At 45.7% G+C, this 57,671-nt stretch carries 38 protein-coding genes (2 of these 38 cut by a window edge); 3 read left to right on the top strand and 35 right to left on the bottom strand.

Going from position 1 to position 57,671, the window contains the following annotated elements:
* From ACE04G_RS14940 to ACE04G_RS14885, 12 genes are all read right to left on the bottom strand, one after another.
* A protein-coding gene (locus ACE04G_RS14940; protein WP_221819581.1) for an AI-2E family transporter crosses the window boundary here: on the bottom strand, positions 1–953 show its 5' portion. The gene continues 127 nt to the left of window position 1, outside the view; the window shows 953 of its 1,080 coding nt (coding positions 1–953); its start codon is at positions 951–953; its stop codon lies beyond the left edge, outside the window.
* Between the two features lie 35 nt (positions 954–988).
* Complete coding sequence (locus tag ACE04G_RS14935) at positions 989–2,446, bottom strand: sensor histidine kinase (protein WP_221819582.1); 1,458 nt, start codon at positions 2,444–2,446, stop codon at positions 989–991.
* A complete protein-coding gene (locus tag ACE04G_RS14930; RefSeq protein WP_221819583.1) occupies positions 2,424–3,131 on the bottom strand; it encodes a response regulator transcription factor in 708 nt (235 codons plus the stop codon). Before ACE04G_RS14930 ends, ACE04G_RS14935 begins: the two co-directional genes overlap by 23 nt.
* Positions 3,132–3,365: 234 nt before the next feature.
* Complete coding sequence (locus ACE04G_RS14925) at positions 3,366–4,811, bottom strand: 4-hydroxyphenylacetate 3-hydroxylase family protein (RefSeq protein WP_221819584.1); 1,446 nt, start codon at positions 4,809–4,811, stop codon at positions 3,366–3,368.
* Between the two features lie 173 nt (positions 4,812–4,984).
* On the bottom strand, positions 4,985–6,943 hold the full coding sequence (locus tag ACE04G_RS14920) for an ABC transporter permease (RefSeq protein ID WP_221819585.1): 1,959 nt from the start codon (positions 6,941–6,943) through the stop codon (positions 4,985–4,987).
* Positions 6,918–7,688 carry an ABC transporter ATP-binding protein gene (locus ACE04G_RS14915; protein ID WP_221819586.1) on the bottom strand — a complete coding sequence of 257 codons (771 nt, stop codon included), beginning with the start codon at positions 7,686–7,688 and terminating at the stop codon, positions 6,918–6,920. The genes ACE04G_RS14920 and ACE04G_RS14915 overlap by 26 nt, the downstream gene beginning before the upstream one ends.
* Before the next feature lie 318 nt (positions 7,689–8,006).
* Complete coding sequence (locus tag ACE04G_RS14910; RefSeq protein ID WP_221819587.1) at positions 8,007–8,990, bottom strand: sensor histidine kinase; 984 nt, start codon at positions 8,988–8,990, stop codon at positions 8,007–8,009.
* The gene (locus ACE04G_RS14905; protein WP_221819588.1) at positions 8,987–9,691 is read right to left on the bottom strand and encodes a response regulator transcription factor; all 705 of its coding nucleotides are present in this window, start codon (positions 9,689–9,691) and stop codon (positions 8,987–8,989) included. Before ACE04G_RS14905 ends, ACE04G_RS14910 begins: the two co-directional genes overlap by 4 nt.
* A gap of 41 nt (positions 9,692–9,732) precedes the next feature.
* A complete protein-coding gene (nagZ, locus tag ACE04G_RS14900; protein ID WP_260632641.1) occupies positions 9,733–11,073 on the bottom strand; it encodes a beta-N-acetylhexosaminidase in 1,341 nt (446 codons plus the stop codon).
* A 397-nt stretch (positions 11,074–11,470) separates the two neighbouring features.
* Positions 11,471–12,574, bottom strand: coding sequence for an NADH:flavin oxidoreductase (locus ACE04G_RS14895; protein ID WP_221819589.1), 1,104 nt, complete (start codon positions 12,572–12,574; stop codon positions 11,471–11,473).
* A 331-nt stretch (positions 12,575–12,905) separates the two neighbouring features.
* On the bottom strand, positions 12,906–14,219 hold the full coding sequence (locus ACE04G_RS14890) for a hypothetical protein (RefSeq protein WP_221819590.1): 1,314 nt from the start codon (positions 14,217–14,219) through the stop codon (positions 12,906–12,908).
* A 181-nt stretch (positions 14,220–14,400) separates the two neighbouring features.
* A complete protein-coding gene (locus ACE04G_RS14885; RefSeq protein ID WP_221819591.1) occupies positions 14,401–15,450 on the bottom strand; it encodes a 2,3-butanediol dehydrogenase in 1,050 nt (349 codons plus the stop codon).
* 387 nt (positions 15,451–15,837) lie between these two features.
* Here ACE04G_RS14885 and ACE04G_RS14880 point away from each other — a divergent pair, with 387 nt between their 5' ends.
* A complete protein-coding gene (locus ACE04G_RS14880; protein WP_017688801.1) occupies positions 15,838–16,875 on the top strand; it encodes a LacI family DNA-binding transcriptional regulator in 1,038 nt (345 codons plus the stop codon).
* Between the two features lie 180 nt (positions 16,876–17,055).
* On the opposite strand, the gene ACE04G_RS14875 is transcribed toward ACE04G_RS14880, so the two are convergent.
* Both ACE04G_RS14875 and ACE04G_RS14870 read right to left on the bottom strand, forming a co-directional pair.
* Entirely contained in the window at positions 17,056–18,024 is a 969-nt protein-coding gene (locus tag ACE04G_RS14875; protein ID WP_221819592.1) for a D-2-hydroxyacid dehydrogenase family protein, read from the bottom strand.
* A gap of 80 nt (positions 18,025–18,104) precedes the next feature.
* Positions 18,105–18,686 carry a TetR/AcrR family transcriptional regulator gene (locus ACE04G_RS14870; RefSeq protein ID WP_017688803.1) on the bottom strand — a complete coding sequence of 194 codons (582 nt, stop codon included), beginning with the start codon at positions 18,684–18,686 and terminating at the stop codon, positions 18,105–18,107.
* Between the two features lie 286 nt (positions 18,687–18,972).
* Here ACE04G_RS14870 and ACE04G_RS14865 point away from each other — a divergent pair, with 286 nt between their 5' ends.
* Positions 18,973–20,193: an MFS transporter gene (locus ACE04G_RS14865; protein ID WP_449004466.1), complete on the top strand. Its 1,221-nt coding sequence runs from the start codon at positions 18,973–18,975 to the stop codon at positions 20,191–20,193.
* Position 20,194: 1 nt separating this feature from the next.
* Here ACE04G_RS14865 and ACE04G_RS14860 read toward each other — a convergent pair whose 3' ends face one another.
* The 13 genes from ACE04G_RS14860 to ACE04G_RS14800 all read right to left on the bottom strand — a co-directional run bounded on the left by ACE04G_RS14860 (position 20,195) and on the right by ACE04G_RS14800 (position 35,433).
* On the bottom strand, positions 20,195–20,356 hold the full coding sequence (locus ACE04G_RS14860) for a hypothetical protein (RefSeq protein ID WP_155985038.1): 162 nt from the start codon (positions 20,354–20,356) through the stop codon (positions 20,195–20,197).
* Between the two features lie 32 nt (positions 20,357–20,388).
* Positions 20,389–20,844, bottom strand: a complete 456-nt coding sequence (locus tag ACE04G_RS14855; RefSeq protein WP_449004465.1) for an SRPBCC family protein — start codon at positions 20,842–20,844, stop codon at positions 20,389–20,391.
* Positions 20,845–21,005: 161 nt separating this feature from the next.
* Entirely contained in the window at positions 21,006–22,091 is a 1,086-nt protein-coding gene (locus ACE04G_RS14850; RefSeq protein ID WP_076214705.1) for an HD-GYP domain-containing protein, read from the bottom strand.
* Between the two features lie 283 nt (positions 22,092–22,374).
* Positions 22,375–24,210 (bottom strand): UbiD family decarboxylase, encoded by a 1,836-nt coding sequence (locus tag ACE04G_RS14845; RefSeq protein WP_221819596.1) that lies wholly within the window; start codon positions 24,208–24,210, stop codon positions 22,375–22,377.
* 214 nt (positions 24,211–24,424) lie between these two features.
* On the bottom strand, positions 24,425–25,774 hold the full coding sequence (locus ACE04G_RS14840) for a HAMP domain-containing sensor histidine kinase (RefSeq protein WP_449004464.1): 1,350 nt from the start codon (positions 25,772–25,774) through the stop codon (positions 24,425–24,427).
* A complete protein-coding gene (locus ACE04G_RS14835; RefSeq protein WP_449004463.1) occupies positions 25,771–26,439 on the bottom strand; it encodes a response regulator transcription factor in 669 nt (222 codons plus the stop codon). Before ACE04G_RS14835 ends, ACE04G_RS14840 begins: the two co-directional genes overlap by 4 nt.
* 28 nt (positions 26,440–26,467) lie before the next feature.
* A complete protein-coding gene (locus tag ACE04G_RS14830; RefSeq protein WP_449004462.1) occupies positions 26,468–28,432 on the bottom strand; it encodes an ABC transporter ATP-binding protein/permease in 1,965 nt (654 codons plus the stop codon).
* 196 nt (positions 28,433–28,628) lie between these two features.
* Complete coding sequence (locus ACE04G_RS14825; RefSeq protein WP_449004461.1) at positions 28,629–30,578, bottom strand: S-layer homology domain-containing protein; 1,950 nt, start codon at positions 30,576–30,578, stop codon at positions 28,629–28,631.
* A gap of 91 nt (positions 30,579–30,669) precedes the next feature.
* Complete coding sequence (locus ACE04G_RS14820) at positions 30,670–31,707, bottom strand: dockerin type I domain-containing protein (protein WP_221819601.1); 1,038 nt, start codon at positions 31,705–31,707, stop codon at positions 30,670–30,672.
* Between the two features lie 192 nt (positions 31,708–31,899).
* Positions 31,900–33,192 carry an amidohydrolase gene (locus tag ACE04G_RS14815; protein ID WP_221819602.1) on the bottom strand — a complete coding sequence of 431 codons (1,293 nt, stop codon included), beginning with the start codon at positions 33,190–33,192 and terminating at the stop codon, positions 31,900–31,902.
* 78 nt (positions 33,193–33,270) lie between these two features.
* Positions 33,271–33,564, bottom strand: coding sequence for a hypothetical protein (locus ACE04G_RS14810; protein WP_221819603.1), 294 nt, complete (start codon positions 33,562–33,564; stop codon positions 33,271–33,273).
* Between the two features lie 74 nt (positions 33,565–33,638).
* Complete coding sequence (locus ACE04G_RS14805) at positions 33,639–34,742, bottom strand: saccharopine dehydrogenase family protein (RefSeq protein ID WP_339184566.1); 1,104 nt, start codon at positions 34,740–34,742, stop codon at positions 33,639–33,641.
* Positions 34,726–35,433, bottom strand: coding sequence for a class I SAM-dependent methyltransferase (locus ACE04G_RS14800; RefSeq protein WP_339184563.1), 708 nt, complete (start codon positions 35,431–35,433; stop codon positions 34,726–34,728). Before ACE04G_RS14800 ends, ACE04G_RS14805 begins: the two co-directional genes overlap by 17 nt.
* Before the next feature lie 129 nt (positions 35,434–35,562).
* Here ACE04G_RS14800 and ACE04G_RS14795 point away from each other — a divergent pair, with 129 nt between their 5' ends.
* Positions 35,563–36,672 (top strand): helix-turn-helix transcriptional regulator, encoded by a 1,110-nt coding sequence (locus tag ACE04G_RS14795; RefSeq protein ID WP_449004460.1) that lies wholly within the window; start codon positions 35,563–35,565, stop codon positions 36,670–36,672.
* A 236-nt stretch (positions 36,673–36,908) separates the two neighbouring features.
* Here ACE04G_RS14795 and ACE04G_RS14790 read toward each other — a convergent pair whose 3' ends face one another.
* The 8 genes from ACE04G_RS14790 to ACE04G_RS14755 form a co-directional block, all read right to left on the bottom strand.
* Positions 36,909–37,922 carry a FecCD family ABC transporter permease gene (locus ACE04G_RS14790; RefSeq protein WP_449004459.1) on the bottom strand — a complete coding sequence of 338 codons (1,014 nt, stop codon included), beginning with the start codon at positions 37,920–37,922 and terminating at the stop codon, positions 36,909–36,911.
* A complete protein-coding gene (locus ACE04G_RS14785; protein WP_449004458.1) occupies positions 37,919–38,944 on the bottom strand; it encodes a FecCD family ABC transporter permease in 1,026 nt (341 codons plus the stop codon). Before ACE04G_RS14785 ends, ACE04G_RS14790 begins: the two co-directional genes overlap by 4 nt.
* Before the next feature lie 117 nt (positions 38,945–39,061).
* Positions 39,062–41,017, bottom strand: a complete 1,956-nt coding sequence (locus ACE04G_RS14780; RefSeq protein WP_449004457.1) for an AraC family transcriptional regulator — start codon at positions 41,015–41,017, stop codon at positions 39,062–39,064.
* 345 nt (positions 41,018–41,362) lie between these two features.
* Entirely contained in the window at positions 41,363–42,100 is a 738-nt protein-coding gene (locus ACE04G_RS14775) for an ABC transporter permease (protein ID WP_076214667.1), read from the bottom strand.
* Positions 42,093–43,010, bottom strand: a complete 918-nt coding sequence (locus tag ACE04G_RS14770; protein ID WP_076214666.1) for an ABC transporter ATP-binding protein — start codon at positions 43,008–43,010, stop codon at positions 42,093–42,095. Before ACE04G_RS14770 ends, ACE04G_RS14775 begins: the two co-directional genes overlap by 8 nt.
* An 86-nt stretch (positions 43,011–43,096) precedes the next feature.
* A complete protein-coding gene (locus tag ACE04G_RS14765; protein ID WP_260632643.1) occupies positions 43,097–44,137 on the bottom strand; it encodes a sensor histidine kinase in 1,041 nt (346 codons plus the stop codon).
* Positions 44,130–44,837, bottom strand: a complete 708-nt coding sequence (locus ACE04G_RS14760) for a response regulator transcription factor (RefSeq protein WP_221819610.1) — start codon at positions 44,835–44,837, stop codon at positions 44,130–44,132. The genes ACE04G_RS14765 and ACE04G_RS14760 overlap by 8 nt, the downstream gene beginning before the upstream one ends.
* 66 nt (positions 44,838–44,903) lie before the next feature.
* Positions 44,904–57,671, bottom strand: partial view of a non-ribosomal peptide synthetase gene (locus ACE04G_RS14755; RefSeq protein ID WP_449004456.1) — the 3' portion only. 6,465 nt of this gene lie beyond the right edge of the window; only the last 12,768 of its 19,233 coding nucleotides appear in the window; its start codon lies beyond the right edge, outside the window — the gene reads right to left on this strand; its stop codon occupies positions 44,904–44,906.

Genomic DNA, 57,671 nt, shown 5'->3' with positions numbered 1-57,671 from the left:
ACCAAAATGATGGTCGTGAGCGGGTGAATATCGAGCTTTTTGCCGAATACGTACGGTGCAACCAGGTTGTCCTGAATCTGCTGAGCGACAAGAATAATAATCAGGGACCAGATGGCAACCGATGGTGAGACCACTAGACCCATGATCACAATAGGCACGGACGACACAATCGCTCCGATAAACGGAACAAAGTTCATAATAACCGCGATCACCGTGAGCAGTAATGCGTACGGCAGTCCAATGATGAGGAAACCGATATACATCAGTACACCCAGTGCCAGATTGACCAAAACTCTTCCCACAATAAAACCACTCAGCGCCTGATCAATCTCAATTACGACTTCACGGCTGTCATTTTGGAAACGTTTTGGAGCGATATGTGCCAATTTACGTCCAAATTTCTCGCCTTGTAACAGCATATAGAACAAAAGGATTGGTAGTGTAAACAAGATGATCGCAAAACTGGAAACAAGTGAGAAAAATCCACTTACATAGTTAGTTACAAAGTTAAATCCTTTGTTGATATACTCCGTGATCTGGGAGAAAGGTGTCGAGCCCTCAGGGAACAAGGCCTGAATGGCACCATTCTGCTCCAGCTCTCTCAGCTGTTCACTTAATGAATTGATCAGATTCGGCGCGTTATCAACCAGATTGATCAGTTGCTCACGTAACGATGGCCATAACCCAATGATGAAGAACACTCCCAGAATAGCAATAACCAGATAGATTAGCAAAATACTTAGCGTGCGATTTATTTTCTTTTTCTCCATATAATTCACAAGCGGTCGAAGCAGATAATAAAAGAACACCGACAACATCATCGGCACGGTAATGACCGTGATCATGGTGACGAGCGGCTGAAAGATGAAGCTCACACGTGATAATAAATAGATATTAACCAATATCAGCGCCAGTGCAATACTGAACCGGACAAACGTATTTACTTTGAACAAAATATTTCCCTCCACATGGACATTTCTTCTCTTGTTTAATTTGGAATCTCAATGGTAAACACGGTGGTCTCTCGCCCACGCCGGGAAAGGATCAGCCGTCCGCCCATTTTCTCCGTATTACGTCGTGCGATGGACAAACCAAGTCCGGTGCCTCCGGTCGCTGTCCGCGCCTCATCCCCTCGTACAAACGGGTCAAAGATCGTTGACCATAGTTCTTGAGGTATGCCGACTCCGTTATCTGCCACCTCTATCACCACATGGGTATGAAGCGGAATGAGTTCGACGCGCAGTTCGGTCCCGATTGGATTATAAGACAGAGCATTGGTAATCAGATTCTGGATGACTCTGGATAACAGCTCCGGATCGTACCTCGCGTAGATCACCTCATCAGGAACAAGGACATGAAGGACAAACTGTTTCTGTTCAATCTCCCCATAGGTATCTGCCATAATCTCGCGCAGGAATTCTCCAATCTCTCTTCTCTGAATATGCATGCGAAAATCGGGCGAATCCACCTTAAGCAACTCCAGCATATTCTGTATCATGCGTGCAACTTGAACAGATTTGTTATAGATGTATCCCAGATATCTTTGCTGCCTGTCCTTGTCCTCTCCACGTCCTTCCACCAGAGCCTGAGCGTACCCCTGTATGGATGTTATCGGTGTCTTCAGATCATGTGATAAATCTACAATCAGTCGCTGCTTGCTCTCTTCGGCGTAACGCTTCTCCGCAGAGGTGTTCTCAATGACATCCGCCATGTAGTTGAAGGTCTCACCTATCTGAACAAATTCCCTCTCGGCTGAGATCGACATCCGCGTACTATAATTCCCCTGTATCATCTGCGTAAGACCCGAGGAGAGGATGCTGAGTGGTTTTTTGATTCTCCGTGCGACCCAGTAGCTGTAGACAAAGATCAACAATAAAACCAAACCGATGCCAATCATAATGTAAAAGGATAATGGATGTTTCAGATTGGTAATCAACTGATTATCATTTATTCGCACGCTGACCAGATCACGCGGGATTTTGAGCAGTACATACGCTGCCGCTCCTTCTGTCGAGAGAGGAGTGATCGAATAATAGTATTCCTGGTCACTCCGATTTTCCAGTCCATCATACAGATCGGCTTCACTGTATTGGGTGAACGCATCTTGCTTGTCTCCCACATGACGAATGACATTGCGATTCGCATCCAGAATCTCAATCCAGCCACCGCTGTCCTTGAGACGTTGAATCTCTGTGTCTTTGCCTTTCGACACCGAACCTCCACCGGAGTAAAATTCGTTCTCCAGCTCTTCCACATACACGTGGGCTTCAACATTCAGATCGGGATCAACTACCTGATCCGAAATGCGAAAATCCACGACATCCAGTGAAACCATAAGGTACACAATCAATACCAGTAACAGCAAAAAGAAGTTGAACAGCAAGAAATCCAGTGTCAGGGATGTCTGCAGCAGTCGCTTTTCTCTAGCTTTCCATGGGCGCTTCAATTTTGTATCCCAGTCCCCTTATCGTTTTGAGATATTCCGGTTGTCTGGAGTCACGCTCGATCTTCTCCCGAATGTTGCTGATATGTACCATAATCGTGCTGTCCTCGTGCGCATAATAATCGCCCCAGACCGCTTCGTATATTTTTTTACGGGTGAACACTCGGCCAGGTTGATCAAGCAACAATTCCATAATTTTATACTCTGTAGAGGTTAATGTTACAGGACTTCCTGAACGAAAAAGGATACATTGGGATCGATCCAGCATCAGATCACCTAAAACCAGATTCTGTTCTTTCGCTGCGGGGATCTCCGTTGCATCAAAATGATTGACTCTTCTGAGCAACGCCTCTACTCTGGCGACAATCTCAAGCGGGTTGAATGGCTTCGCGATATAATCATCTGCCCCAAGTCCCAATCCAAGGATTTTATCGTGATCCTGACTTTTAGCAGATAGGAACAGTACAGGCATGTGATATGTGGCTCTGATCTGTTTGATCAACTGCAATCCATCCATTACAGGCATCATGATGTCCAGTATGACCAGATCGATCTGTGTTGAACGTATGCATTGTAATGCCTCGGCTCCATTCACCGCAGTCTTAATGGTATAGTCCTTCTCCAGATATAGTTGAAGCAGTTCAACAATCTCTGGTTCGTCATCTGCAATCAATACGGTGTATCTCATGTTATTCCTCTCATTTCCTATACTCTATGCCTATCTCTACATTATTACTATATACTACGTCTCTTAATTCAACCTAAATCATTTCTAAAGATAATCTAAATAAATAGAAATAGAGCCCTGGCTCAGGCCAAGGCATTAACTAAAATAGGGCTGTTTTCAGCCTACATTCAAGCTTTTCGTTCTTCATTCAGGCTTTTCAATCTTCATTCGGAGCATTTGTATTAGATCATCAGATCAGTCCTTAAGCGAACGTAGCCACGGCTCCACTTTTCCGAATAAACGTTCCTTGTCATACTGCACATATTGGTTCGCCCGATTGCGCACAGGATCACCCGCGTAGAAACGTTCATACAGATCATGCCTTGCTCCGAGTGGACTTCCGGTCAGCTCCCATGCGAGTTGAAAGAGTCGAATCTTCTCCGGGGCTTGCATCGTTACTCCACCAAGATATTTGCCAATCATGGAACCCATCATTTCATTCATTTCAAACGTACCCGAAGGAATCTGAATCAGACCACCCGCAGCAATGGTCTTCAAAATCTCCACCGCGCGGGGATAATAGCGATTGCCCAGATTACGTGCGGTTTCAATATATTTGAATTCCGGCAGCCAGTTGCCCAATGCGTCCGGCTTGGACTGTGCTTCAGCAGCAATAATCAGTCCCTCGATGGTTTGCATCTGACTGATCAGCTCTCCAAGTTGTTCCTGCACATTCAGGAAAGAGTCCACCCCGATCTCCTTGGCAATGGATGAGGTCACGGCTGTAATGAACTCCAGTTTCGAGTGTAATCGAATGACACTCTGATGATAGGCCAGACTGGCAGAAGCTGTATTGCAGCGAATCTGCCATACGGCTTCTGGGTTATTGTGCAGTAATACACGTTCCCAGGGCACAAATACATCGTCAAAAAATAATACAGCATCCATCTCATCATACTGCGCACTGAGTGGATGTGATTTATCTGTATCTTTTGTGGCAAAAGATTCACGACACATCATGTGCAAGCCCGGACTGTCCGCGGCTACGATTACCATATGGGCCAGCTCTGGCAGGTGGCCTGGAATTCGTTGAACGGGATAAGCAATGATATCATCCGTATAAGGCGCTGCTGTTGCCACCATTTTGGCCCCGCGTATCACAACGCCCTCCGTATTCCTTTTGACAATTCGCAGCATGGCATCCTCATCTTCTCCAACAGGCAAGGAACGATTAATCTGTGGGTCCCGCTGGACAATTGTCAGGAATGCATCGTTTCGTTTGGCTTGGGCAAAATAATCCGATATTTTGTCTGCAAATGCCGGGTCATGCGCTGTCATCTCATGTCGTGTTGCATACCAACCCGTCAGCCTGGATCGGGCATAATCAGACAATCGGCTCATCACCCCATACGTCCGATCGGCCCACAGCCGAAAAGCATCCGCCCTGCTCTTCACGTCAGGAACTGAACGAGGCACAAGAAAAGAGCGATGCACGTAACTTCCCGTCTGTTCGTCCCAATAGGCCACGGTTTCCCTTGTCTCCGGGTCATCCACCAGATTGAACAAACCTTCTATGGTTTGAAGTGTTCCCTGAAAGGCCTGATGCCCAGTTACCTGGATACGCTCTCCGTCCAGCCATACATTCCGCTCATCATTCAAACGTTGAATGTAAGCTTGTCCACGAGACATCGTGATACTCATGATATGTCCTCCCTCTCAGGCACCGGCCTGACATTTCTGTAACTCCATCCTTCTAACTGCTTGAGAAACTATGTAATGATACATTCTGTATCTAATGAAATAGTACTGTGCCTTAGCTAGAAAAGTCAACAGACACCGAGCGATGAGTCCGGTGTCTGTTGGGCCATGCTATTTTAGACTAATTTGGAATACATGTGACGCAGATACCGCCAGCGCACGAGTGCAAAATACAAAATCTGCATGGAAGCAAACACCAAGAAGATGCGCAGGCTGTATCCAAAGACCGAGAAATCAACTAGTTGCTGCAACGCCACAAAAGCAACCGAACTGTGGATGACCGCCACCAGAATCGGCAGGAAGAACATAAGCAATAGCTGCCTTGTTACGATCTTACGGAGTTCGGGACGACTCAGTCCCATTTTGCCAATCATGCGATACTGCGCTTCATCCCGTTCTAGATCTGCGTAAAGTCTGAAATACGTGAAACTTGCTGCAAAGGTGAAGAAAACAATGCCGATCAGACCGCTCAAAATTAGAATGATGCCATTGGTCTGCTTGGAATTAAGCCAATCCACCACAAGCGCGCTGACCTCGTAATAACCTTTTTCGGAATGATCATCTTGAATGGATTTGATCAATTCAGGAGCAAAGCTGCGTGTACCCATCCAATCTTTCACGATAAATTGTATCGTTCGCATCGAATAGAACCCTTCAGGCATGCCAACTTCTTCGTTGTACGCAGGTCTCATCTTATTAAACAGTTCGTCGGTTACGACGTAAAGATAAATTTCATATTGAAAAGGAATCACAATCTCGGTACCAGGTGTCGATAGCTGGACAGGCACGCGCTGATTATCAACCTCCAGATTGACCTTTCCTCCCGAGACTCCTTGTTCAACCTGTTCACGGTACTCCTTGCGCATCGCCAAATTACTTGGTGTCATAAATGACTCATCGATCTGTTTCAACGTACGTTCTTCATACCCGAGTGCCTTCGCAAGACGGTTATAATCACTCAGTTTGATAATCTTCCCATTATTATTTTCACCTATAGGAGCATAACTGCCCTTCACGTAGGGAACTTGATGATCAATCAACGTTTCTTCAATCTGCCGAATATGTCGCTCGGAGTTGGGAGTATCCCAGTTATTCATATAACTGAATGCGTATGGATTCGACATGGACGACAACCCCGGGTCAGCAATAGCAAGCATGGTGCCAATTCCCGTAAATGAAGAAGCTGAAATGATACTTACCATGAAAAACATGATGGCGTTATCTTTCATTCGATAGGTAAGTTCAGATAGGAAGAGCAGATTGGTTTTACGGAAAAACAACCTTGGATTTCTTTTCAGTGCCCGAATGATGTATACACTGAGCTGTGTGAACAGAAAGTACGTACCTGCAATAACAACCACGACACTTGCAAGTAATAACGGAAAGGAGAAGCTTATCCATACAAAAGTGAATACTCCTGCATAACCCCCGCCAATTAACAATACCGATAACAAGGCGAGCAGACGTGATGCTTTGGGTTCCGGTTTCGGTTTTTCCTCTGATTTCACAAGGTCAATGAGAGTTCCTTTGCGGATGAGCAAGGATGATGACATCGCGATTACAACAAACAGCAGCAGAAATGCACCTGCCGTCAGGGCAATGCTTTTTAGCGGGAAATAGAATCGAAGGCTGTTCTCAACAGCCAGCATGGAGCCACAGATCAGCAGAATCAATTTGCCGAAAATAATTCCGAGTCCGATCCCGGTAATGATGGAAGCTAATCCGATACACATGTTCTCCATAAACAGAAGCCGGTTCATCTGTTTACGTGTCATGCCAATGATCAGGAAAATACCAAATTCCTTCTTGCGTGTCTTCAGGAATGAACCAACGGAATAGAGCAGGAACAGGAATGAAAAGATGAATATAATGATCTCTGCAATCATAAACCCCTGATTCGCAAGCAACGTAACCGTCCCACTTGATCCCTTTAACCCTGCTTTCAAATCAGGATGGAACAGGAGCAATGCGTAAGTAAAAAAGATCATAACAGAAAATGTACTGCTCAGAAAATGAGCCAGATAAATTCGTTTGTTGCGAACAACGTTATTAATGGCGAACTGGCGAAAATTCATGTCCTGAACCTCCCATTAGGGATAATACATTAATAATCTTCTGGTAAAAGGCTGCGCGATTATCGCCGTAGTGAATTTCATTATACAGTTTGCCATCCTTGATAAAGACAACCCGACTGCAATAACTTGCTGCTACAGCATCATGAGTGACCAGCAGCATCGTAGCCTGATCCTCCTGATTGCGAGTTTCGAGAATCTCCATGACATCTCTTGCCGCCTTCGAATCCAGGTTGCCTGTTGGCTCATCGGCCAGAATCAGCTTCGGGGAATGGATAAGCGCTCTGGCAACGGCCGTACGTTGTGCCTGTCCTCCTGATATCTCATATGTCCGTTTGTTCAGAATACCCTCGATCCCCAGCTTGCTTGCCAGCTGTTCAACACGAGTGTTCATCTCTGCTAGCGAAACACCGTCAAGAGTCAGTGGCAGCACAATGTTTTCCTTGACTGTCAGTGTATTTAACAGATTGAATGATTGAAAAACAAATCCAAGTTCTTTGCGCCGGAACAGCGCGAGTTCGTCCTGATCCAATTCAAACGGATTCTTCCCTGCAATCCGCAGTTCGCCTGATGTTGGGTGATCAATGGTTGAGATCATGTTCAGCAGTGTTGTTTTGCCACTACCCGATGGTCCCATGATGCCAACAAACTCACCTTCCTGAATACTGAGGTCAATACCTGATAACGCTTCATAAGATACGATGCCTTTGTAGATTTTACTGATCTGTTTCACAGAACAAATCTCCATGGTTACAACTCCTTAGTGATATATGAATTCAAAATCAAGTTACTTTCATGCTGTGTGCATGCGTATTGTGCGTGGCCTTTCCTGTACTCTTATGACTATAGTCTATCGAAGTTTCGGCCATTCTCCTATGGTTTAACCTTTCATCAACATGACAATGTTGTAAGGTTGCATCATGAAAATCAAAAAGACGCCTTCGCCTCGATCAGGCAATAGACGTCTATACTTACACCTTACACTTACACTGTAATTCATACTCCACTCATACTTCTTTAATAATACACACACCTTACGTCCCCATCTTATCTTCAACCTGTCACTTCAAGAGTTGAATGTAATTCGGACAGTCGTTCCTTCGCGGTACACAGATTCAAGATCAATCCGATGATTCATCCGTGTTAACACTTCTTTGGCAATATACAGCCCCATGCCTGTGGACTCTTTGAAATGCCGCCCGTTCTCCCCGGTGAAGAAAGGTTGGAATACCCGGTTTAGATCAGACTTCGGAATCCCGATGCCCTGATCCTGCACTTCCAACATGATAGAGCGTTCCGCTTCATATGCACGCACATAGATCTTCTGCCCGTTGCCCGCGGAGTACTTGATTGCGTTCGACAGTAACTGTACCAGGACAAACCGAATCCACTTGGCATCGGATTGTACAACCAACGAAGGTTCTATATGCATCTCTGGATAGACGTGATTGCGAATAAAGAATCGCTTGAGTTCATGGATCGCTTCTCCCCCAGCGGTCTTCAGTATCACAGGTTCCACACTGAAATCTTGCTCGAAGGTATCCAACCGGGCCACATACAGCACAGTCTCCAAACCTCGCCTCATCTGGTCCGCTTCCTCCCGAATGCTTATGAACCGAGGATCGTCATCTTCCTGGCCTTCCACGGTCAACTCAATGACGGATAACGGTGTCTTCATCTGATGGACCCACTGGTTCATGAATGTCAGATATTCTTGCTGCCGTTGTTCCAGCCGATGAAGATGAGCATGGTACTGTCCGTATTGAGAATCCAGCAGCTTTTCCAGCGCCAGTGATAAAGGACTTGTTTCGTTCAATGGTACAAATTCCTTCAGCGAATCCATCGATCGTGACATCCGGGTATAAAAGGAGCGATGTGAATAATAACGATACACCAAATATCCGATGTATAAAAATAATCCCAACGCTACGGCATAAGCAGCCGTGACCCAATCGTTGTAACCGTCATACCAGAACACTGCAACAACGGTGAACAAGATGGCAACAACCCAGCACGTTAAAGCGAGATGTTCTCGTAAAAACAATCTCATGATGATGAAGAGGCCTTCCAGGTATTGTTCAATCGGTAACCCGAACCTCTGACCGTTTCAAGTGCATCCGTAATACCAAGTTCGGCTAATCGTTTACGCACCCGAGTAACGTTAACGCTGAGTGTGTTGTCATCCACAAACGAGTCATCCCACAGCTTCTCCAAGATAGTCTCTCTGCTCACCAGCTTGGGACTGCGGCGCAGCAACGTTTCCAGCAGAATCGTTTCCTTCTTTGTCAGCTGTACTTTGCGATCACCAAGCTGAATCTCCAGTCTTTCCAAGTACACGACCAAGCCGTCCAGTTCCACCTTGCGTTCTTCATCACGTGCAGCATAGTCCCCATATACCCGGCGCAGCTGACTGCGAATTTTCGCTATCACAATCTCATGCTCAAATGGCTTCGTGATATAATCATCCGCCCCGTTCTCCAGTGCCATGACCTGATCCATCTTCCCACTCCGCGCGGAGATAAACAAAATGGGGCATGTGGAAAGCGTACGAATCTGGCGGCACCAATAGAAACCATCGTAACTGGGCAAGTTGATATCCAGAAGTACCACATGTGGCTGTACCTGCTCAAACTGTTGCACAATCATCTCAAAATCCTCGACCAGAACGGCCCGGTCTCCATAACGCTCAATATGAGATTTCAATAATCCCGCAATCTTGGGATCGTCTTCTATTATCATAATGGTATACATTATTGGATCTCACCTCTGGCAAAATCATAACACAGGATTTATTATCTAGCATCGATTTGCTTACGCCAATCCACAATATCTGCATTCAATTGCTTCAGGTCTCCGGAAGCTTTCTGATCATCAGATAACTTGTATTGTTGCTTCAATGCCAGGATACGATATACACTTTCATCAATTCGGGACTCGGTGATTTTGCCTGACTTCACTGCACTTATTAGCGTATCAAAAATCGTCTTGGCACTCTCATAACTGTGAGCGACCAACAGAATGTCACTTCCTGCTTTAACAGTTGCCAAGGCAGCTTCATCCAGCTTGTAGTTCTTCGCGATTGCACCCATACTCAGGTCATCTGTGATGACTACACCGTCATAATTGAACTTTCCACGCAGATGTTCACCAATAATGACATCCGATAAGGAGGCTGGATGATCCGGGTCCAGCTTCGGGAACAAAATGTGTGCAACCATGACCGCCTCTACCTGCTCCTTCACTGCGGCCTGGAATGGAATCCATTCAAGCTTGGCCAGTTGTTTTTCCGTTTTATTCACGACAGGAAGATCAAGATGGGAATCCACAGACGTATCACCATGACCCGGAAAATGTTTCACTACCGGAATAATGCCTTCACTACGTAGTCCCTTCATCTCTGCAATCCCCATACGTGACACCAGTTCTGCCGAGCTGCCGAATGAACGATCTCCAATCACCGGGTTCTTCGGGTTACTATTCACATCCAGCACAGGAGCAAAGTCCACATTAAACCCCGCAAGCTGAACTTGTCTGGCCAGCAATTCGCCCATCGTTTCAGCAAGCGCATTATCTTTCGTCTCGCCTACTTTTCTACTGGAAGGAATGGATTCCACCGTGTCCGGCATTCGACTGACTTTGCCGCCCTCCTGATCTACGCTCATGAAGATCGGTACCGGGTTGGACTGATTTACTTCCTTGATGGATTGTACAAACTTGGCTGTTCCCTCAAGTGTCGATACATTGTTGGCATAGAAAATAATGCCCCCTACCTTTTGATCCGTAATCATCTGTTTGGTTTGATTATCCAACGTTGTCCCTTGAACACCGGCCAGTATCATCTGTCCAATCTTCTCTTCTAACGTTAATGAACTGAGTTGCTCCTGCACCGGATCGACTTCTTCTTGCGGTTCCTCTTGCACTTCTTCCTGCGGTGGAACGGTATTCTGCTCCGGCGATGAGGAAGATTGCCCTGAGTTGGAGCCAGCGTTGGAGCCAGTATTTGAGTCCGTTGCGGAGGAAGGTTTCTGTGCCTGGCCACATGCCGATAAAAGCAGAACGATTCCCAGCAGCAGACACAGCACCTGCAGTGGTATTCTTCGTTTATTGTTCGAGTTGTACCTATAGTTGTGCAAGGATATTCATCCTCCTTATGTAATGTCGTCTTGGTAATCTAAAGGTTCAGGCCTAACCTTATCACAAGGTGAATGATTTTCAAAATGAGCGCTTCTGAGGATTGAATCGTTGTGCTGACATATATGCAGCAAAAAAAATGGTTGCTATAGAACCTGAGATGTGGAACTTAATGGTGTTGTGACTAGGCGCGTGTGGGATGTATGTGGAGAATAAAAAGGATTAACGGTGCAGGAAATGATTTTCTATTGTGAATTTTTCATATGTTGAAATTATTAGTATAGGCAGATCAAAAAGCCGCCCAAAGGCGGCCTATTTGTTCGTTCTTGTTTTAATTTCGTTGTAAATTGTTGCTGTTTAACGTTGATTCACCTTGCACCAAACGTTCTTAGGCTTCTATTAATGGAGTGTTTGCAACACTTCCGTTGTAAATGGAATGATTTCGGATATGCGACCTTCACGAACTTTGGCAGGCCATTCGGAATCACTAAGCAGAACACGACCCAAGGCGATCAGGTCAAATTCATTGTTCTCCAGCTTCTCATTTAATAGATCCAAGTGGGCATCCCCTGTTCCCTGGTTCTCGGTTGCTCTGTCTACAAATTCAGCTTCAAGTCCTACCGATCCAACCGAAATGGCTGGTTTGCCAGTGATTTTCTGCGTCCAACCCGCAAGGTTCAGCTCAGATCCTTCGAATTCAGACAACCAGAACCGGCGTGTAGAGCAATGGAATATATCTACGCCAGCAGCACTGAGTGGGGCCAGGAATTGCTCCAATTGTTCTGGCGTCTCCACCAGACGTGCCTCATAATTCCCCATCTTCCATTGGGAGAACCGGAGCACAATTGGGAAATCAGGACCAACCGCCGCACGACAAGCTTCAATCACTTCAACCGCAAATTGGGTTCGACGTACCAAATCACCACCATAATTGTCGGTCCGTCGATTCGTCTGCTCCCAGAAGAATTGGTCAATCAGGTATCCATGGGCTCCGTGCAGTTCAATGCCGTCAAACCCGATTCGCTGTGCATCCGCTGCCGCTTGGGCAAATGCCTGTACAAGACCTTGAATCTCCTCTTCCGTTAATGGTTCACGTGATGGTTCACCTGCCATGCTAACCCCTGACGGACTTACAGGCTCAGCTTCTGCGTTAGGCAAGTCACCGGAACGACGTGCTGTACCCACATGCCACAATTGTGGCATGATTTTGCCACCCGCTTCATGTACTGCTTTCACAACATTAGCCCATCCTTGCAACGAATCTTCTCCATGGAATAATGGAATACTCGCTCCACTAACCGAAGATGGATGATTAATGCCTGTACCTTCTGTTATGATGAGTCCCACTCCACCTGCTGCTCTGCGACGATAGTATTCAGCAACTTCTGGTCCAGGTACGCCCTCTGGTGAGAATCCGCGAGTCATGGGTGCCATAACGATTCGATTAGACAATGTTAGCTTGTCCGAGGTGAAAGGTTTGAATAAAGCTGAAGGTACGTTCATAAGTACATTGCTCCTTTGCAATTGGAAGTATGGAACTCCGCATCCACATGAAATGCGACATGCTTTTGTATATTTTAACACGTGTAATCCAGTTGACTGGTTTAGGATTATTTCTCTATCCATTTTATAGTTTCTTAATTTTATTTACAAATTTTCGAAGTTGGGCGTTCAAAGTAATCTTATAGAAAAAAAGAAAGCTACCTTACGGCAGCCTCTGTTTGATCACACTACGGAAGCAGTCTGACATATACTCTACTACATCTTAAAGTATTTCCCCGTCACCAATAATGTGGATGTAGCATAGTATATAATCCATAATCTTCCTTCCAATTTAATTAGCATTCACGGGGATATCACTCCGGTTCACTCGAAGCAATTTCCCTGATGAAGTCGATAACACATCCGGATCAGTACCCAGACCAAAGTAGAAGTCACCCTCGTTCTCTTCGAAAGACTTGGCATAGGTGTCCTGGTTAAAACGTAAAATCTCATTCCATGTGGTCAGATCCGTGGATTGGTAGACCCGATTGATATACAGATTGGCACTTTGGCGAGTGTACGTAAGCACATACACCTTGCCATCACGCAACAGCACATCGGTTGGGAGCGCCTTGGCATCCGGGAAATTAACTCGCCTTGCCTGATTGATGTCGGTCATGACATTCAAAGATTTGGGCAGCAGCTGCCCATCATTGAACACGCCTCCCGCTATATAGAGCAACTTGTTGTTAAAGTTAACATTTTTGCCTATTTTATTATAAGGAATTGTGCCCGTTTGATAGCTTAGTCCAGGCAGCATTTTGCTACCATAGATGACAACATCCCGTTTCTCAAGCTTTTCGTTAATCTCCAGAATATTGGTTCTGTCATTCCATATTTTATTGGCAGGATACATCATGCCAGATGCATATAACTTGCCATTAAGATGGAACATGGTATAAGCCCGGAAACCAAACGTATTAATGGTCGCATATTTCTGCCAAGTTTCACCTTCATTATGAGAGATTAATATCGTTGGTTTGGAATCTGTCCCCAACGCGGCAAACATCTTGCCCTGATACGATGCCAGATCGTATACGTGTACACCCAGCGGCAGATTGCGATATTTGGTCCACACCTCTCCATCCAGACGATAGAAGTTACCCAGTTCCCACTTTTCACTATCAGAATCATTGCCAGGAATATATAACTTGTCGTTTAGTACTCTGTAGATATCAATCTGTTCCTCATCCACATACATCTTCGTTGATGGCAAGATGCCCGGGTTGCTGTTCGTCACCGACTGGGTCTTGAATTTTGCATTCGCTGTATCATAATAAATAACTGGAATAGGGCCTGAATTAGGAGCTACGCCCAGATTGCTGCTATTTCCGTGGCCCAAATATATCTTGCCGTTGTACAGTTGCATGTCCCAAACGTTATTAGCATATGGTGTTTTGGTAAAAGGTCTGCCTAGCAGTTCGATCTTCGATGTTACATCCGCTGAACTGATCGGTGCATTCGACACCTTGGCAAGCCCACGTTCCGTCGCAGGGGGTTGACTCGTTGACGTGGTATTTTTCGGCTTGGAGTTCCCCATAAGCATCCAGCTCATTCCTGCGACAATGGTCAAAATTACGGCTGTCCATTTTGTATGTCTCTGCATGTCCGCTTCCTCCTTCATTTTTTCATCATTATTACCTTCACACCAAGATGATACAAATTGTATCTTTTTATACTATGTAATTCGACCCGTACATGCAACAAATTCCGCCCTATTTATACAAAAAAAGTAGACAATCACATCTGTTGATGTGCTGTCTACTTGTTCATACTATCTGTGATTTCTATTCAGCTTTCACCAAAATCTTAACCTGATTTTTCTCTTTCAACAGTGCTTCAAATCCATGCTCTACTACTTCATCCAACGAAATTCGTTTGGTCACCAGCTTGTCAGCCGGGAAGAAACCTTTATCCATCAGACTGATCACCGCCGGGAACACATCGCGATAACCAATAATGCCATTAACTGTACGTTCTTTCATAACAATAGAGTTCGGGTGAATCGGTGCTTCCTGTTCAAAAATGCTGACGATCATCAACTCTCCACCAATACATGTCGAATCAATAGCTTGTTGCAGAACACGTGGAACACCGGTTACTTCATAGGCTACGTTAACGCCGCCTTGTGTACGTTGATGGATCTCTTCCACGACATTAAACTGCATTGGATCAATCACAATAGCACCGAGCTCTTCGGCTTTTGCTTTCCGTTCATCCGATAACTCCACCACATAAATATCTGACGCTCCTGAAGCTTTAAGCGCTTCAATGACCAGTAGTCCGATTGGGCCTGCACCAAACACGGCTGCCGTATCTCCCACTTTCAGCTTGCTTTGACGCACAGCGTGAAGTGCTACAGCTGAAGGTTCAACCAACGCCCCTTGCTCATACGAAATTGAATCTGGAATGGCATGTACCATGTTTTCTGCAGCAGTTACATACTCGGAGAATCCTCCTCCGCCTCCAGCGAGTCCAAGGAAACCCATCTGATCGCACAGATTGTATCTGCCCTGTTTACAAGCTTCGCAGTGTCCACATGCATAGATGGGTTCTACCACAACACGATCGCCTGCCTTGAAACGTGTAACACCTTCCCCTACTTCAACCACCTGTCCTGAGAATTCATGCCCCATAACTATAGGCGCTTGTTCCCCTGTTAGCGGATGCGGTGCTTGAGCGGGAATGAAGATTGGACCTGCTGTGTACTCGTGCAAATCACTGCCGCAGATACCGCACCATTCCACTTTTATTTTGACCTTCCCTTCTTCAGGGTGAGGTTCATTAATATTTTCGAGACGTAAATCTTTGACTCCATGCCAACGTAATGCTTTCATTCATTTCATCTCCCAGATCATAATTTTTGATATAATCGGAAACGTTTCCGTAAATTAAATATGTCACATTTTAGATACGCTGTCAAACATATTTCTCCACTAATATGTCTATTTCGTGATCGTATCGAGTTCACTTTAAGAATGCTTATACTATAATTCAAGTGATCTTAGCAGTATTACAAACGATGTAATCCTTGTTATTAACATATATTATGGCAAATACTATTGTAGTCCCATTGAAATTTAATCAGGCCTCGCCATAAATCTGGTCCTTTCATGGGATACTTCATTGTTCAAATGTTATAATCAAGTTATATAACTATCGTGAAGTTCATACATATTCCTAATAATTCGGAATCGTTTCCGATAAAGTGAGGTAACTGTACATTGAGGAAAGAACAGAAACTTACGATCAAGGATGTTGCAGAGCGTGCCGGCGTGGGCATCGCTACCGTATCCCGGGCCATCAACAATTCAGAAGGCATCAGCAGTAAAACACGGGATAAGGTGATGCAGGCCATTGAAGAACTGGGGTTTGTACCCAACACCTCGGCACAGAGTCTGAAAATCCGGCAAACGCACCAGATCGCTCTTGTTGTACCCGACATACGAAACGCCATCATTCCGGAAATCTCCTGGTCTGTAGAACAAACGGCGAAGCAGCATGGGTACCATGTCGTGCAGATCAATACGGCAGGCAATGCCAGAACGGAGCTTGAAACCATTCGTAATGTCAAAAAATTGCATGTGGACGGACTGATTTTCATGCCTCTGGCGTACCCCAAAACGTTACCCGGACTGATTGATAAGGCGCCGCTCCCTATCTCGATGATTAATTACGGCAAAAAACTGGAACCTGGCATGAAGGCAGATATCGTCTCTCTTTCTCAACCCGAAGGCAAATTGGTGATGGAACATCTGTTCAAAATCGGCCGGACTCGAATCGCTTATGCAGGAGCACCGAAGGACATTATTGAAGAACGCTTTCGTGCGTATGAGCAAGCCGTAGGTCACGTGGACATTTCTCTCGTCTACTTTGGTGAGGACTTTTCATTAAATACAGGTGCCAATGCTGCAGATTATTTCTACGGACTTACGCATATGCCAGATGCGGTCTATGCCATTAATGATATGGTTGCCATCGGATTGGTTAATCGGTTCAAGGAGTTAGGGGTTCGTGTACCTGAAGATGTGGCTGTTGTGGGTGTGGATAACAATCAATGGACGACCGTCACGTCTCCTCAGATTAGTTCCGTCTCCATAATGGGCGAAGAAGTCGCCAGACTTGCTACCGAGCTGTTGTTAAAACGAATTCGGGAGATGAATACGACCGATTACGAACACATCCAATTTGAACCACGCTTAATCGTTCGTGAATCAAGCGTTGCTATGATTCATTCTTCCCAGCGAGGACCACACAGTTAAATTTGGTGAGTGGATGGCTCAGCAGGATAGGATGTGTTTTACATCCGTCCCTTCATTTGTTTTCTACACAGATATACTAAAAAGGTGTTGCTCAGGTCTAACTCTTTCCTGGCAGCACCTTATTTGTCGTTGATTCTGTACAACTATAGCAGATTCATACTCCGTCCGCATACGTTCATTCTAAGAAAGCAGTTGCCTGATCGACGTTCCCTTCAGGAACATCGCTATATTCTCTACGGTATGATTATAATAGATCTCATAATTGCCACGAGTCACATAACCTAGATGCGGTGTAGCCAGAACGTTGGGCAATGTTCGCATCACATGGTTAACTGGTAGCGGTTCCTGCTCATATACATCCAGACCTGCACCAGCAATCACACCACGCTGCAGTGCCTCTACCATAGCTTCCTGATCGACAATGCCCGCTCGCGACGTATTTATTAATAGCGCACTCGATTTCATTAGTTGAAATTCGGCTTGTCCGATCAGATTTCGCGTACGATCACTCAATACTAGATGAATGGATACGATGTCGCTCTGTGCAAGCAATTGCTCCTTGGTCTCGGACCAGATCACACCATGTTTTTCAGCTTTTTCTTGTGTTAGATTCTCGCTCCAGGCCATCACATTCATGCCAAATGCTTGTGCGATCTCAGCCATGCGAGTGCCTATCTTGCCCAAACCGAGCAATCCAAGTGTTCTCCCATGCAGATCCAACCCGACCGTGCTCTGCCAGTTTCGATTGGAGCGAAGTGCATTATTTTCTGTAACCAGTTGTCTGGACAGCCCCAGAATCAGTGCCCATGTAAGCTCCGTGGGCGGATTAGAGCTTCCCTCGGTTCCACACACAATAATCCCGTTTTTCTCTGCAGCCTTGAGATCTATCGACGCATTGCGCATACCACTTGTAATCAGAAGTTTTAGCTTAGGAAGCTGTGAAATGACCTTCTCCGGAAACGGTGTACGCTCCCGCATCAGCACCACAATATCGAAATCCTGCAATTCCTGTATGACTTTATCTTCCGAGCCCATATAGTTGTTGAATGTCTGAATCTCCACCTGATCCATCAACGGACCCCAGTCCGCCGACGTCAGCGCAACGTTCTGATAGTCATCCAAAACGGCACAGCGCAACTTCGTATTCATTTCTGATCTCCTCCTATATTTGCTCCATTCTTAAATATATTGTAGCAACTCCGCATCACTTTAAACAGAATAATTCCCTATTACTGTAACAAAGACAGCGTAACCTGGATGCTCTGCTCCACAAACAAGCGGTCCGGTCCTGATTTCATCAGTACAGTCAGTCCAATCATGGATACAACCAAAGACTGTGCAACCGCACTCGCGTTCATGTCAGTGGACAGCTCCCCGCTCTGTTGCCCTCGTTCTATCGTTTCTTTAAAAAGAACACCCAGGTACATCTGATGCTCCCGTGTAAGGACAGCGAATTTGGGATCATGTGGAGCCAGCTCAACCATCGTATTAATGCAAAAACAGCCGTGACTAGGCTCGGTCACACTCCCCTCTGCTCCAATATGTTCAAACAATCCACGAAAGGCTTCCCGTACGGAGGAACCCTGTTGAAGTCTGGCTCTGACTTGAGCCGCGTGCTGAGTGGTATACCTGCGAAGTGCTGTTTCAAATAATTCCTTTTTATCTCCAAAAGCCGCATACAGACTGGGACGTTGTATGCCCATTGCGGTCGTCAAATCATTTAAAGATGCCGCTTCGAACCCTTTGTCCCAAAACGTATGCATCGCTGCATCGAGTGCTTTATCCGTATCAAATTCCCGTTGTCTAACCATACAATTCACCTCTTTATGTATCGATCAGTATGTTTATATATTTTAACCTCACTCTTATTACAAAGTCAAAACCTAATAACCGGAAAGGAGTTTTTAGCTATAAATGAATCGAAAATTCTGGAATAGAAGCGATCATATGGTTATTTTATCGTCGTATTCTCTGGGTAAATAACCTTCAGTTTAACCCTCACCCAATTCTCTGTTGACAGAATTCACGCAAATAAAGTATGGTTATCCCGAAACATAACATACCGATCAGTACATAATAGAAAGGTGACAACTACTTATGCAAACTTCTTCTCCAGATGCACAATTATCCAATAAGGATCGTCCTGCCATGTCACGGTTAGTTGCTCTTCTCTTTGCCGTGTGCAGCGGACTTGCGGTCGCCAATATTTATTATGCTCAGCCTCTGCTGGACTCCATCGCTCAAGAATTCAGTCTCTCGCCATCATCCATAGGGATTGTCATCACAGTGACTCAAATATGTTATGCCTTGGGGCTGTTCCTTCTTGTTCCGCTTGGTGACCTCTTAAATCGCCGCAAGCTGATCATCATTCAAATGCTCTTATCCGTACTTGCACTGGTTCTCGTAGGAACCGCGCAATCCAGTTCCCTGTTGTTCATGGGGATGGCTGTCGTTGGTTTATTAGCCGTCATTACGCAAACGCTCGTTGCCTTTGCTGCACACTTGGCAGCCCCGTCCGAACGTGGCCGCATTGTCGGACAGGTAACCAGCGGAATCGTCATTGGCATTTTACTTGCACGAACAATTGCAGGTACGCTGAACGACATGCTCGGGTGGAGATCGGTATATCTGTTCTCTGCCAGCCTTACATTACTCGGAATTGTCGCCTTATTTTTTGTTCTCCCAAGGCAGCAGTCCCCGCAAGTAAAACAAAGTTATATCCAATTACTTGGTTCTGTCTTACAACTGTACCGTGAGTTGCGTGTGTTACGAGTACGAGGTGTGCTGGCCATGCTGATTTTTACAGCCTTCAGCATCTTGTGGACTGCCATGGTACTGCCACTAAGTAGCCCTCCACTGTCCCTGTCTCATACGGTCATAGGTGCATTCGGTCTTGCAGGAGCGGCTGGAGCAATGGCCGCTGCTCGTGCAGGTAAACTCGCCGACCGGGGCCTTGGGCAGAAAACAACCGGTGTCGCCCTTGTCATTCTGCTCTTATCCTGGCTGCCCATCGGGTATGTCCATCACTCACTCTGGTTCCTGATCCTGGGTGTTATCCTGCTCGATCTCGCCGTGCAGGCCGTACATGTTACCAACCAGAGCCTGATCTACGAAGTTCGCCCCGAAGCACAGAGCCGCTTGACGGCAGCTTATATGATCTTTTATTCCATCGGCAGTGCGATTGGCTCCATCGTTTCTACCCAAGTGTATGCATGGGCGGGCTGGACAGCCGTATGCTGGTTAGGTGCTGGCGTTAGTGCAGTAGCCCTTGTATTCTGGATGATCGATTGTTATATGCATCGGAATCTCGATCGTTGAATTAGTCCAGTTTATTCCACACCACAATAAAAAGAGTTGCCAACGGACCAAATAACAGGGAAATCAGAAACCAGTTCCGACCACTTCTGTTTTTTCCCTGAGCCAGTCCGGCATTAATCAAGGCAAGTGTGCCCCAACCTACAAAATATTCATTATCCATCAAATGTCTTCTCTCCTCTATCCATTCAATTCTGGCTACTGCTCAAGCATATCTTTGAGCTTACGATTACGATCCTCTAGAAATGCCTGCATGTATCTCTTCAGCACAAGTCGCTCCGTTGCCCATCCCAGCAATCCAAGTGGAGCTTCGAATCGAAGTGTGTCTCTCATGCAAGTTATCTGATCCCCAATTACGCTGAAATGATGTTCATGTCGCATGCTCTTGAAAGCCCCTTTCTCCATCTGATCCACAAAAAGTAAAGGTCGTTCAAACTGCACGATCCGGGACTTCAGCTTCTGTCTGACACCAAAATGAGTAGCCTGAAATGTAACGGTATCCCCTGCTCCAATTCTTCCTGTGGTTACTCCTGCGACTGCTCGCTCTCTCGTATGTTGCCAGACGGTCTGAGTATGTATGTCAATATCCCGGGCATAGTCAAAGCACCGTTCAATCGAGGCATGTATCGTAATCTCGGTTGTCACTTCAATCATGGCGATCGCTCCTTGGCAGGAAAAATAAGGTCTTTGCAAAGTATACGCTTGCTTCCTTGGTCGAACAACACATCTAGGATGATATAACAAAAAACGGGTCCCCTGTCTTCGTACAGGAGGCCCGTTCTCAATATAAATAAGGAATACAGATCATATTTAGATTAAATAAGCAATTCATCAATGGCAAGCGTACGCTCTTTGGAGAGATCGCGATATTCTTCAGACTCCACTTTGATGAGTGGTTTGAAAATATCGGACGTATTGTTCATGACAATCACACCTTTTTCTCCATTGCTGAGCAGAACCTGTTTCCCGATGAAATTAGGAAGCAAATGCTGCATCAATGCCTGAACGGGTTTTTCATTCAATTTACCAAATCCCATTCCATAGATATCTCTAAGGTTGTTGATCAGATTTGGATTGCTTCCTCCGTGGTTCCCGGATCTCATACCTATATAGATATCCGCTACAGATACAATCTGGGTATAGGGATGAATTTCACTTTTCTCCAGTTGCATCGGATAACCCGATCCATCTTCCCGCTCGTGATGCTGCAGAGCAACCAGTGCTGTCACTTCATCCGTCATCGAATTTTTGATAATTTCATGGCCATATATGGTGTGACGCTGCATTTCAAGCTGCTCATCCACCGTCAACGGTTCTGTTTTGTTCCGAATCCGGTGGGATACTTTGCACTTTCCAATGTCATGCAGATAACCACCGCGACTAATCTGATAACTCTCCTTCTGAGAATATCCAAGCCAGTTCGCAAGGTAGAAGGACAACAATCCTACCTGGATTGAATGTGTATAGTTATTAACGTCATCCCGCTCCAGCATCATCAGGAGATGAACGACATCTTTCTGCTCATCCAGTCCCTCAACCATCGGTTGCAGTGCATCATCCACCATGGTGGCGTTGAACTTGCCAACGGTCAGAGCTTCGAGAAAAGCATTTTGATAATTATGTACAGTCTGAATAAATTGGGACTTCAGCTCTTCTTCAGGCGGTTCTTCCTTCGTAGTTATCCCGGAAGCATGTTTTGCCGCTGCAGCAAAAAATTCTGCTTCAGTGATTTCTTCTTCGCGTGATTCAATATCTACATAATCTACACGGTGCTGCATAAGCAAGGTGATATCCTCACCTTTGATCACAGTTCCCTTCCCGAGAACGTGTAATCCTGCATCGCTGAATGTATCTGCAGTTAGACGGTCTCCGTCTTGCAGGTTCATAATATGGATTCTCAAATCGGTATTCCCCCTGAACAATTCATTATAGTAACAGCACCCAACGGAACGGGGCCACAAAAATACCTATACTTCTTTATATCGTTATAATTCTTCATTTCATACATAGTTCAAACGACCTTAATCACAATGGTAAATACGAACACCTAAGACTTTATCCTCACTCCAACATCCAAATTAGTCCCGGTTTTAAACTTTTACACACTTTTGTGCTTCATCGCCGTATCAGAGTAAGCCAAAGAAGTTCAAACGCTCCGTTTGAACTTCTTCAAGACATCTCAAATTAGATTTTGATCGAACCCAGACTAGCACCTTTTACAAATAAACGTTCAATGCTCTTCTCCACCGAAGGATCAGGAATCAGCGGCGGTGCCTGGTGAGGTTTGGTGCGTGCATCAATAATCACCTGATCACAGCCCCAATGCTTGTGGTCATATCCGCTATTAACCCCGTACATGTCATGTGAAGGGTTGCTGCGAGTAAAGGTTGCCCATAAGAAGTTGCTGAGGTTAGCACTCAGGAACGAACTGTCGTCACATAGAATGATCATTGGACACGAGTTCAGACCTCCCTGTTCTTTCAATAGAGACGTGAATGCTTGCATCTCCTGTGCTGTATCCGCATAACTCGTAAAGGCCGATGTCTGGATCGAAACGATACCCGGCATGATGAGCTGTGGATTCTCATAACCACGAATGTTTTTCAAAGACTCCGGAACCTCCGTGCACAACTCTCGAACCTTGTCGCCATATGCTGCAAAAACGACCTTGCTGCCGCTGTTCAGTCCTGTACCCGAATAATCGAGTGTATCAATCGTTGTATGGGTATGGAAATGAATATCCCGCTGCATATCCATACGTTCCAAGATATAGGTCAGGAATTCAACTTCCTTGTGGGTATCCAAAGGTTGCTGATCCTCAGCGGTAATAAACAGGTACTTCGCCAGACTGAGCTGACCCGTACCCAAAATACGATTGGCAATCGTAAGCAACTCTGTCGGCTGCTTCACCGCCTGATACGGCGTGTAACGTTCACTGCCGATTGCAAACAGTAATGGATGGACCCCTGCCGCATCGACCGCATGCACTTCTTTGACACCAGGAATCTCCTGTTTAATCGCGTCTCCCGTAATCTCATGAATCAAATCACCAAACGCCGTATCCTCTTGCGGCGGACGACCAACAACCGTAAACGGCCAGATGGCATTCGGTTTGGCATAGACTTTATGCACACGCATTAACGGGAATTCATGTGTCAGACTGTAATAACCCAGATGATCCCCGAACGGACCTTCGGGTTTTGTCTCGCCTGGATAGATATCACCCGTGATGACAAAATCAGCATCATTACTGATACAATATCCGTCCTTGTAACTGTACCGGAAGCGACGTCCAGCGAGCAGACCGGCAAATGTCATCTCACTAAGTCCTTCAGGCAAAGGCATAACTGCTGAAAGTGTATGTGCAGGTGGACCCCCAATGAAAATACTAACTTTCAGTGGTTCTCCCTTTTTGACCGCTTTGGCTTGATGTATACCGATTCCGCGATGAATCTGATAGTGTAATCCAATTTCCTTGTTCATTTCAAAATCATTGCCATCCAGTTGAACCCGGTACATCCCCAAGTTTGAATTCATGATGCCTGGTTTGTCCGGATCTTCCGAATAAACCTGTGGTAGCGTCACAAATGCCCCACCGTCCATAGGCCAGTGTTTGATGAGCGGCAAGTCCGAGATTTGAATCTCTTGCGCCGACACGGGTAGGCTGATAGATTTCTGTTTTGGCAGCGCTTGCCACGCAGCTAGACCTGTTTGGACATGCTGAAATGGCGTCTTAAGCGCCTTCATGGGATCGTCACGAACAGCCATGACCCGTTGTACGCCTTCCAGCGTACCCCGGAACATGAACTTGCTTCGTTCCACCGTGCCGAACAGATTCGATACGGCCTGGAACTTTGAGCCTTTTACATTTTCGAATAACAATGCCGGGCCTTTAGCCTCGTGCACTTTCATATGGATCGCTGCCATCTCCAGATGAGGATCAACCTCTTCTTTGACCCGAATCAAATGACCGTGCTGCTCCAGATCGTTAATACAATCTTCCATGTTGCGATATTTCATTGGATGGCTCCATTCTGTGTATGATAAATTGATTAAGTTCATAGATTCACATAACGTCTCTTCTATTTTAACAAATGATCCTCTGCTAAACAAAACTATATGTGAAATTTTGTCGCGAATACAGATATCAAAAAAAGCAATATGGCAGCAATCTGAATCCTGAACGCACAGGGACCGATTGTTTCCAATATTGCTCTCTCTGTTCTGGCTTGCCTTAAGGTGTAGGTGTAGGTGTAATGGTCGATCTGGGAATCGTGACAATAAACTGCGTTCCTTTTCCTACTTCGCTCTCTACATCAATTGTACATTGATGTAATTTCAATATTTTAATCACAATGGACAACCCTAATCCATTCCCTCGAAGCGAGCTGCTCCGTGCTTTGTCCACCATGTAGAATCGATCAAAGATATACGGAAGGGCGTCCTCAGGTATACCTTGTCCTGAATCTCTAATCAATATCTTCACATGTGAAGATGACGTCTCAATTTCGACATGAATGGTACCTTTAGGACCTGTGTATTTGATCGCATTGTTTATTAAATTCTGCCAGACCTGATCAAACAAATCTTTGTCCACTGTGATCTCGCAGGGCAACAAGTCCAGTTCGATCTGTATGTCCTTCTGAGCCCACTGCGGCTCTGCCAGTAAGATCGCCCTTCTTAATTGTTCATCTACCTGGAACGTGGTGAAATGAACCGGATGATGCTCCGAATCCAGCGAGGCTAGCCGAAGCAGATTATCACTGAGCCTCGATAAGCGCAGCGTTTCCTCATAGATAATATCCAGATGCTCTTTCTGCTCTTCTAATGGAATAACACCATCTTGTAGTGCTCTGGTGAATCCTCTAATTGATGTGAGCGGAGACTGCATTTCATGAGAGACGTTGCTGACAAAGTCATCACGAACCGAATCGATTTTTTGCAACTCACTGGCCATATGATTAAAACTCTCCATCAGTTCCCCAAACTCATCCTTATTATTGTGTTTCAGGCGGACCGACAGGTCACCTGATGACATCTCCTTCGCCGCAACCGTTAATCTCTTAATCGGTTTCACAATATACCCGGACATGAACAGGATTAATAAGCTGCCAATGACCAGAACCGTTAACAGTGAGGTTAAGAGCGTGTTTCTCAGTGTATGAAAAAGAGAGGAGAAATCACTTTGAATCAGAAATGTGCCAATCCCCTCTTTTGTTCCAGGAACACCTATCGTCGCGACTCCATCTTTACTGGACAGAAAAATGGCATCCGTTGTACCCGAATCAAATAACGAATGAACTTTGTCCTCTGGCAAGGAAGATAACACTTCACTTTGTTCATTCACGGGAGTGATATTCAAGCCGTAGCGAGCAAAAATATCCAAGCTTGATTTCACTTTTTCCGGATCATCGATCAGGTTAATCAGTGTAGCGAGGTCTTCAGCAAAAGTAACCATAAAACGATTCGGTGTCTTTTCCTGGGACCCGTTATTTATCATAAAGGAAAGAATTAAACTAACCAGAACAATCCCGATAAACGTAGCTACGATGCGAAGTCGCAGGCTCTTCCTAAACATTTTCATGCCCGCTCCATCCGATAACCAAGTCCTCTTATCGTTGAGATCACCAACTCTGGAACATGCTCAAGACGTTCCCTTAACCGTTTGATATGTACATCAACCGTACGTTCATCTCCTTCGTAATCGATGCCCCATATGTCATCTATAAGCTGTGTACGTGTGAATATTTTCCCTGGCGAACTCGCCAGAGAAAATAACAATTCACATTCCTTCTTTTTCAATTCGATAGTTTGTCCATCCGCAACAACCATCAGATTGCCCAAATCAATCGTTACGCCGCTGATCTGAATCATGTTTGATGAACTTTTGTTATATCGTTTCAGTAATGATTTTACACGCAAGATTAATTCCACAGGATCAAACGGTTTAACCAGGTAATCGTCTGACCCGGCATTAAATCCTCTGACTTTGTCCTTGGATTCTCCCTTGGCAGTCACCATCAGAATTGGGATATCCAGATAAGACCGAATATCTTCCGTCAGTTCAATACCGTCTATTCGCGGCATCATCACATCCACAATCGCCAGATCCACTTTCGTATGCGAGAGGATATCTAACGCCTCTTGACCGTCTGGTGCTTCCAGCACGGAGAATTGATTCTTTTCAAGATAGATTCGGATTAATTTGCGGATATGGGAATCATCGTCCACCACCAGAATTGTGTTCATGTAGCCATTATCCTTTCCGCAATTGGTTTTATTCGTATCGTAAGGATTCCATCGGGTCCAGCTTCGCCGCTTTTGATGATGGCATCAAACCCGCAACAATACTAATCGCTGTACTTACCACGATACCAAACAAGATATAATATCCCGAGAGATTAATGAGTTTGGCTCCAAACGCATTGTCCAAAAGAATGTTTAATACATAACTGATGATCACTGCAAAGATTACCGCAATAATACCACTAAATACGCCTAATAAGGCAGATTCGGAGAAGAATATTCGCTTGATATCTTTCTTTCTTGCTCCAATCGCCCGAAGAATGCCGATCTCCTTTGTCCGTTCCACGACACTGATATAGAGTACTACCAGTATCATAATACCGGATACGATCAATGAAATACCTGCAATACCCGCGAGTACAATGGAAGCCATACTTACATATGTCGTGATATTCTCCATGACCTTGGCCATTTGAGAGCCTGCGAAGCCAGCGTCTACAGCAGCTTCATTGATATCATTTACATATTTCATATCGGTTGCATAGGCGTTTACCTGAATCGGCCCGATCGTTATTCCTTTGTCTGTATACATTTGCTCCAGCGTTTCTGATGAAATGTATCCTGGGGATTGTTGCATTGGAGATCGCGGATCTGCCGCTTCGTAGATCCCTGAGATCGTTACTTCTTTCTCCAAAGTCACTGGTTTATTATTGCCATCCATCTCATTGATATATAGAAACACGGACTTGCCGATCATGGATTCAGCTTGGTCATTTCCGCTTAATTGTTTCGCCGTATCGAGAGGTAACAACATCTCATTTTCTACAGGAAGGACCCCTGTTGTCATCAATGCTGGATCAAAAGAATCCGTTAACGTTGTTAACTGTGTAAGTCCTACACTTTGTTTTTCATTCACCATCGTGGATTTGCCTGTAATAGTTGTAATTGTTTCTACATGATCCACATTAGGAAAATTGCGAATCGTCTCAACATCAGCTTCGGTGAACGGTTCACCTGGTGCCATCAAGGCCTCAGGACCTTGCATATCCTTGGCTTCTTCACTCGGCTTTGTTATATCCACGAGCAAAGGGTCCATACTTGAATTGATTTCGTCATTCATATACGTTGTTATCCCGTTCCCCAAGGAGAGCATCAGGAGTACACTTAATATACCTATAGATCCACCCAAAGCGACCAGTACATTACGCTTGCCGTTGAGTTTCATATTTTTAAGTGCCATCTTGAATGAAGCAAGCAAGCTCAGGCTCCGGGAAGAATCCTTACCACTCTCGTAAACAGTCGTAGAAGGATCTTTCAGGTGAATATCGTCACTAATGCGCCCCTCTTCAACCTTCACAATACGTGTACCGGAGTCAGCAACTTTCTGCGAGTGAGTTACGGCAATCACCAGCATTCCCTTTTTGGCTATACTGTCCAGCAGAGCGAGAATTTGATCTCCGTTTTCCCTATCCAGAGCACCCGTCGGTTCATCTGCAAGAATAATGTCCGGATTGTTGGATAATGCCCGTGCTATGGAAACCCGTTGCTTCTGACCGCCAGATAACTGGTTGGGACGTTTGTTCAGATGATCCTTCAGTCCCACCTCTGTCAATATATCAACAGCACGTTGGTTGCGATCCTTCTCATTGGTATCCGTCATTTGCATTGCAATCGTTACATTTTCGAGGACAGACAGATGCGGGATCAGATTGAAATTTTGAAAGACAAAGCCGATATTGTTCTTACGATAATCATCCATTTCCTTCTCTGTCATGGCACTCAAGTTCTTGCCACGAACAACGACGTCCCCTTCATAGTCGGAGTCCATGCCACCAATGATATTCATTAGTGTCGACTTACCGCAGCCAGATTCGCCAAGGATGGAGACAAATTCCCCTGTCTCAAAACTCAGATTCAAACCGTGAAGTACGGGAACTTTTTCTTTTCCATATAAGGTGTATGATTTCTTCACATTTTTAACTTCTAGTATTTTCATATGGATCTCTTCCTCTCCTGATCATGCACGATATCTATCTATTTGATGTTTATATCGTAACAAATCAGTATGAACTGATAATGAACTGGACCATTGCACCTATAAGAGGTTGTTCCAAAGAACTATATACAAAAAAACACCTACAGCTTGCTTGAAACAAATCATTTCAAGTAAGTGTAGGTGTCCAGAAATTTGATTAGATTAGTCCAGCTTTCGCAAGTAACCTTTTCACAATCGCCGCCGACTGCGCACGACTAATGTCTGCATCTGACATCAGTTTGCCATCAGCACCTTGTACCAGCTCTTGTTTAATCGCCGATGCAACCGGCTCTGCTGCCCATGCCTGTACTTTAGTGCTATCGCTGTATGTGCTCAGCAGACTTGTTGTCTCTGATGCGTCGGCCTGAGCCAGACCGACCAGTTTCATCGCACGTGACACAATGGTCAACGCTTCAGCACGAGAAATTTCACTGTTCGGACGGAAGCTCTCGTCAGTATAACCTGAGATCAGTCCGTAGGACACTGCCGTCTCAACCTCATCCTCATACCAGCTGCCCGTCTTCACATCCGTGAACGATGCCGTTTCTGCACTGCGCGGTGCGTGCAGACCCAAACCTCTTAACAAAACAGCCGTAAACTCTGCCCGCGTAATACTCCGGTCTGGCGCAAACACGTTCTCACCAGTACCTTGTACGATCAGACGGGATGCCAGATCCTGTACGTCATCACGACTCCAGTGACTTGATACATCGCTGAATGTTGCCGGATGATAGATCAGCGCATAAGTACTGTTCGTCAAGCTGTTAATAATAGCAGAATCTTGCACGTTACCTTTGATAACCTTGGTCGGTACATGCAGAAGGCTGCCATCTGACTGAAGCACAACCCCTGTCGTGATCTTTGAACCATCGACACCCTCTGGCAAAGTAATCGAGCGCTCTACATAAGAGTTGAAACGATCTACATTAACTTGCTGTCCATTCCAGATCGCTTTTACTTCAAAATCAATCGGAGCTGCGATCACCGTTGTGTTCTCCAGCTTATTCGCTGCGGCCTGAATTGCTGTTTGTTTAGATGTGGCACTAGGCGCAATAGCGATTTGGATTGTAATATCTTCCAATGGAACGGTGCTTCCGAATTGGTTCAGAACCTGATCTACCTGAATCTGATTAGCTGGGAGGGTGTACGTACCACTGTCAGTCTGAATGACAACTTCGGCATTACTTCCTTCCATTGTTTTGACCAGCTTGCCGTTCAGTTCACCAACGACTGCACCCTTGCCAGTACCTGTAATAGGCAGCAGAAGCGTTTTTAGTCCACTTCCAATCTGATTGATGACTTTGTCATTATCCACGTGAACCGTGGTGGTAACCTGATTATTTACCGTTGAAGTGGTAGCTGTCGCTGATTGTTCCTGTTTCTGACCGTTCACATAGATGTCTACACCTTTGGTTACCGCTGGAGTCGATGGAACAGGGGTAACCACGGGTGTAGTTGGAGATACACTTCCCCCTCCACCCGAAGAGTTACCAGGATTCGGTGTAGGTGTCGAGCCAGAATTGTCGCCACCTGAGTTTGCTGCTGTTATTGTGATTGTTCCACCGGACAACTGAGCACCACTATTGTGTTCTACATTTGTAAAAAGCCAATGTTCTGAATCGCTTTGCACCACTGTGAGCTGTTTTGTTCCAGGAGTCGCATTACTTTTGGCTTTGACCTCAATATCAAATAATTGCTGTTCGTCTGAAATCAAACGTTCACCTGCATTGAAATTAACCCAGATGATCCGTACCCAGCCTTCTTCGTTATTAATTACGTACTGGAAGTCTCCTGTACCGGTTTCTTCTGGGGATGTGCTAATGGTGCTTACAGATTTAGGCGTGATCCGGACAAACTCCAGGGCAGATGTATCATAATCAATCTGCATATTATAAGCGCTAACCTGAGAATAGGACTGCTTTAATGTAACAGGGACATGAACCGTCTGCCCCGGCTGTACACTTACATTTGCAAATTGAACCTGTGATGGTTCTGCCGGCTCTGCCCCAGCAATACTCGGGAATACGAGAGACGAGAGTAGCGTCAGTGCGATGAGACCTGACATTGTTCTTCTGATTCTTGGACGTTTCTTTTTCGGTTGAAACATGTATTAGCCTCCATGTCTGTATCAATTGATAGATCGTTTGGTAACGATAGAAAAAATATTGTTATTCGTTATCTAAATTAAGAAATATGAATTAATCAGGGCGTTGTATTTTTTCTTTTCCAACAATGTATACTCGTCTTGGCTCCGTATTCGCGTCCGAAGTGGAATGAGCAGTCACTTCGAGCACAAGATAATGATCCTCGTCCTCAGATGTAACGGTATGCTGTTCTAGTGTCTCCCCTTCTATTGGAACCATATCTTCTCCTGAAGGGTCTGTGGCGCGGTACCACTGATAAGAGGGAGTATTAATGTAATCAATATCATCACCATCAACATCCATTAAATAATAATCTGTGGCAATTGCGTTCTCCATGTAATTCTTCAATTGACCATTCAGCACATACGGTGCATCGTCCACTTGTTGAAAGGTCAACACATAGTCATTGTTTTTTGCGCCAAGTGTTTTGTTGGCATATCCGTTTAACAACGCATTCATATCCCCCAACGTGGGTTCCGCATTACGATCCACGTCCATTCGGTTCATCTCTACATAAGAATAACCGCGGCGACTGACCATATTACGAAGATAAGTCAAAAGTTCTGCTGCATCCGCAGAATTCACTTTTCCGTCTGCATTTACATCCCCTTTTTTACTAATGTTAAGTTCAAAGTTATCCGTAACCGTTTCCGGTACATCAGATACAGTATATTGAGCTTTCAATTCGATGTTGATTTTGCCGCTCTTGTAAGGAATAACAACCAATATATTTTCATTTTCTATCGTTTCTACATACACCCTAGCTATACTGTTATCACTTGAGTTGGCTGTGAGCATACTAAACTCATCAGATCGTAAATGGGTACTCAAATCAATTCTAACTCTATTGTTCGTTACCTCGATGGGTACACCGGACACAAAAGAAGGATCGTTTTGTTCCGATGAATAATTTAACCAATGGATGCCGTCGTTGAGCACAGGCCGTGAAATGTTAATCTCTGGGCCAATTTCTCCTGCGTTAGCTTGTGGAAGTGCTCCACCTATAGGCAACGCAATGCCCAGCCCGAGTGCAGTCAACATGCTTTTTTTCAATATCGGCTTAAGCCGATTTTTGTTTTGTTTCCCCTTCAATTCATGTTCCTCCTCGTGTACATTTCAAATTTGAACAACTACATGCTCAGTATAACGAGCCATTCTGAACCGATTCTGAACAGGACCATGGAACTATTTCCAGTTTTGATTCGACAAAAAACGCCATGGAGTAAGCCTCCATAGCGTTTTGAACACAAATCATTTTCCAGTTCGGATCATATTCACCTAAAATTAAATTCCCTCAACAATCCGCTTGGCTCTAACCTTCACCTCACGGTAAAGTTCATCCTCATCAATCGTGAGCAGCTTTCTGCCTCTCATGAGGATCTGACCATTCACAATCGTGGTGTCCACGTCCGCCCCATTTACGCTGTAAGCCAGTAACGATTCTACCTCATGTACCGGTTGAAGATGTGGTTTCACCAGATCGATCAGGATCAGATCAGCTTTGCGACCCACCTCAAGCATACCCACTTCATCCTGTAGACCAAGCAGACTAGCACTTCCACGTGTAGCCATGCTTAGTACGTCCTTGGCTGGCAAGCGAGTGGGATCGCCATAGTCCAGCTTTTGCAGCCAAGTCGCGGCTTTGATCTCCTCGAACATATCCACGGTTGTGGCACTTCCCGCTCCATCCGTTCCGATTCCCACGTTAATTCCCTGAGCCAACATCTCAGTAATTGGAGCAATTCCACACCCTAGCTTCAGATTGCTGACTGGATTGTGTGCTACACCGCCGCGCATGCCCTTCAATCTGCCGATGTCCCTGCGATTGAGGTGTACACCATGCGCAAGCAACACATGTGCCTGTTCGAACATACCCGCCTCTTCCAGATACTCTGTCGGTGTCATGCCATAGCGCTCACGAATCTTCACAACTTCTTCCTTTGTCTCAGCCAAATGAATATGTAGCGGGATATCCTCCTTGACAGCCAGAGCAATGACTTCACGTAGCGGCTCTACAGGACATGTATAGGGTGAGTGGGGTCCATACATGGTTGTAATCCGCCCATCGGCCGCTCCAGACCAACGTTGTACAAGATCAATTGCCTCCTGCAATCTGCGTCCCCCATCATCCTCCATGAATACCATCCCACGTGTAAGCGATGCCCGCATACCCGTTTGCTTAACCGCATCTGCAATCTCATTCATATGGATATACATATCCGCAAAAGCAGTGGTACCCGAACGGATCATCTCTGCGATGGATAACTTGGCACCCCAATAGATGTCTTCCGGGTTCATCCGTGCTTCGGCAGGCAACATTTTACGTTCGAGCCAGTCCATCAGCTTCAGATCATCCGAGAATCCCCGGAGCAGGCTCATTGGTGTATGTTGGTGTGCATTGATGAGGCCCGGCATGGCAACCTTATTGCGGCCATCGATAATCTCATCTTCAGGTTGAGGAGGAATGTGGTTCGCAATCTGTACAATGCGATCTCCCTCAACACGAATATCCCCCATAAAGGGGGCATCGGCATCTTTCATCGTTAGAATCGTAGCTTGCTGAATCAATATACTCATGACGTTCACGGCTCCTCTGGATTGGTTGTCGTTCATTCCCTATCCGAGGGTAAGCCTTTACGTAACGGCAAGGTCAAGTCATTTTAATTTTTGGATCGTCATCTTTCTGAAACTTTGTATAAAGGGTTTAGGATCGATTTCGACCATATAGGGATATACTCCTGTGCTTGTGTGCAGATAGAAAAATCCACCTTCATCACCCATACGGCGAAATGACATGTCAAACACTTCCGTGATGTTGAACTCGCGGTATTTGGTCACGATTTTATCGGAATACAGCATCATGGAGCGGGCATTCATCTCAATCTCTTGGGCGAGACCCGTCACTTTCCTCTGCACTTTGTAATAAGGTAATACAGCAACGCAGTTCATGATCTCCCTCCATTCATGCCATGATTATTGTTCCATCATAGCAGATCGGAGGGTCCTAACAAAAGAACATGAACTCAGGTAATCGTGGTCATCACGCTTAGCGGCGTAGGAAGTGCATCCTGAATGTCCTGCAAAGAGAGACACTGTTCAATATGAAACACACCATGAGGTAACTCTGACTTTGTTCTATATACGCGTTCCGCCACGGCTGCTGCCACGGCCGCTGTTGCATCTGCTTCCTTTGCGCCAACCAGTAGTTGTTCGACGCGGATTTGCTCACCATTTTCCCATCCTACGGCATCGACCTTGACCGCATACATTGGCTCTCCTCCGGGAATAAGGCCAAATGACTTGACTGTTCCATTCCGAATAGACGGGATACGGAGCAAGGAAAACAATCCTATACTTTTGGAAAGCGCCATGGAACCTGTAATCCAGCGGGAGTCCAGACAGAGTCTGGTAGATACGGTTGGAATACGTAACGTCCGAGCAACTACATGCTGATCCGAAAAGTTAAATCGATAGGCCTTCCGGTTTCCCAATTCCGCTCCAAAATCAATCCTTTTGCCATCTCCAAAACTTTGTACCTCAGCAAGTTTGCCCTTTTGCATCACTTGGTAGGTGGCATTCATCTGATCAACGGTCCACTCCACGGCAGCTTTCCCGTGCTTCTCTCCAAGTCCCAGCATTACGGTAATATCTGCTTCCTCCACCTGATCCATATGCATGGTCGCTTCGCGTACAAGCAAATTAGTCACTCCGGGTGATAAGCCAACGCTGAGGATCGCGGTCGATTGGGAACGTTGCATTTTGGTGTGCAGTTGTTCCACCTGGGCGAGAAAATCATATTTTGCAGAAATATCAATATAATCCGTTCCGGCTTGTGCGCAAGCTTCAACAAACCGTGTATCGCTCTGATCCACACACATAATGACCAGCTTCACAGGCCTTAACATGGATGGCTCTACAGGTCGTGTTACATCCAGTTGAAGTGGCAGCACAGCACCACCAGTAGACCTGCTGAATTCTTCCGCACGGTTCATGCGTGTACCCGCAGCCCATACTTTACCCGGGAACAATTTCCTCAGTTGAGTACATATCATCTGCCCCACTTGACCATAACCGCCAACCACCCAGATCTGATCTTTCATAGGCTTCACGTTAGTTTCGAATTGCATAATACCCCTCCACCCAGAACGCCCCGAAGTAACGTGTAATATGTGAGAAACCGCATTCGGTCAGTAGCTGAGTCATCTCTTCAGAGCATATGGGATCGGATTCACGGCCCAGGGAAGCAGCAAAGCGCTCCCACTCTTCAGGAAGGACGCCCACACTCAACATGTGATCCTTCCAAGCTTGCATCATGATTGGATGTGCAGGTGAACGAAGATCAGCATTTACAGCCGCAATGATCAGTGGTGCACCCGGTTTAAGTCTTGCTGCGAGACTGGTCAGAAACGTTCTCTTGGCCTCCATCCCCTGAAGGAAATGTAACATGAGCATGCTTGTCGCCCCATCATATACAATATCCTCCGGCAATTCTTCAACCGTGACAGGTTGCAGCTTCACTCTGGAACCGATGCCTGCTTCCGCGACTCGTTTCTCAGCAAGTTGCAGCATGGGCTGTGAAGGATCTACTCCAGTTAATGTCCAAGCGGCATTACGTGATCCGAGCAGAGCAATCTCTTTTCCCCCTCCCGCTCCGGCAACAAGGATATGAATATCGTTGTTATCGGCAAAAGATGCTGCAAGCAGCCGTTCCATTAGATCATGCATATGAGAATAACCCGGAATTTTCAGGGCTATCGATTGTTCGTAACGATGAACATCTGCTGTTTCCCAGCTCATCGGTGATAGATTGTGATTCATGGACACCGCACTCCTCTTGAATTGAAGTTAGACTTGACTCGTTGTTCGTCTAATTTCATTATAGAAGGATACGGCGAGCCTACAATCCCAGAACATTGGGATATGCGCACAGAGAGAGGAGTAATCTTGTTGACATCACGTATTGATCGGAACCACAGACTTATCACTTCTCTTGAAAAAGGAACCTGGACCTCACGTACCTATCGGGGAGCTGTTCTCAAGCAGATCCATACGGTTATACCTTACGACGCATACTGTTTCACTACCGTTGATCCTCTGACTCTTCTCTCCACAGGAGCTGTGACAGAAGATGGCATTGAGGCCATTCATGATCGGTTATTCATCAATGAATATATGGAAGAAGATATACATAAATACGCTGAATTAGTTCGCAGCGGTGAACATACAGCTACACTCCACACATCCGTGAACGCACAGCCTGAACAAAGCCCACGTTATATCAACATTCTTCAGCCAGCGGGGTTCGGTGATGAACTGCGCGCTGTATTGGTTAATGGAGACGCTTGTTGGGGATTCCTGACCCTGTATCGAAAGACAGAAAACCCTGTCTTTACAGAGGAGGAACGGCTGATGATTCAGACCTGGACCGCTTCTATTGCATCCATGCTGCGGTCCACCAGTCTGACACTGATGGATGAGATCACGAGCAGCAGTCCCGAGGAACCAGGCATTCTGATCACCACGGATACGTTCCAACTCATATCCTTGAACTCCCCGGCTGACTATTGGCTGTCCCAGTTACGTATGCTGGAACATGTAGGGCCAGACGTCCTGCCCCGTCCGGTACGTGCAGTGAGTTCCCACTTGCAGCGCAAGAATCAGGCAGAACGGGCTGACGACACTCAGATCACTCCCGACTCACCATCCAAAGTTTGCATCCAACTTCCGGATGGGCGTTACCTCATACTTCATGCCAGTCTCATGCAACAGCTCGCGGGACCGGACCAGATAGCCATCCGCCTGGAGCAGGCAATGCCGCAGGATTTGCTGCCCTTGCTCGCCGAGAGCCATGGATTATCCAGTCGAGAGCGGGAACTGCTCGGATATGTGCTACGCAGCTATTCGTCCAAGGAAATTGCTGCTGCGATGCATATTTCCGTCTACACGGTTCAGGATCATTTAAAATCCATTTTCGCCAAAACCAAGGTATCCTCACGTCGCGAGCTCATCTGGTATTTTGTTTCCCGTTTCCAGCTGTCGGATGAACCTGCCATATAAATCCTGATTTAATTTTCTAATAATTAACTTTAATATCAAATAATGAGAAAAATTAAAAGATGCCAATACGAATCCTCGTAATGGCATCTTTTTTTATGCTTTGATTAAGAAGCATAGCGGTAATGTAGGGTAACTTCGATCGTTGAACTTCATATCTTGCATTCTGCTTTAAAATGCAGCGCGCAATCCTACCAAGCCGTTTTCCATAAAATATCCCGACTATATCATTGATGGTGTTATTTGGATTTTGCTAGTAAATAAAGAAAATACGGAACACTAATGACTGTAATTACGATTCCTGTCGGCACATCTCCTACGAGGCTAACCGTGCGCGTAATCGTGTCAGCCAACACCACGACTAGTCCACCCGCCAAGCTGGCAGCCGGAATGAGTAATTTGTGATCAGGGCCGACCAGTTTTCTCGCCATATGCGGAGCGATCAAACCAACGAAAAAGAAGCTGCCTCCCACGGCCACACTGCCAGAGGATAAAGCAACAGCAGCGATTGACAACCCCAAGAACTGTCGTTTCACGGAAACACCAAGCCCCTGTGCTGTCTGATTGCCCAGATGGAGGGCATTCAGTATGCGAGCCTTGTAAAAAATATAGCCGAGTAAGATCAAGACCCATGGTGTCAGTATGGAAATATAGCCCCAATCATCGCCCCATAGGCTCCCCGCCAGCCAATACAGCATGAAGTTCATCTGTGAATCATCCAGCTTGAGTGTCAAGAAGGTCGTCAGCGCCCCATATCCGCTTCCTAGCGCGACCCCGGTCAAAATCAAACCGATTGGTGAGATGTCTCGTCCGCGGCGATACGATAATAAGAAGATCAAACCCGCCGCCAATAGTCCGCCAACAAAAGCCAACAGAGGCAGAGCAATAAAGGAACTCTTGCCTGTGGATGCAAAGAATACAACGAAGAACAGGACAAACAAACCCGATCCCGAACTAATTCCCAGTGTCCCCGGACTAGCCATGTCATTACGCAGCAAACTCTGCATCACGACCCCCGCCGCTCCCATTCCTAGACCTACCAAAATCGAAAGTACAATTCGTGGCAAACGAAAATCAAACACAATCAGATTCTGCTTATCGGTACCGTTTCCTATGAGAACGTTCAGCACTTCTAGCGGTGAAAGATTCATTTTGCCAGAATTCATGCTAATGATCGCAAACACAAGGATGAGCACCATAAGCACTACATTGATGATAATACCTCGTTTCATCGTATAACGCCGCTTGATCATTCATATTCCCTCCTTTGTCTTCGAGCCAAGAAGAGAAAATACGGCACACCAATGATAGAAAATATAATGGCAATCGGCGTTTCGAACGGTTTATTGATCAAACGTCCAGCCAAATCGGCCGATACGGTCAGCAACGCACCATATAACGCAGCTGCCGGAATAATGTATCGATAGTCGACACCTACCATATATCGCACAATATGCAGGGTAATCAGACCTACAAAACCAACAGGGCCAACGACAACAACAGCCAATCCAGTCAGCACAAGTACAATAATTGTCGACAAAATCTTGACCAGTCCGCTGCGAATGCCGAGTCCACTTGCCACATCATCTCCCAAACTGAGCAATGTAACGGAAGGGGACAGCGCCAGTGCCAGCAGTATACCACCAACAAAGAGCGGTGAGATAATCAGCAATTCCCCCCACTTAACCCCCGCTGTACTACCCGCCGTCCAGAATGTCAATGCTCGACCCAGGTTATAATTGATCGCCAAGTACTGACTGAGTGCCCCAAACAACATTGAAATGGACAGACCTGCCAGCACAAGCCGCTGAGGTGTCATTCCGCGATTTCCTAGTGACGCGGTAAAGTAAGTCATACCGGTGGCGATCGCTGCTCCCAGACAAGCGAACAACATCATCTGCCAATACGAATAACCCGGCAGAAAGGCCAGGCATAGTGCAATTGCAAATGCTGCGCCAGAGCTAATCCCCATCAGCCCGGAGTCGGCCAGCGGATTACGCGTTGTCCCCTGCATGATAGCGCCACATACCGCAAGACTGCACCCAACGATCAGATCAGCTACGGTACGCGGGAGACGCATGGTTTGAATAATTTGATGTTCAGTGAGCATTGGATCAAATCGGAAAATAGCCTCCCATACCGTTGCTAACCTCATATCAGCAGCACCAAACATAATCGATGCCGCCGACATGAGAACCGTTAATCCAAGCCCCACTACCATGTACATGGTGAAGTTCATCGCCCCACGGCGTTTTTGTTCAGGCTTGCTTTTCATCTCGTTTCCCTTTCATCACCTATTGACAATCCAAACGAATATGGATATTAACGTCCATAAATTCGACTGGTCATGTTTGAAAATTTGGAGTGCTCAATTAAAATTTCGTTCTAACTCTTATTTAGCTAATGCCAGCAATTGACTAACAATATAATCAATCAATGCACTGGAAGTCATTACGTCGGTGGACCAAGATAGCGAAGAATCTACCTTCACGATCCAATCATGTTGCACAGCAGGTATGGCATTCCACACTGCATTATCAGAAGCAACATTTCCATCTCCTAAGAAGATCATATAATCCCCAGAGTAAGCGGGTAATACTTCCATGGAGACATCGCCCCAATATTTATCTGCATCGATAATATCCGTTTGGACTTTTGCAGGTGCCTGCAATTGAAGTTCATCATAAACAAGCTCGCCAACGGCATGCTTGGCTCCAGCTATGTAGTTACTTTTATCACTGAATTCTCCAACCGTAATCGTTACATCGGACAGGCCCGCATTCTGAAAGGCTAACTTTGCTTCTTCGATTTTTCCGGTATAAGCATTCAAAACATCCTTAGCCTCTTCCTGTTTGTTCAAAACATCGCTAATAAATTGTATCCGCTCTTCTGTAGTCATATCACCATAGGGAACATAAATGGTCGGGGCAATTTTGGATAAATCATCATACGACTCATCGCTCCATGCCAAAATGATAAGATCAGGCTCAAGCGTCATGATATCTTCCGGCTCCATGGCTACTTTTATGGAGTCTGTAATCTGGTTAGCATAAACTGGCTCTGTCTCTCCCCGTGCAGCTCTAGCCACACCTAAAGGAGTTACACCTAGGGCTACCACATCACCAACCAAATAATCAACTACAACTCGCTGAGGGTTGTTAGGCACCTCAACATCACCCTTTATTGTGGATATCGTTCTGGTCTGCGTGACTGCTTCTGAAGCTTTTGTCTCCGACCCTTCCTGTTGTGTCTGCGCAGGTGGTGTATTCGCCGTTCCCCCATTATTCGCTGGCGTCCCTGACGTACATGCTGTCAATAAGAGCATCATGCTTATCGCTGCCGCCAAAATCATTTCTTTACTTCTTAATGATCCAAACATCGTTGATTCCCCATCTCTATAAGACTTGACTAGACTCACTAGTTCCCTCTCATCGTAAGTGAGATGAGAATCATTATCAATACCATCAACCTGCATGGATAGTGCGTTTATTTTCCGATAATCACTTGGCGTCATCTTGTAATGCTTCTTAAACATGCGGAACAGGTTTTTCTCATCTGCGAACCCAGCTCCTGTTGCGATTTCTTTAACCGTTGCTTCTGTATGTTTCAAATCATGACAGGCAGCTTCAATCCTTTTCTGAATGAGATACTCCTGTAAGTTCATCCCTTCCCTTTTTTTGAACAACCGCGTCAATTGTCCACCACTGATCCCAAACATATCGGCAATTTGTTGAAACATAATCGGCTCCCTGTAATGTTTATCGAGATATATCTTGGCAGAAGAGGCTGGATCAGGCTGGAGATACCGAATCTCACCACCCTCCAAATCCCTGTACACCTCATGAATCAATTGATATAAAAAACTTTTGGCCTGTAGCTGATCCATTGCTTTGCCACGTTTCCAGCCATTCATCATCCGTTGGAACCAATCGCGTAGCAAGATGGGATTACTTGGCGTATATCCAAAATGTTGAACAAATGGATTGACTTGCTCCAGTAATTGCTGCAGATGTTTCTTGAAAAAGAGAGGTGATTCTGCTCTATAAAACACCATAAAGGTCTTCACCATCTCCTCTTTAGGCGTAATACTGAGCAGGCTCCCCTTCCCGCCGTGAACTAAACCGAAGCGTTCCATTGCAAATGTGGTTTCATTCAGTCGGATTTGCGCTTCTCCCCCATATGCATAGATAAACATGCTACTAGGCATTTTGTATTGCTCCAACGGGTATTGTGACACTATATTCTGAAAACGTACATCTATTATTGTAATGATCGAACGTGTCCAGATACTGGCCATTGTATCAATCATCTCCGGTGTAAATCCTTGTGTCGCTTCTTTCTCTTGCATCTATACGCGCCCCTCGTTTCACTTTTTCCAATGTATACATCACTCATTAATTGAGATTGATAATTGATATTGATAATCAATATCATATTCCATCAGGTAAGTATATCATCATTAAGTGATAGTGGGGAACAGGCAGTGGACGTTATGCTTTTCAACCCAGCTTCCCCTATCGTAAAACGAGAACAAAAAAGGCCAACCCGTAACTACGGGTTAACCTGATCATTGAAAAAAAAGCCCTGATCCATACTGATCAGGGCTTCTCCATTTTTTCGCAGTCATATGCGACCGAATTGATTAGGATTTTGCATGTTTCGGAGAAGGTTTGGATGAGTTTGAAGACAAGATCTAATGAATATCTATTTTCTTAAAATAACCAATGGCCAGTCCAAGACAGATGATGAACGTCGCAGCGATCGAAATATATGAATACTCTGGAGGATATTTGGCCTCCAGTGTTCCATTCGCAATATCCAGTGCTGCGGTCCATGGAAATAGTCCGCGATGTTCACTTGTAGCCAGCATCACATTCACCAGTGTAATAATAATGGTTACGATAATCGCTGGCACAAAACTTTTTAATACGAGCGTAATCAGAATGATCGGGGTCGACAACAGAAACAACAGCAGTCCTGCCACTACATAATTGCTGAGCGAGTTAAGCACAAACTGTGGAGTAAGACCTGCAAATTGACCCAGTGAACCAAAAATGATCGCCAGCGCCCACGCTGATAATGTAAGCAACATAATCCATCCCAGCAACATAATCCATTTGGACATTAGCAGAGCGACTCTGGAAACTGGAATGGTCAGCAGATTCTTCATTGTATCCTCCGCATATTCCCTGTTATACAGATAAGCGGTAATGACACCATACAACGGAACTCCAATGACCAGTACAGCATATATGCTTGTGTTGGACATAAGCACACTGAATTGTGCGACAAGATAAGGCTCCTTTGTTTTCATTTGCACAAACATGGCAGCAGCTACCATCAAAGGGGCAACGGCCGCTCCGATGATACTAAGCAGAAACATTTTGGAGCGTTTCAGCTTGAGAAGTTCAGTGTAAAGCAAATTAACCAATGGTTCCACCTCCAACCAGCTTGGTGAAATAATCTTCCAAACGATCCTCACTCACCATAATTTTGGTTACATTGATGTCATTCTCCATAAAGATTCTGTTTAACTTACCTTGTTGTCCCAAATGGGAATACACCCGGATATTGCGTTCATCATGAATTTCATATTCAGCCTGATCCAAACCGTCGAGAATGACCGCAGCCTTATTATCATCTGAAACTTGAAATTCGGTGTATTTACGGTTCCTTTTCCGAAGCTGCTCAAATGAAATTTCCTCCAGCAGGTTCCCTTCATGAATAATGCCCATGTAATCAACCAGTTGTTCAATTTCCGATAAAATATGGCTTGAGATCAAGATGGTAATATTTCTCTCGGTGGCCAAATTTTTAATCAGCCTGCGAATTTCTTTGATCCCAATCGGATCAAGTCCATTGGTAGGTTCATCAAGAATCAGCAATTCTGGATAGTGCAACAGGGCTCGGGCAATGCCTAACCTTTGTTTCATTCCCAAAGAATATTTGCCAACCAATTTTTTGGTTTCATTTTGCAGACCTACGATTTCGAGCGAGTCCTCAATGGCATTCTTTTTGTATATCCCCATAATTCGAGCGTTGATGGATAAATTTTCGCGGGCAGTCAGATTCTCATAAAACCCGGGTACCTCTACAATCGAACCGGTCCTTCTTAATATTTCTTTTTGATTGGTAAATAGGTTCTCTCCAAATATCTCAATCTCACCATGCGTTGGTTTGATTAGACCGAGCAGCATACGGATTGTCGTCGTTTTCCCTGCCCCGTTGCGTCCAAGAAAGCCGTATATCCCACCTTGTTGAACGGTCATGTTCAGTGAATTAACTGATTTTTGAGTCCCGTATTGTTTGGTAAGATTTGTTGTTTTGATAATTACACTCACGTCTAGCGCACCTTCCTTCCAAGAACTGATAATTTCATTCTAGGTTTCAGATTTTAAATAGCGCTTATCCAAATCTTAACTATCTCTTAATTGTGCTGTGACTTTGACAGCCGCTTATACTTGGGGATTGTGAATATAAAGGATGTTTTCACGCCAGGTTTGCTCTCTGCCTTCAAATACCCCTCATTTTTCTCAGCCAATGTCCGGGCAATTGAAAGCCCAAGCCCGCTTGCCCCAAAGACAGGGCTACGTGAGTGGTCACTGCGATACATACGTTCAAACACTAGATTTAGCTCTTTCTCTGATATCCCTGGTCCCTGATCCCATACGGTTAATTGGAAATTAAGATGATAACATGTTATCTCAATTCCCAGAACGCCCCCTTCATGTCCATACTGGATAGAATTTTGAATCAGATTACTGATGAGGCGATTGATACTCAACCTGTCTGCCATAACGAAACAAGGATAATCCGGGATCTGAATCTTTAGATCCATTTCTGCTTTTTTGAGACTGGGTATAAATTCAATCAAAATCTCCCTGGTCAATTCGGCCAGATCCAACGGCTCAGCCTGCATGGGCATCTCGTCTGCATCCAGTTTGGCCATGGTGAACATCTCATCTATCATTTTTTTCAAGTCCTTCGATTTTCGCGACAAAATATCCATATAGTCTCTTCTCTCTTCTTCTGTAGAAGCAATGTCATCCTTGAGCGCATCCACATAACCAATCATCGAAGTCAGAGGTGTGCGAATATCATGAGAAATGCTGGAAAGCAGACTCTTTCTTACTGCCTGAGAGCGCTGGGCCTCGATCTTTACGCCTTCAAGCTGCTCCATCAGGTCATTTGCTGCAAAAACGATCTCATCCAGCAGTACATTCCCTTTGCTTAATATTCTTCTTTTTCCTTCTCCATTGACCGCCCGATGCAGTTCAGAAGCAATCGATTGCTGCTTGCTTCGAATCTGATATTGATTAACGAGTACCCAGATGCTGGTGAAAACAAACGCTGCAAACAACCACATTCGTGAACCATGCGTCAAGCTCGTGTAGTATTCCAGAGCAAGAGCCCCAGCTCCGATGATCAACTGTAGACCGGATAAAATCAAGATGGCATCTCTATTCATCCCGTTCACCTACAAATTTATAACCGATACCCCAAACGGTTTTTATAAACTGTGGATTCGAAGGATCGGATTCAATCTTCATTCGTAGCTTTCGGATATGTACCATGACGGTATTGTCATCATCCAAATACCCATTATCCCATACATTCCTGAATAATTGGGCTTTGGTGAACACCTGGCCAGGATTGGACATCATAAATTTGAGCAATTCCGTTTCTTTGCCAGTCAGATCGGTCTCTTTTCCCTGGACATCAACTGTGTATGTTTTCAAATTCATCATCAATCCTTTGAAGCGAATGACCTCACTATGGTCAGGAACCTCCGTCCCAAGAACCATAAATCTACGCATGAGTGCCTTAATTCTAGCAACCAGTTCATGAATGCTAAATGGTTTGGTAATGTAATCATCTGCACCGATGCCAAGACCTATAATTTTATCTGTTTCGTGGTCTTTGGCTGTCACCATCATGATGGGTACATTACTGATACTGCGAATTCTTCGACAAGCCTCCGTACCGTCCATCTGAGGCATCATCAGGTCAAGAATGACCATATTATATTTGTGCTGTTGAAACAGCTGCAGCGCTTGTTCACCATCTGCGGCAGTATCTACGGTATACATCTCCCGCTCCAGGTATTTTCGGATCAGGTCTCGAATCTCCTTATCGTCATCAGCAATGAGTACACGAATATTTTGCATGATTTCAACCTTCTTTCTAAAAAAAAGGTTGGCGTTTCTGACTCACGAAACGCCAACCTTGAAATATTATTTAGTGCTTGTCAGCAAGAGTTCGTTGATGAGCGTTGCATTCTGTTTCACAATCTCCGGATAATTTTTGTCAATCATCTCCATATGTTTGCCGTAACCTTTCACTTGTCTGAATTGTCCTGTGGTGGATTGGGCCCACAATGCAATCGAAGCATTGGCATCCAAAAGTCCTGAAGTCACATAACTGATGTTACCATCAATCGTACCAAAGGTTATGGCTTCATGAACATACAGGTAAGACTTCGTAATCAGCTCCAGCAAATAGTCATTCGCCAATTTCTCAAGGTCCTGATATTGACTCATGTTGAACTTTTGCTGAATCTCCTGCCTAATCTCTTCTTCAGTCAGACGATGCTCTTCCACTTCTGTTCGGTATTTTGAGTCCAGTATAATCAGGTCACGCACTTCATATCCTCTGCGGTTAAGCTCTTTGGCTACATCGAAGGCCAGCACTCCACCCGAGGAGTAACCCATCAGCGTGAATGGGCCCTCCTTTTGAATATCAATCATCATTTGAGCGTAACGAGCAATCCGATCTTCTGAAGTGATGAAATTAAAGCTGTAAACTCCGAACGAGTCCAGATGCTGAGCAAGTGTCATGTAGGCAATCCCCATGGAAGCAGCGGGAGGAAAACAGAAAACGATCCGATTTTCCTCACTTGTCCGGGTTAGCTGCATGCAATCTTCGGTGTAGTCCTCCAGCAGATCTTTGGCTTTCTCAACAAAGGCCGCCAGATCAGCAATGGTCGGTTTTTCAAAAATATCCTTAAACGGGATTCTAAAATTCAACAGACTGTACAATCGGGATACAAAAGACATCACATTTAACGAATTCGCACCCAGCTCAAACAGATTTGCATGTATGCTAATCGGCTTCACTGGAAGAACGTCCTCCCAAATATCTGTCATGTGTCGTTCCAGTTCCGTTTCCGGTGGTGTGTAGGATTGCAGAGCTGTCACACTGCCCTCGGGCTCAGGCAATGCCTTCAAGTCCACTTTTCCGTTCACCGTCAATGGAAGCTGATCCATCACAACAAAGAATGCAGGTATCATATATGCAGGAAGCTCGTCAAGCAATCCCTGTTTCAGTTGAACGATGTCCATCTTTTTACTCAGGTCCACAGGTACGATGTACGCACAGAGATAGCTTTGCTGAGCATCATCTTGCCGCGAGGTCACAATTGCATCCTTAACTTCCGGTTGTTGCAGCAAACGATACTCAATTTCTCCCGGCTCAATACGGTAGCCTCTAATTTTCACCTGATGATCAATTCGACCGAGGAACTCCATGTCTCCATTTGGCAACCATTGCACCAGATCACCTGTCCGGTATAGGGTAGTCCCTTCTTTGAACGGATTGGGTACAAACTTCTGCATCGTTAGTTCCGGACGTCCGAAGTATCCTCGGGATACTCCGTCACCTCCAATGTATAGTTCCCCTGGCGAACCAGCCGGAAGCAGTTGCTGATGTTTATTCAGCACATATAACTGCACATTTGCAGCAGGTTTCCCAATAGGTACTGAGATTCTCGTGTCCGTCTCGGGATTGTACGGATGGATCATGCAGCCTACAACCGTTTCCGTTGGCCCGTATTCATTAAAGATCTGAACCTTGCCTCCAAAACTCTCATATACTTCCCGAGCCAATTCCGATTTCAGGTCCTCACCGCCTACAATCAGGCACTTGATACTAGATCGAGTGTTGTCCATATCCTTAATCAGATTCAGATGTGATGGTGTCAATTTAACCACGCCTGCTTGCCGATCCCTGAATACATTCAGGATCACCGGTTCATCTCCGCTGGTTGGATATACCACTATTTTATTTCCAGTAACCAACGGTGTAAAGATCGAAGTGATCGTCAAATCAAACGCAAACGAGGAGTACAGGGCAAAATCAAGCTCCCGATTCTGCAAATAAACGTCCTTCGCCCAGAAAATATAGTTGATCAGACCGCTGTGCGGAATCATTGTGCCTTTTGGTTTCCCGGTCGATCCTGAGGTATAGATCATATACGCTACATCCTCTGGTCCAGCATGCTGCTCCAATGGTTCTGCTGAATAATGGCTATAATCCGCATCAATCGCTACGGATGTTCTGCCCGACCCGGTATGGCCTTCTCCCATTTCCAATATGATCGGTGAACCGCTATCCTCCAGAATAAATGTAATTCGTTCTGCGGGATATTCCGGGTCAATGGGCACATACGCTCCGCCCGCCTTCATAATAGCCAGAATGCCAACAATCATCTCGGGTGAGCGTTCAACCATAATACCAACCATGGAACCTGGACCAACATGGATAGCCTTTAAATGTCTTGCCAACTGATTCGATTTTATTTCAAGCTGTCTGTAGGTCAGCACATCTGAGCCCAACGCTACGGCGACATGTTCAGGGGTTTTGAGGACTTGTTCACTGACCAACTGATGCATCATTTTGCCCTTTGGATAGGCTGATGCGGTATCGTTGTACTGATCCAACAGGATGATTTGCTCTTGTTTGGTCATGATTTGAATCTCATCAACCCGCAAGTTTTCATCTGTCACGATTTGATTCAACAGCGTAAGCATATGGTCTTCCATGACTTTCATCAGGGCTTCATCATATTTGCCCGAATCATAAGCAAACTTGATTACAAGCTCTTCACCAGGTATTGCAATGAGATTGAATCCATAATTCGTCTGTTCCTGACTATGGACGTCCTCAATGACAAACCCAATATCATTCGAGCCTTGTTCAACGAGACTTGAATCCACCGAGTAATTTTCAAAAACCATAATATGATCGATCAAATCTCTTTTTAGACTGCTCAAAGACGCAATTTCAGCCAGACCCAGATGGTGATGCTGACTCCCTTCAATCGATAAGGCCTGCATATCTCCAACCAGTTGTTTGAAGGTATGTCCCTCATCCCATTGAATCCGTGCAGGAATGGTGTTGATAAATAAACCAACCATGTTTTCGATCCCTCTTACCTGCGCTTCTCTCCCGGATACCACCGTTCCAAATACGACATCCGAAGTATCGTTGTACTTGGCAAGCATGATTCCCCAGACACACTGCATAACCGTATAAAATGTGACATGGTTCCGGTTGGCAAGGTCATTCATTTGCTTCGTGAGCTGTCTGGAAATGCGGAATTGATGCTCCTGTGGAGTGACCCCATCGTTCAATGAACGAGAAATTCCTGCTGGCAACTGAACCTTGTTCTCATATCCGCCCAGAACATTCTTCCAGTACGAGATGGCTTCATCCTTGTTCAACGCCTGCAACCATTCCACATATTCACTGTAAGGTACAGGCTCGTGGAGCTGAATGTTTTTCCCAGTACGTTTGCATTCATAGAGATGGACCAGCTCTGCAAGAATGATGCCTCTTGCCCAGCCATCAAGCAAGATATGATGGTTACTCCAGATTAACGAGTATTGCTCCTCATTGGTCTGCAACAATTCAAATCGAACCAGTGTATCTTTTCCAAGATCAAAGCCTTTTCTTTTGTCCTCCCTAGCAATTGACAATACACGAGCGCCTCTGTCCTGTTCTGGCAAACCTCGAAGATCCCGGTATACAAAAGCAACTTCTCGTTTTTGACAAATAATATTCCGCGGCTCTTCTGTAACTTGGTACTCAATGGACGCACGAAGCATTTCGTGACGTTGCATCAACAGGTTCAGACTCTCCTGAAGCCGGTCAATGTCAAGATTTCCTCTGATGTTCATGATCAACTGCTCAAAATAAACCCTGTCTCCGCGATTCTCAAGTGCATGGTACAGCATACCTCGCTGCATGTTGGCCAAAGGATATATTTTTTCAATTCGATCTGGGCCGAACTTTTGCGTAATCACTTTCAAATTTTGCAGTGTTACATATGGATCTCCATAATCGGATGGCGTTTTTTCGGCCTGCTGTTGCTGCACACAATGTTCAATGATCAACTGGAGCATTTTTTGGTAGGATGTCGCAAAGTTCTCTACGATGGAGTTATCAAACAACTTGTGGTTATAGGTGATGTTAATCATCAATTGACCTTCAGCCACATAGGCAATAACTTCCATTGGATTGGCACGAATGACATCATCACCAACCGAATTGCCCGCTGGCAACCAGGACGAACGAAACAGACCACTGTTGATATCCTGATCCATTTGTCCCAAATAATTAAACAACAGGAGTGGTGTCTGCTCTTTCAACTTTGGCAATTCAGTAGTCATATATTTCAATATTCCGTAACCAATTCCTTTCGCTGGAACCCTTCTTAGCTGCTCTTTTACCTCCTTGATCGTTGTACCAATCCCTTCCTCATTCCCGAGATCGATACATACTGGATATTTGCTTGTAAACCAGCCAACCGTACGACTGATATCCAATTCGTCTCCCATAAGCTCACGACCGTGACCTTCCATCGTTACCTTAACTTTGCTCGCTCCTGCACATTCCTTGATGGAGAGAGCTAGAGCAGCCAGCAGAATGTCATTAATTTCAGTATAGTAGGCCTGGTTTGTCTCTCTCAAAAGCTGAGTTGTCATCTCTCGGTCCAGCGATACGCTGCTCATTCGATTGTCTCCGTATCGATATTCGTTCAGATGAACTTCATTCCGAGGAAGAAAGCCGGCTTCTTCTTGATCCGTCTTGATCCAATACGCACGCTCCTTGGCGAGACGACCTCCCTTCGCATAGTCACTCAGGAAAGCTGCATAGAAGGGGTACGAATCTGTAACCGGATAAAAAGAAAGATCTTGTCCTTCCAGAAGCTGCTGGTATCCTATGGCCAAGTCTTCCAACAGAATTTTCCAAGATACCCCATCAATCAGTATATGATGGATTACAATGACCAGATGATCTCCCTGATCGGTCCTGAAAATGACGGCTCGCACCAGAGGTCCCTCGAAAATTTCGATGGATTCCTGTATCTTGGAGGCTGCCTGCTGCACCCTTGTGTACAGTTCCTGCTCATCAAGACCGTTCATGTCCTGTACGTCCAACTGGAAAAGACCTGCTTCATAATCGAGATGGGTCTGCACCACCTTACCTTGTTCCTCACGATAGGACATCCGCAAGACATCGTGATGCATCATTAACCCTTCCATGATCTGCCGGACTATCTCTGGATTGAATCCCTCCTCGCGGTACAACATCAAGGACTGATTAAAGTGGTTCATTCCTGTACGTTGATGCTGCAAGAAATAAGACTTCTGGATGGGTGTAAGATCAACCGGACCCGTCACACGCTGCTTCATCCGGTCTACATGGGAATCTTCTCTAACATAACGCCCCAGCAGCTTGATCTGTGGATTAGCAAATAGCTCTTTCATGGTAAGCTTTTTGCCAGCTCTGGACAGTCTGGATATAATTTGCAATGCTTTGATGGAATCACCACCGGAAGCAAAGAAGTGATGGTTGATGCCGATTGGCTTGAAGCCAAGCACCTCTTCCCAGATGGAAACGAGCAGGCTCTCTGCCTCGTTTCTCGGGGGCTCATAGACCATCTCTCCACCCATGCTTGCATCCGGTTCGGGAAGTGCACGTACATCCAATTTCCCATTGCCGGTCAGCGGCAGGGTATCCAATTGCATAAAATGCGTAGGAATCATATATTCAGGCAATTCGACACCTAGATGAACGCGAATTTCGTCCAATGGTATCGATCTGTTTGCGGTGAAATAGGCACAGAGCACGGTAGCCTGTTCCTGGTTTGCTCCAGGTACGATAACGGCCTCCCGTACACCTTCCAGAAGCAGCATTTGTTTTTTGATTTCATCCAGCTCAATCCGATAACCACGCACTTTCACCTGATTATCCTTCCGACCTGCCAGTTCCAGCTCATCATCATGTGTCCAACGGGCAAGATCTCCTGTTTTGTACATGATCTGCCCCGGCTGGAATGGATCTTCAACAAACTTCTCCCGGGTCATTTCAACCTGATTGAAATACCCGCTGGACACTGCTTCACCCGAAACACAAATTTCACCGAATACCCCCCGGGGCACCAGATGGTTATGCTTATCTAGCACGTATACCACAGTGTTATCAATCGGTCTGCCAATAACCGGATGATCTATAAAGGAACGAACATTCACAGACGATATGTTATGAAAAACTACACCAATCGTCGTTTCAGTTGGACCATAATGATTCATGATCCGGCTGTTTGGAAACTCTTGAAGGTACTTTTCCACATCCGTTGTATTTGTCTTCTCCCCACCAAGCACAACCAGCCTCAGCACAGGCTGCCATTCTGCAAATGCAGCATCATGGAGCAGCAGATTGAATAATGAAGGGGTCAGTTTGATGAAAGTGATACGCTGTTGAGTCAGCATTTGTAATACTCTAGCCGGATTGGTGTAGTCTTCCTTGCTTGGAACGTGAAGCTCACCGCCTTGCAACAAGGATGAAAATACACCTGTGTATCCAAGATCAAAAGCACTGGAAGACATCAGCATCGTTCGATCTGCCGCAGAAACTCCCGCTTCACGGATGAACCATTGTGTGTAATTAACAATATTTCGGTTGCGAACCATTACCCCTTTCGGAGTACCTGTTGAACCTGAAGTATAGATCATATAGACCTGCTGTTCAGGCGAAATCGGCAGAGATAGATCCGTGTAGTCAAAGCTTTCGATACTGCTGTCGTTAACCTGACACACATCCCCACTGAAAGATAACTCCTTGGACAACGGATGATCCGTCAACACAAGGATAGCCTGGCTATCATTCAAAATAACATTGGTCCTGTTCACAGTCTGCTCAGGATCAATCGGTAAATAGATGGCTCCCGTTTTAAGAACGGCCAGCATGCTTATAATCAAGTCCACAGATGGATTCATGCTTACTGCGATAACCGAATTCGGTGCAGCACCTCTTGATCTCAGCGAGCGAGCCAGTTGATTAGCTCTGCGATTCAACTCTTCGTAAGATAATTCGTTTTCCCCTGACACCACTGCCCGTTGCCCGGATGACTTCCTTACTTGCTCCTCAAATAGTTCGATCAGGGCTGCATCTGTTCTGTATTGCACAGGCTGACCACAGGATAGCTGCATAATGGACTTTGTCTCTTCTGATGGGATGAATTGAATATCCTGCAACCGCAACGTGGCATCATTACTGATATTATCCAACAATTCAGTCAAGTGGCCTGCCATACGCTTTATTGTTTCAGGCTTAAACAACTCCGTAGAGTACGTAAACACACATTTGATCCGGCCCTCAGCTTCCATTGCGGTTAAGGTGAGATCAAATTTGGATCGGATGTTACTTGGAGGAAGTGAACTGAATTGCACACCCTCGATTGCAAGCTCCTCACTGTCATAATTCTGGAATACCAGCATCGTATCGAACAAGGCACTTCTGCTCATATCTCTTGTCAAGGCAAGCTGTTCAACCAGTTCATCAAATGCATAATCCTGGTTTTCATAGGCTTGAAGTGTATTCTCCTTGATCTTGTTCAGATACTCCTTGAACGTAAACGTGCCTACCGGACGATTCCGAAGTGCCAGTGTATTAATGAACAAACCGATTACATTTTGCAGCTCCGGCTGTGAATTACCTGCTACCGGTGTCCCCACGATGATATCTTCTTGCCCGGTGTATCGATGTAACAGTGCTGTATAGCCAGCAAGGAGAAGCATAAATAAGGTTACGCTCTCTCGATGAGCCAATTGAGACAACCGTTGCGACACACCCTCAGATAACTCGAATGGGAACAGTTCACCTTCATAATTGCGGTGTTGTGGTCTTGCATAATCGATTGGCATATCCAGTAGCGGGACTTCTTCTTGATAGGCCCTTAGCCAGTAGTCCTTCTGTGCCTGAATCACATCCGTTGTTCTGGACAGTGCTTGCCACTCGGCATAATCCCTGTATTGCAATTGTAGTGGTTCAAGCGTTTGTCCTTCATACAGGGCGCTCAGCTCCCTGGTCAAAACGCCCATGGATACACCGTCCGCAATAATGTGATGCATATCCATAATCAGACTGTATTCCGCAGGCCCCATCTGCACAAGTTCAACCCGCAGCAACGGAGCCTTAGTCAGATTGAATGGACGTACAAATCCCGCCTGCCACGCTTCTAAAGTCTGTTCATCCAGCTTGCGAGAGGTGATCCTGAATTCCACCTGTTGATCAATTCGTTGAACAGGCTGTCCATCAACCATATGGAAGGAGGTCCTGAACGATTCATGACGCTTGATCAGATCCTGAAAAGCTCTTTCCAATTGGCGTACATCCAGATTGCCAGATATTTTCATAGCATAAGGCATATTGTAGGCCAGGCTCGAATCTTCCAGCTGATGCATAATAAAAAGTCTTTTTTGTGCGGACGAGAGCGGGTAGAACTCCTTGGTTTCCGCTTTGGTTATGGTCTCATAGCTGCTGGAACGAGCAGACTCAATCCACTGGGACAAGGCTCTGACCGTTGGCGTTGCAAATACTTGTCTCAATGGTACGGCCACACCGAATGCCTTGTGGACACGAGATACGAGAGCCGAAGCCTTCAGCGAGTGTCCTCCCACTTCAAAGAAATTGTGGTTTACGCCAATACGGTCATTATTTAGAAGCTGATGCCAGAGTGCAAGCAATTCCGCTTCCATCCTGCTACCCGGAGCTTCATAACCCCTAAGTGCAGACATGCCCGCTTCCGGGGCTGGCAGCGCTTTGCGATCCACTTTCCCGTTGGAGGTTAGTGGCAATTGATCCATCTTCACAATGTAGGCGGGCATCATATAATCCGGCAATTGCAGAGACAGCTGTTGTCTGATCTGTTGCGTAACCGCACCATCTGCTACCTCGTTCAGGGTGATATATGCACATATAAATTGTGTATGCTCTTCATCCGCCCTGGCTACAACGAATGCATCCTTTACGATATAAAGCTGAAGCAATTGATGTTCGATTTCACCCAATTCAATTCGATATCCCCGAATTTTGACCTGATGATCCATCCGGCCCAAGTACTCCATGTTGCCATCTGCACGCCATCTGGCCAAGTCGCCTGAACGATACATTTTCTCACCAGGATAGAACGGATCTTCGACAAATCGTTCTTCCGTAAGACTGGATCGATTGAGGTATCCTCTGGCTAGCCCTTCTCCTGCAACATATAGCTCACCTGCACATCCTACAGGCTGCAATTGACGATACTGGTTCAGTACATATGCCCTGAGTGTAGGGATGGGCTGACCTATATTACTTCTGCCCATTTCTATATCAGACAACGTAATCTCCTTGTAGGTAACATGAACCGTAGTCTCTGTAATGCCGTACATATTAATTAACTTTGTAGACGGATAACGCTTGTACCATTTTGCCAATAAAGACGGACTTAACGCTTCTCCACCAAAAATGACTTTTCGCAAACTCAATTCCTTCCTCGGACGTTTTGCCTCCTCATGCATCAATCGGTAGAAGTAAGATGGCGTCTGATTCAGAATAGTTACCTTTTCACGGATTAACCATTGCAGGAATTCTCCAGGCTGTTGGGCGACCAGATGTGGAACAATAAGTAATGTCCCCCCGTACAACAGCGCTCCATACATCTCCCACACCGAGAAATCAAAACAGAAGGAATGGAACATCGTCCATACATCGTTCTCGCTGAAATCAAAACAATTACGGTCATTGATCAACAAACGCACGACATTTTTATGTTCAATCAATGTTCCCTTCGGATTCCCGGTTGTACCTGAGGTATAAATGACATAGGCGAGGTCATGGGATTGAACGGATGTCTCCAGATTTCCTGCATTCAGGTGATACGAGTTCTCTTCCTCCAATACAACGCATAAACCCCGGTGAAGTCCGCGATCCATTCCTTTTTCAGAGACCATCAGCAGGTGGATGCCCGAATCCTCCAGCATATAGCTAATACGGTCATCGGGATAGGTGGGATCAACAGGTATATATGCAGCTCCCGCTTTTAACACTGCCATGATACCAACGATCATATCGACTGACCGATCCGCCATAATTCCAATAAATTGCTCTGTTCCTCCTGTAAGAGATAACAACGTACGGGCCAGTTGATTGGAACGCTTATTCAGCTCCATGTACGTCATGTGACGATGCTCATCCCGGACAGCAATTCGATCAGGCGTACGTCTAACTTGCTGCTGGAACAGCTCATGAATGGTCATATTTCGCGGGTAATCCGCATCAGAGTTATTGAAAGAATTCAGAAGCACCTCACGCTCTGCACCACCTACAAGTTGAATGTCAGCAAGCTGCTGATGATCAGCTGAAGTAACTTGTTCTGCCACACTCCTAAAATGTTGATCCATATGCTCGATAATGGATGAATCATATTTATTACCATCATACGTAATCACAAGGGTCAGGCTGTCACCAGGTGTTGCCGAAATCAGGAATCCGTAGTTGCTCTGTTCCTCCGCATGCAGTCCGGTGATTTCAAAACCAACCCCCGTGCTGGATTGATGAACAGCTCCATGATCCAGGGCATAGTTCTCAAATACAAAGACGTGATCCATTAATTCCTTGTTGAGATCACTCAATGCCTGAACCTCAGCCAGATTCAAATAATTGAATCGCTGACTTTCAACGGCTTGTTTCTGAACGGCCTGAAGTACATCGCCAAAATGCTTTTGATGCGGATAACCAATCCGAACAGGAATCGTATTGATGAACAACCCTATCATCTCTTCTATGCCTTCAACTGGCGCTTCTCTGCCAGAGACTACGGTTCCAAATATGACGTCCTCCGTATCATTGTATCTGGCCAGCACCAGACCCCAGATACATTGAATGACGGTATTCAACGTCACACCATAACGAACACCTATTTCATTTAATTGATGGGTTACCTCCTGACCCAAAGATATCATCTGTTCTTTTCGCAAATATGGAACATCATGCTCTGTAAGAAGTAACCCTGGAACACTCGACTGCGTATCATAATTTTCTAGATAACGTCTCCAATATGCTTGGGCCTCATCCTTGTCCTGACGAATGAGCCATTCAATGTAATGATGATATCGTTTCGGGTCCTTCAGGTTGTGCGCCTTATTCTCAAGTTTGGCCTTATAGATCTGGAACAGCTCCGATAATATAATTCCCAGACACCATCCATCCAGCAAAATATGATGATGGCTCCATACAAGGGTGTAGGATTGATCTGTGGTGCGAAAAAGAGCTGCACGCATAAGTGGCTGTGTATCCAAACGGAAACTGCGAGCCTTATCCTGCTGAGTAAAAGTTTCCAACTGAGCTGCTGAATGATGTGCTTCCAAAGCTGTCCAGTCTTGAAATTCAAATTCAATGGTGAGGTTTTGCATAATGACCTGTCTCGGTTCTTCCAAATCATGATGCATAAATGAAGCTCTCAATGCCTCATGTCTGTTCATGAGCTCATTGAAACTGGATTGCAAGTAATCCGGGTTCACTTCCCCGCGAATCTCCATGACCGTTTGCTGAAAATACGCAGCTGATGTCTCATCTTCCATTGCGTGAAAGAGCATGCCTTGCTGCATATTGGTTAACGGATAAATCCGTTCAATGATCACGCCCGGACAGGCAGATCTGATAAGATCCAGCTCCTCCAGTGCCAGACTTGGATCACCATAGTCGGAAGGCGTATATGTCGTTTCACGCTGACATAAGCAATGGTCTACAATTTCCGTTAATTGCTCCAAAAACGTCTCTGCAAATCGACTTACAAGCGGCATGTCCACCGCAGTTTGGTTTGCTGTTACGTTGAGATGTAACTTCCCACCAGATACGAAGGTGTTCAGTTCAATCGGGTTATTTCGGGCGATATGGCTACCAATCGTTTGTCCCGTGGAGAAACGGGACTCCCGGAACATGGCTTCCCCAATCATGCCTCCGTCCATTTCACCGAGATAGTTAAACGAAATGGATGCTGGACGCTCCGTCTGCAGCTCTGGCATCCGGGCCACATATTTCAGCGCTCCATAGCTAAAGCCTTTATGCGGTACCTTCCTTAATCCCTCTTTCACCCGTTTGATGGTGGTCGAAAGTTCGTCCTCCGCTTCTCCCTCCAACAGAACCGGGTACAGCGTCGTAAACCAGCCCACGGTGCGACTGACATCGATCCCCTCCAGCACATTTTCCCGGCCATGGCCTTCCAGGTTCACTTTCAGCTTCAGCTCGCCTGTCAGCTTCCGCACCGCAAGGTACAGCGCACTGAGCAGCAGATCATTGATCTCCGTCTGGTAAGCCCGGTTGCTCCCACGCAGCAACTGCTGGGTGACTTCCGCACTCAGAGTGCTTTGCAGGGTTTGGCTGTCCGCAAATCGATCCGGCCCTGCCGCTTCCTCCCGTTCTCCCAGGTTCAGTCCAGCTCCCTCCGCGGCAAGCCTGCTCCAGTAGGCTCGCTCCTTCGTAGCCTGTGGGCTGTTCGCGTACTCCTGCACGGCTTCTGCGAAGCGTTGGTAAGAGTCCGTCTTCTCGTCCGCATCCAGCGCTTCTCCCCGCTCCGCCTGCTGATACAGCACTTCCATATCCTCCAACAGGATTCGCCAGGATACCCCGTCCACGACCAGGTGATGAATCGCCAGCAGCAGATGGTCACCGTCCTCGGCTTCAAACCACCCGACCTGCACCAGCTTGCCCTCTTCCAGGTTACATGCCTGCTGCACCCGGGTAGCCGCCTCATAGACCTGACGCTCCGGTTCATCCCAGCCCCGGATATCAAACCGATGCAGGGTATACATCCGCTCTCCCGTGTGCGCTGGACAGTTGATTTGGCGGATGCTGCCATCCGCTTGCACCTCATACCTCATCCGCAGCGCATCATG

The organism is Paenibacillus sp. AGC31 (assembly GCF_057334655.1).
This window is presented reverse-complemented; position numbering and strand designations above follow the sequence as displayed.

Bases quoted from the DNA above. Each gene is read 5' to 3' on its own strand.
- ACE04G_RS14930 (WP_221819583.1), bottom strand. From the start codon at position 3,131: ATGAGATACACCGTATTGATTGCAGATGACGAACCAGAGATTGTTGAA.
- ACE04G_RS14925 (WP_221819584.1), bottom strand. From the start codon at position 4,811: ATGAGTATCACGATGTCTCGTGGACAAGCTTACATTCAACGTTTGAAT.
- ACE04G_RS14920 (WP_221819585.1), bottom strand. From the start codon at position 6,943: ATGAATTTTCGCCAGTTCGCCATTAATAACGTTGTTCGCAACAAACGA.
- ACE04G_RS14915 (WP_221819586.1), bottom strand. From the start codon at position 7,688: ATGGAGATTTGTTCTGTGAAACAGATCAGTAAAATCTACAAAGGCATC.
- ACE04G_RS14910 (WP_221819587.1), bottom strand. From the start codon at position 8,990: ATGAGATTGTTTTTACGAGAACATCTCGCTTTAACGTGCTGGGTTGTT.
- ACE04G_RS14905 (WP_221819588.1), bottom strand. From the start codon at position 9,691: ATGTATACCATTATGATAATAGAAGACGATCCCAAGATTGCGGGATTA.
- ACE04G_RS14895 (WP_221819589.1), bottom strand. From the start codon at position 12,574: ATGAACGTACCTTCAGCTTTATTCAAACCTTTCACCTCGGACAAGCTA.
- ACE04G_RS14890 (WP_221819590.1), bottom strand. From the start codon at position 14,219: ATGCAGAGACATACAAAATGGACAGCCGTAATTTTGACCATTGTCGCA.
- ACE04G_RS14885 (WP_221819591.1), bottom strand. From the start codon at position 15,450: ATGAAAGCATTACGTTGGCATGGAGTCAAAGATTTACGTCTCGAAAAT.
- ACE04G_RS14875 (WP_221819592.1), bottom strand. From the start codon at position 18,024: ATGAATACGAAGTTGCGCTGTGCCGTTTTGGATGACTATCAGAACGTT.
- ACE04G_RS14870 (WP_017688803.1), bottom strand. From the start codon at position 18,686: ATGGTTAGACAACGGGAATTTGATACGGATAAAGCACTCGATGCAGCG.
- ACE04G_RS14865 (WP_449004466.1), top strand. From the start codon at position 18,973: ATGCAAACTTCTTCTCCAGATGCACAATTATCCAATAAGGATCGTCCT.
- ACE04G_RS14855 (WP_449004465.1), bottom strand. From the start codon at position 20,844: ATGATTGAAGTGACAACCGAGATTACGATACATGCCTCGATTGAACGG.
- ACE04G_RS14845 (WP_221819596.1), bottom strand. From the start codon at position 24,210: ATGAAATATCGCAACATGGAAGATTGTATTAACGATCTGGAGCAGCAC.
- ACE04G_RS14840 (WP_449004464.1), bottom strand. From the start codon at position 25,774: ATGAAAATGTTTAGGAAGAGCCTGCGACTTCGCATCGTAGCTACGTTT.
- ACE04G_RS14835 (WP_449004463.1), bottom strand. From the start codon at position 26,439: ATGAACACAATTCTGGTGGTGGACGATGATTCCCATATCCGCAAATTA.
- ACE04G_RS14830 (WP_449004462.1), bottom strand. From the start codon at position 28,432: ATGAAAATACTAGAAGTTAAAAATGTGAAGAAATCATACACCTTATAT.
- ACE04G_RS14825 (WP_449004461.1), bottom strand. From the start codon at position 30,578: ATGTTTCAACCGAAAAAGAAACGTCCAAGAATCAGAAGAACAATGTCA.
- ACE04G_RS14815 (WP_221819602.1), bottom strand. From the start codon at position 33,192: ATGAGTATATTGATTCAGCAAGCTACGATTCTAACGATGAAAGATGCC.
- ACE04G_RS14810 (WP_221819603.1), bottom strand. From the start codon at position 33,564: ATGAACTGCGTTGCTGTATTACCTTATTACAAAGTGCAGAGGAAAGTG.
- ACE04G_RS14805 (WP_339184566.1), bottom strand. From the start codon at position 34,742: ATGCAATTCGAAACTAACGTGAAGCCTATGAAAGATCAGATCTGGGTG.
- ACE04G_RS14800 (WP_339184563.1), bottom strand. From the start codon at position 35,433: ATGAATCACAATCTATCACCGATGAGCTGGGAAACAGCAGATGTTCAT.
- ACE04G_RS14790 (WP_449004459.1), bottom strand. From the start codon at position 37,922: ATGATCAAGCGGCGTTATACGATGAAACGAGGTATTATCATCAATGTA.
- ACE04G_RS14785 (WP_449004458.1), bottom strand. From the start codon at position 38,944: ATGAAAAGCAAGCCTGAACAAAAACGCCGTGGGGCGATGAACTTCACC.
- ACE04G_RS14780 (WP_449004457.1), bottom strand. From the start codon at position 41,017: ATGCAAGAGAAAGAAGCGACACAAGGATTTACACCGGAGATGATTGAT.
- ACE04G_RS14765 (WP_260632643.1), bottom strand. From the start codon at position 44,137: ATGAATAGAGATGCCATCTTGATTTTATCCGGTCTACAGTTGATCATC.
- ACE04G_RS14760 (WP_221819610.1), bottom strand. From the start codon at position 44,837: ATGCAAAATATTCGTGTACTCATTGCTGATGACGATAAGGAGATTCGA.